This window comes from Shewanella sp. BJSY2023SW007, assembly GCF_047314525.1.
GTDB classification, from domain to species: Bacteria; Pseudomonadota; Gammaproteobacteria; order Enterobacterales; family Shewanellaceae; genus Shewanella; species Shewanella chilikensis.
Genome location: NZ_JBKORL010000031.1, coordinates 1 through 57,671 on the forward strand (window position 1 = coordinate 1; position 57,671 = coordinate 57,671).

Consider the following 57,671-nt stretch of genomic DNA (forward strand, 5'->3'; position numbering starts at 1 on the left):
GAATAGACATAAAAAATCGGAAACCTACAAACAGGTTTCCGATTGTCTCTCATCAGAAGGATCGGTCAACCGATCCTTATCTGATCTACATTGCCGCTGCAGCGGGCGTTTTTGTTGGTCAACTCAAAGGCTGTTTACCCTTTATCTGTTTTAGTTAGCGCTTGTTGAATAAGGCTTTCATCGCGTGATTGATTTCCGGGTAGTTGAATTCGAAACCATCGGCCTGGGCATGAACCGGTAATACAAACTGGCCTTCGGTCAGTAGGGTCGACATCTCACCCATTGCCAGTTGCAGTGCCAATGCCGGTGCCGGCAGACAAGCGGGGCGGTGCAGCGCTTTGCCGAGAGCCTTGCTGAAGTCGCGGTTGCTGACAGGCTGCGGCGCGGTGGCATTGTATATGCCGCGGCAGGCTTCATTTTCCAGCAGAAATTCAATAAGGCGCAGCAAGTCTTCGCGCATGATCCAACTCATTCCCTGACGACCATGGCCAATCGGGCCGCCAAGGCCCAGTTTGAAGGCAGGCAACATCTTGGTCAAGGCGCCGCCATCTTTGCCAAGCACTATGCCGATGCGAAAGATACAGACCCGGGTGAGTTCGGCAACCGCCAGGGCTCTTTGCTCCCATTGGGCACAGATCCTATGACTGAACTCATCATGGGGCGTGGCGTTTTCGTCTATGGGCTCCGGCCCCTGACGCCCGTAAAAACCCACCGCCGATGCGCTGAGAAAAACTTGGGGTTTCTTTTGGCTGTTGCGGACAAGCGTAGCCAACTGCTCTGTGATGTCCCAGCGGCTGTGGCAGATCCGCTGTTTCTGCTCATCGCTCCAGCGTTTGGCAACTATGGGCTCACCGGCGAGGTTGATGATGGCATCTATCTCCTCAAGCAGTCCGGGTGTTTGCAGCGAATCTATGTAACGGGTTTGTGCCAGCGCCAGCTTTTGTTCGGCCGCCGCGGGGTTGCGGCTCAAAATAGTCAGCCTATGGCGTTTTGCCAGCCGCTGCGCCAGTTCTGAACCGATAAACCCGGTTGCACCTGTGAGCAGAATATTCATGCCTTCTCCCTGACTTATTGAATGTTTCTCCAGAGTATAGACTGGCTTACGCCGGTTTACGGTAGCTCAGCTGCAGTGAAACCGAGTCGGCATACCTCAAGGCATGGGGCTTGTCGATTTCAACGCTGGCGTACTCTACCCATTCATGTTCGCTGGCAATTTCCAGTACTTTCCCTGTGAGGTGCTCCAGCAGGGAGAAGCGGTTGTCCTCCACCAGGTTAATGATCGCCTTGGTAATGGTGCGATAATTGAGCGCGTGCTCCATATCATCACTTCTACGCGCCTTGTCGGCACAGTAATGGATGCAGACATTAATGATCACATCCTGGCGATTGTTGATCTCCTCTTCCTTGATACCGATAAAAGTGCGCAAGCGCAGGTTTTTAATGCGTATAATAGCTAATTCGGGTTTCATCATGTCACTACTTTTTGTTGTTGATGCAACGGCTGATTGTGACAGAGAACAACAAGGAATTTCAATTATGTCATCAGCCTATCGTCCGTCCATGGCGCTGAAAGGATTCGCTGTCATGGCCTGCCTGGTCATAGTGCTGGCTGGAATTAAGGCCGCCAGCGCCATAGTAGTGCCTTTTGTGTTATCGGCTTTTATTGCGGTTATCTGCAGCCCGGCCATCAATGCCTTGAGCCGTTATCGCGTGCCCCGCGCCCTGGCTGTATTTGTGCTGGTGGCGATTATTTTGTTGCTTGGGCTCTGGCTGGCTTCTGTGGTGGGCAGCTCCATCAACGAGTTTTCCCAGCAGTTGCCGCAATACCGATCGCAGTTGGTGGAGCAATTTGCCTGGATATTGGATAAGCTCAAGGAGCTGAATATCCACATCTCCAAGGACAAGGTGCTGGCCTATCTGGACCCCGGCATGGCCTTGTCTTTGACCACAAATACGCTTTCCGGCGTGGGCAATGTGATGGCCAACCTGTTTCTGATAGTGCTGACCATAGTCTTTATGCTGTTTGAGGCACAATCTTTGCCGCGTAAGGTGCATTTGGCGCTGGATGACCCTGATATGCGTTTGTCCCAGATTGAGCGTTTCTTGCAATCGGTGAACCAATATATGGTGATCAAGACCCTGGTCAGCCTGGCAACCGGTGTTATTGTCGGTGTCGGTCTGGCGCTGATGGGGGTGGATTATGCGCTGCTCTGGGGCGTAGTGGCTTTTTTGTTTAATTATATTCCCAATATCGGCTCTATCATCGCCGCCATCCCGGCCGTACTGCTGGCCTTTGTGCAGTTGGGCACAGCGGGTGCCGGCGCCGTTGCCGCCCTGTATCTGGCAACCAATATGGTGATGGGCAATCTGGTGGAGCCCAGATTCATGGGGCGCGGCCTCGGGCTGTCCACTCTGGTGGTATTCCTGTCGTTGATCTTCTGGGGCTGGCTCTTGGGCTCGGTCGGCATGTTGCTGTCTGTGCCGCTCACCATGATAGTCAAGATAGCGCTGGAATCGAGCCAGAGTGGCAGTTGGCTGGCAATCTTGCTCTCGGACGATGCCAGTATTGCCGTGCGGGAAAATGCCGATAAAGAAGCGGCAGCCGATGCCGAATAAAGGCAGAAATAAGAAGTTGAGGATTTCATGCAGTTATTTTTGGAAGCCATCACCGACCTGACACCAGGCGATGAGTGTGGCCGTTTGTTTCATGGTCGCGGTGGCCGTTATCCAGGCAGCGAGCACTTATGCCTGGATTGGTTTGCACCTGTGGTGTTGCTGACCGCCTTTAAACCACTGACGCCGGAAGAACTGGCGCTGGTTACCGAGCGTCTGCAATTACGCTGGCAAGCCTTGGGGCTGGCCCTGAATCTGGTCTATCAATACCGCGCCGCTGGGCAGACCCGCACCGAGCTCATTGCCGGCGAGATACCCGAGCCACATCTGGCCAGCGAGCTTGGCTGCCGTTATCAATTGCATCTGTTACGGGGCCAGAATCATGGTTTGTTCCTGGACATGCGAAACGGCCGCGAGTGGGTGATGGCCAACAGTGCTCAGCGGAAAGTACTGAATCTGTTTGCCTATACCTGTGCATTTTCGGTGGCGGCCCTCAAGGGCGGCGCCGATGAGGTGGTCAATATGGATATGAGTAAAGGGGCGCTCGCCATCGGCAAGCAAAACCATTTGCTCAATGGGCTTACTGCCGGCGCCCGCTTTCTGGGGCATGATATTTTCAAATCCTGGGGCAAACTTAAAAAACTCGGGCCCTATGACTTGCTGATAGTCGATCCACCCAGCAACCAAAAGGGCAGCTTTGTGGCAACCAAAGACTACCTGCGATTGCTGCGTCATCTGCCGCAACTCTTGAACCCGGGGGCCGAGTTGTTGCTCTGTCTCAACGCGCCTGAGCTTGACAGAGCGTTTTTACAGAGCCAGGTCAGTGATGCCGCGCCAGAACTTGAGTTTGTTAAACAGCTGGATAACCCACCTGCCTTTGCAGACCGGGATCCTGACAGGGCATTGAAAGTGTTGCTGTACCGCTATGAGGGTGAACCGGGCTCGGACACTCAATAACCGAGGCGTTCAGAGAGCAGGGATTGGCCGCCTTCTTCCAACAGGGCGGCTATGCCTTCGACATCAAAACTGCTCAAGCCGGATGCCTGATGCAGTAGCCTGTCCTGGACATCCAAGGGCATCAGCATCCTTTCCATAAACATGCGCATTCCCAATATATCGCCACTGGCCAGCAGGGTGGCGAGAGTGCGTGCTTCAAAGTCGACAATATGATTCATGGCGTCGTCCTCTTGCTGATTTACGCTCCGGGGAGGCCTCCTTTAAGCAATAGCAGTTGCAGCGTCCGCTGCTAGACCCAATGCGTTTAAAAAATTTCGCCTCAGAACTAAGGGGCATATCAAACTGAAAGTCTTTCAGCGTTTCTTACATAAGTGGTGGATATTTGAGCTTTTAAAGGTGGTTTAAGCAGTTGGTGGTAACGAAAGTGAAAGTTTTCTGTAATTCCTTCTCTAGCCCTGTTATACTGGCGCCGCCTTAGGGGAAACACCCAGGGCTCCGAAAAGCCGGAATCGGGCATAAAGTGTCGTCGGAACCTGAACTTAACAGGAATCCAAGAAAAAGATACGCCCTGTACCCTACAGAATAGACTGGAGTTGTTATGGAAATTCATGAGTACCAAGATGCTTACTACCAACTGCAGGATGAAGTGATTGAATCACTTCCGGTAGAGAAAGACGAAGAAGCATTTTTGGATTAAGCCTCAGCCAGGCAGCTCAAATCTTGAAAAAGCGGCAACCTCAGGGTTGCCGCTTTTTTTGTTGCCATTGAATTACAAATGAGTCATTCGAGGGCGGAGCCGGGGTAATAATGCTCGATAAGCTGGGTCAATATCTGCTGCTGTTGAGTAAGTTTTTGTCTTTGTGTCTGGCGCAGCAAGCCTCTGAGTGCATGATACTGAGGCTTGATTTCAATACCCTGGCTCTCGCTCAAGTGCTTGAAGCGACTGATCACTTCAGTCACGCTGAAATTCTCGGCGTATATATCCAACAGGTGAGAGCGCATCAGCCAGCGAATACCTTGATAGACACCTATGTGAGGCAGGGAGTGATGATCTTCGTCACTGAAAAACTCACTGTGAAATATAAGTTGCTGAGAGGGCAGCGCCGACAGATGTTTGGCCAGCGCCAGATTTCGCTGTTTGTGGTAGTCATTGCGGCCAAGTCCTGGGGTGGTGGCCTGGTTACTTATCGCCATGTACAGGGGCTTGCCTGTTAGCTGGCCCTGAGTGAGTGCCTGTTCGAGCTCATCGGCATAAGTCGGGCTGTCGTACCAGAGACTGGCATCCAGCACTAGGTAAGCATTGAACATAGGTTGTTGTCGGCGCAGCGCCTCCAGTGTCAACAAGCCCCCAAAAGAGTGACCGATAAGTACAGTAGGGCCAGGCTGCCCAAGCTTGGCATTCAGCCAGGGGTTAAGTTCCTGGTCGAGAAAGTCGAGAAAAGTGCCGGCATTCCCCGATTGCTGATAAAGCGGCCCTGCGGGTCTACCACCGGGCAGTGTTTCCAGTTTCACCGGAGTGAAGTCCCGAATACGGTTACGGTTGATGATGCCAACTATGACGCCTTCAGGTATCGCAGGATTAACCCCGGAAGCCAGATAGTCCAGCATGGGCGCAAGATGCTCAAACTGCTGCTCGGCATCCAGGATTACATATCGGGCAAAGCTCTTGCTGTGCCTGGCATCCCAGTGTTTGGGAAGGCGCAGTAATACTTCCCGCGATTCTCCCAATATGTTGGAGTTCAGCGTCAGTCGCTGTTGTTTCCCGGCGCCTTCTTTATCCAGGCTTTGGGCGCTGCAGCCTACCAGCAGACCTAACAATAGCGTCAGAGGGATAAACAGTGATTTTTTCATGGAAATTTTTACTCGGTAAAGGTGACATTTTCAGCTTGAAATTCAGCCCTGATGGGCTTTTGAGTGGCCTGGCTCACATTCGCATTATTACATTGTAAATGATAACCAATATCATTCCTATATTGTAAAGATTATGCTACTTTTTCGCGCCATGGAACCAGGGGCTTTACCTGGATTTACTCAAGAGCAATAACTTACAAGGCGCAATTGTCGCCGCGATAATCGGGGGAATAGAATGAAACTGGATAAGTGCCGCAAACTGCTTACCTTGAGCCTGGTCGCCATGGCTGTCAGTGGTTATACCCAGGCAGATGAAGGTGAAATGGAGCATATAGTCGTTACCGCCAGTGCCAAGGATCAGCAACTCAGCACTGCGCCTGCCTCAATCTCGGTGATCGATGCCGAAGCGATTAAGTTGATGCCGGTCAAAGATCTGGGGGATGTGCTGAGAAACAGCGTCGGCGTGAATGTGGTGACCAACGACTCGGGCCGAAACAGCATCTATATCCGTGGTATGGATGAAGACTATGTACTGATGTTGATCAACGGCAAGCGGGTTTCTTCTTCCAATGGTCTGTGGCGCGGCGGTAACTTTGACTTGACTGCTATCCCCATCGACGCCATCTCCCGGGTGGAGATTGTTCGCGGCCCGATGTCGGCTCTCTATGGTTCAGATGCGGTTGGCGGGGTCATCAACGTGATCACCAAGGCGCCAGATGATGACTGGCAACTGGTACTCGACAGCGAGTACAGTTGGATGCAGGACGGCGAGGGTGGCGATCGCAGTCGTACCAACCTGTTTGGCTCGGGCAAACTCACAGATAATCTGGGGCTGATGTTCACCGCAGAGGTGGCCGAGCAGGACGCCTGGCTGATGCCCGAACTGACCCCGGATCAGGACACCATAGAAGAGCGCAAGACTCGCAAGCTCTATGGCTCGCTCACCTGGCAGCTGGCAGACAATCAATCGCTGGACTTGGATTATCAATACGATAATGACAAGGTGCCCTTGACCACCTTTGCTGCCAATTCAAAGCGCGAGCAGAAGATAGAGCGCAACACCTTTGCTCTGACTCACAGAGGCGAGTGGAGCTGGGGTGGCACCGAGCTTTTGGCCAACCTGGAAAAGTCGGATATCTACGACTACAACAGCCGCTATTCGCTGCAGCCCCCTTTGGGACGCGACATCGAAGAGAAAAACACTACCTTCAGAGGCTCAGCCTTCTTTAACCTGTGGCAGCAGGACTGGACAGTCGGCGCCGAGTACTTTGAAACTGAAGTCGACGATCCTGTGCAATATCCACTTACCGGTGGTGACAGTGTTGAACAATACTCGCTGTTTATTCAGGATCAGTTCGATTTCCTGGATGATTTCACCCTGACCCTCGGCGGCCGCTACGAAGACAACGAAAAGTACGGCAGCCATTTCAGCCCCAGGGCGTATCTGGTTTACCGTGCCTCTGATGCACTGGTGCTCAAAGGTGGTGTCGGCACGGCATTCAGGGCTCCGGCACTGTTTGAATCATCTCCGACTTTCTCTTCAGTCAGTTGCCGCGGCGCTTGTACTGTAGTGGGCAATGCAGATCTTGAGCCCGAAACCAGTGTCAACTATGAGTTGGCAGCCTTGTGGAGTCAGCCTTCCTATGAGCTGTCTGCAACCTTGTTCCATAACAAGGTGGAAGATCTGATCACTGTTTCGGCTTGGGATGGCTCCAGCCCAAGCCGTACTTACTACAACGAATCCAAGGTGACTTTGCAAGGGGTAGAGCTGACCGCCAGCGTGGATATCACGGCGGATCTCGGCCTCAAGGCAAACTACAGTTATCTCGATACCCAGACAGGTGACGGTGATGAACTCACGGGTCGTCCACGCCAGAGTGCCAATGTGCAACTGGATTGGTATCTCACCGACGATTGGCAGCTGTATGTTGCCGGTAACTATTTCGGTTCATATCTGGATAGCAGTGCCGTGCGTCAGGATGGCTACAGCCGCTTCGATATCGGCAGCAGTTATCGGCTGAACGATCACCTGAAACTACGCGCCGGGGTAACCAACTTTACCGATGAGCAACCGGCCGAGGAAGACACCAACAGCGATATGATACTGCAAGGCCGTGCCTTCTTTGTCGGTGTTAGCCTGAGCCTCTGAATATCTTGAATGATAATAGATACTCACTATCACAGGTCTTTTAGTTCAAGCCGTTATATAACGGCTTGAACTTTAGGGGATACGAGTTTGCTGCTTGGGTGTTAATTACTTTGTACCGGCCTTATTGTGGTGACAATTCGGGTTTGCTGTTCATTCATACGGATATGATCTGGCAGGGATAGGTGTTTGTCGCTTATTCAAGAGAGATTGTCTGCCATATGTTTATTGTTTCATTGAGTTGGCTAAAAATGCTGCCGTTATAGGGTCAACAAACGGGTGAGTAGGTTAGGCTTAAACTTATAGCAGGAATCGTATTATACTCTGGCGCCGCACTGACGACGGACAGATAGAATGACAGAGAATCGCGATTTACATTGGATGCAATTGGCCATGGAGATGGCGCAAAAGGCGGAAGCCCTCGGTGAAGTACCGGTAGGAGCCGTGCTGGTCAAAGATGACCAGCTTATTGCCTGCGGCTGGAACCAACCTATTGCCGCCAACGACCCCTGTGCCCACGCGGAAATTCTCTGTCTCAGGCAGGCGGGCAGTCAACTGGAAAACTACCGTCTGCTGGATACTACCCTCTATGTGACGCTGGAGCCTTGTGCCATGTGCGCTGGGGCCATGGTGCATGCCAGGGTGGGGAGATTGGTATACGGGGCTGCCGATCTTAAAACTGGCGCGGCTGGTTCAGTGTTGGATCTGGTGCGTCATCCCCTGTTCAATCACAAGTTGGCCGTCAGTGCCGGGGTGATGGAACAGGAGTGCAGCGAACAGTTGAGCGCCTTTTTCAGGCGACGCAGACAGGAGCAGAAGGCATTGAAGCAGGCAAGGAAACTTAATCTGCCTGCTGCAGAAAACTGAAGAAAAGTTTGTGACGGTTGAGAATGCGTTTGTGACGGGTTTTAACCAGGCTGCGGCGACGGGCCATTGCATTGTTAATAGTCTTTCTTTTCATAAGCTTACCTTAAGGTGTGTTCGTAAGTTTTTTGCATCAATGACAAGCTAACAGCTTATTTAAGCTTGCGCCAGCCCCAAAGGGCGGCTTGTGTATAAAAGCCAGACTGTTTGGCGCGAAAATGAGTGGTATGCAGGATTTTCAGTCGGGCTGGGCGCCACTGAGTTCGGTTGCTTCCTCGCTCTGTAGTTGCGCCTTAGCCTGGGTTTCTTGCTGGGCCTGTTCTTTAGCCAGCATTTCCTGCTTGGCTTGATTGTCTATCCACACCAGGGTGTCGTAGTAACGGCGAATACTGTTTACATAGTGCACCGCCTCGTTACCTCTGGCATAGCCATAGCGGGTATTTTGGTAGTATTTGCGCTTTTGCAGCAAGGGTAATACCTGCTTGAGATCTTTCCAGGCGCTGGGATTAAGGCCTCTGGCCTGTGCCAGCTTACGGGCATCCTCCACATGGCCATAGCCTATGTTGTATGAGGCGAGGGCAAACCACATCCGCTCCTCCTCTGGAATAGACTCAGGCAGGCGTACCAAAATGTCGCTCAGATAGCGGGCGCCGCCACGGATGCTTTGTTCGGGATCGAGGCGATTCTCCACTCCCAACTGTTTGGCGGTTGCCAGTGTTAGCATCATCATGCCGCGCACACCGGTCGGTGAACGAGCCCTGGGATTCCAGTGCGACTCCTGATAACTGGTGGCGGCCAGCTTGCGCCAGTCGAGTTCACCGGCATAGGTTTCAAACAGATGGCGGTACTTGGGCAGCTTGCTGTCAACCGCGCGGATAAAGGCGCGGGTGTCGACATAGTCGAAACGTTTGACATGGCCAAAGTATTTTTCCACCAAGTGTTCCAGCGTGCCGTCTCTTTGTTCCTGGTGCCAGAAACGCAGCAGTTGGCTCATCAGCTGATCGCTGCCTCTGGGGGGCAACAGCCAGACCACAGCCTGTTGCTGCTCCAGCACCTGGCCGTATCTCAGCTCAGGCATAAAACGGCGATTGATATTAATGCTGGTGGAATCTGAAATGGTATAGCTGAGCTCGCCGCTGGCTATCATGCTCAGCAGCTCTTCATTATCTTTATCTGCAACCTGTTGCCATTCCAGGTTGGGATTATCTGTCTTGAGTCGGTTGAGGGTTTCCACAAACGACGAGTCGGCTATTACAGTGACAGGCGCATCCAGGGCGTTGAGATCTTTGGGGACAGGAGTGCCGGCGCGGTAGACCATCACCTGATTGACCCGATAAAGCGGCGGTCCGAGACGAAATTGCTGTCTACGACTGCGGGTATCCGACAGCCCGGCGGCAATCAAATCAATTTCATTTTGCTTTAGCGCCTGGTAAAGCTCACTGATATTGCCATAGGGCTTCATTTCCAGCGGCTTGCCGAGAAAGTCGGCAAAGCGCGCCGCCATCTCATAGTCAAACCCAGTGTTTCCTTGAGTAGAGGAGACAAATATTTGTGGGCCATAGAGGGTACCCACCCTGAGCTCTTTGATTTCTTTCACCGCCGGGGTTACCTGAGTTTCATCCACGACAGCTTGCCGACAGCCGGCCAGCAAGATGATCAGGGTGAGAGTCGCGGTAATTCGTTTCATTATCTATCGGTAAAAGCCTTTAGTCTGTGGTTTGCTGCCGGGATAGGGCTTATCCCCTATGTCTGATATGTTTGTAAACAAATTCAATGAATTGTGTATTGGTTTTCGGCGCTGTTTCCTGCTGATTTAGGCGAAGGTTTTGCGCCGGAGGGTATATTACCCCATAGGATTACTTTATATCACAGGAAACACTGTTTTGAGCAAAGTCTGAGGTGATTTGTAGGGCGCATTTACCTATAATAGCGCCACCTCTGACCCTGTAATTATAAATAATAAGGTGATAAGACGTGATGGAGATCATCCGCGGAGCCCCCGCACTCTCGGCATTCAGAGTGCAAAAGCTGATGCAGGCCTGTGAAGTCGCCCAGCTTCCGGTAAAGCAAATCTATGCCGAATACGTTCATTTGGCTTATCTGAGCGAAGCGCTCAACCCCGATGACCAAGCGCAGTTGAGTAAGATTCTCACCTACGGTCCGGCCATCGAATCCCACGAACCCCAAGGCATTCTCCTTTTTGTTACTCCCCGTCCCGGTACTATTTCTCCCTGGTCATCCAAAGCCACCGACATTGCCCACAACTGCGGCCTCAAGCAGGTAAAACGCCTGGAGCGCGGGCTGGCTTACTATGTGGAATCCGACACACTGAGCGGCGAACAGCTCAAGAGCCTCAAGGCGCTGCTGCACGACCGCATGATGGAAGTGGTACTGGACAGCTTTGAAGCGGCCGATATGCTGTTTGCTCGCACTGAGCCCAAACCTTTTGTCAGCGTCAACATTCTCGGCGAAGGCCGCCGGGCGCTGGAAATCGCCAACCGCGAAATGGGCCTGGCGCTGGCCGACGATGAAATCGACTACCTGGTCACCAATTTCCTGCGTCTTGAGCGCAACCCTAACGACATTGAACTTATGATGTTCGCCCAGGCGAACTCAGAGCACTGCCGTCACAAGATCTTCAACGCCGACTGGACCATTGACGGCGAAGTGCAGCCCAAGTCGCTGTTCAAGATGATCAAGAATACCTATGAGAAGACCCCGGACTATGTGTTGTCGGCCTATAAAGACAACGCTGCGGTAATGACAGGTTTTGAAGCCGGGCGTTTCTTCCCCGACAGTGACGGCGTTTATCGTTATCACACAGAGCCGATGCATATTCTGATGAAGGTGGAGACCCACAACCACCCGACCGCCATTAGTCCCTATCCTGGTGCAGCCACCGGCTCGGGCGGTGAAATCCGTGACGAAGGCGCTACCGGCCGCGGCTCCAAGCCCAAGGCGGGTTTGACCGGCTTCAGCGTATCCAACCTCAAGATCCCGGGCTTTGTGCAGCCTTGGGAAGGCGACTACGGCAAGCCGGACCGGATTGTGACTGCCTTTGACATCATGATTGATGGTCCTCTGGGCGGCGCCGCTTTCAACAACGAATTCGGTCGTCCGGCCCTGCTGGGATACTTCCGCACCTACGAGCAGCAGGTTTGCAGCCACAATGGTGTCGAGGTGCGCGGTTATCACAAGCCTATTATGCTGGCTGGTGGCCTTGGCAACATTCGCGAAGAGCACGTACAGAAAGGGGAGATCTCCTTAGGCGCCAAGCTGATTGTACTGGGTGGCCCGGCGATGAACATTGGCCTTGGCGGCGGCGCGGCTTCCTCCATGGCGTCCGGCCAGTCCAGTGAAGATCTGGACTTTGCCTCGGTGCAGCGGGAAAACCCGGAAATGGAGCGCCGCTGTCAGGAGGTTATCGACCGCTGCTGGCAGATGGGCGATGCCAACCCAATCCAGTTTATTCACGATGTGGGCGCCGGTGGTTTGTCCAACGCCTTCCCTGAGCTGGTAAGCGATGCCGGTCGCGGCGGTAAGTTTGAGCTGCGTAACGTGCCTTCCGATGAGCCAGGCATGAGCCCGCTGGAGATCTGGTGTAACGAATCCCAGGAGCGTTATGTCCTGTCTGTGGCAGCCGAAAACCTCGATACCTTCGCCGCCATTTGTGAGCGCGAGCGCGCGCCATTTGCCGTGGTGGGCGAGGCGGTTGCCGAGCAGCACCTGAGCCTGAGCGACGAGCACTTTGACAACAAGCCTATCGACTTGCCGCTGGAAGTCTTGTTGGGCAAACCACCGAAGATGAGCCGAGATGTAGTGAGTCAAAAGGCGCAGTCTGCGGCGCTGGATGAAGCTTCCATTGATCTCGCACAAGCCGTTAAGCGGGTGCTGACTCTGCCAACTGTTGCCGACAAGAGCTTCTTGATCACCATAGGCGATCGCACGGTAACCGGCTTGGTGAACCGCGATCAGATGGTCGGCCCCTGGCAGGTACCTGTGGCGGATTGCGCCGTTACCGCCGCCTCGTTCGACAGTTATGTGGGCGAAGCCATGTCCATGGGCGAGCGCACTCCGCTGGCCTTGCTGGATTTTGGCGCCTCGGCGCGGATGGCCGTGGCCGAATCCTTGCTGAACATGGCCGGTGCCGATATCGGCTCACTGAAGCGCATTAAGCTGTCGGCCAACTGGATGTCTGCAGCCGGTCACCCGGGTGAAGATGCCGGCCTCTATGAGGCGGTCAAGGCAGTGGGCGAAGAGCTGTGCCCTGAGCTTGAACTGACCATCCCTGTGGGCAAAGACTCGATGTCGATGAAGACCGCCTGGGAAGACAAGGGCGAGCAGAAGGCGGTTACCGCACCTATGTCGCTGATCATCACCGCGTTCGGTGCGGTGCGCGACATTCGCAATACCGTGACTCCTGAGCTGCGTACCGACAAAGGCGAAACCGTATTGCTGCTGGCCGATCTGGCCAAGGGCAAGACTCGTCTGGGCGGTTCCTGCCTGGCGCAGGTGTTCGGTGAGCTGGGGGATATTGCGCCGGATCTGGATCAGGCAGCCGTATTGAAAGGTTTCTTCGAGGTGACTCAGCAGTTGGTGGCCGAGCGGAGTTTGCTGGCTTACCACGACAAGAGTGACGGCGGTCTGTTCACCACCTTGGTGGAAATGGCCTTCGCCGGTCACACTGGCCTGAAGGTGGATATTTCTGCGCTGGCCGGCAGCGCCCTGGCGCGCCTGTTCAACGAAGAGTTGGGCGCTGTGCTGCAGGTGAGCAAAGATCAAGCCGCCGAGATTATCAAGGCTTACACTGGTGCCGGTGTGGATTGTCATCCGATAGCAGAGCTGAGTGACGATGGCCGCATCCGTATCCAGGATCAAGGTGCTGAAATTTATAGTGCTTCACATACCGAGCTGCGTAAGCTCTGGTCTGAAACCACCTATAGAATGCAGGCGCTCAGGGACAACCCTGAGTGTGCCCGTGAAGAGTTTGACCTCAAGCTGGATGAAACCGATCCCGGCCTCACGGTCAACTTAAGCTTTGATCCGGCAGAAGATGTTGCCGCGCCTTATATCCTCAAGGGCGCTGCACCCAAGATGGCGATTTTGCGTGAGCAAGGGGTCAACTCGCATATTGAGATGGCAGCCGCCTTCGAGCGTGCCGGTTTTGAAAGCCGCGATGTGCATATGTCGGATATCCTCAGTGGCCGTATCAGCCTGGAAGAGTTTCAGGGACTGGTGGCCTGTGGTGGCTTCTCTTACGGTGATGTACTGGGCGCCGGTGAAGGTTGGGCCAAGTCCATCCTGTTCAACAGCCGTGCCCGTGAGGACTTCAGCCGCTTCTTCGAGCGTGCCGACAGCTTTGCCCTGGGTGTTTGTAATGGTTGCCAGATGCTCTCCAACCTCAAGGAGATCATTCCGGGTACCGAGCATTGGCCGCACTTTGTCCGTAACCGCTCTGAACGCTTTGAAGCGCGTTTCAGCCTGGTGGAAGTGCAGCAAAGCCCATCGCTGTTCTTCAGCGGTATGGCCGGCTCCAGAATGCCGATTGCCGTTTCCCACGGGGAAGGGCGTGCCGAGTTTGCTTCAGCTGCCACCATGGCAGCAGCCGAGCAGAGCGGTACTGTGGCGCTGCGTTATGTCAACGGTAAAGGTGAGGTGGCCAGCTTGTATCCACAGAACCCCAACGGCTCACCCAACGGCTTATCCGGGATCTGTAGCCTGGATGGCAAAGTCACCATCATGATGCCCCACCCTGAGCGGGTATTCCGCACAGTCGCCAACTCCTGGCATCCGGAAAACTGGGGCGAAGATAGCCCTTGGATGAGAATGTTCCGTAACGCCAGAGTGAAGTTGGGATAAGGTTAAAAATCATCCCATAAAGGGTAAAAAAAGGCGGGTATTTATAACCCGCCTTTTTTATTTGACTTTTGTCCTACAGGAAAAGCTTCATATCATCAATAGCTTGCACTTTGTTCAATATATTCTTATGTGTTGAAGTGTCAAAATGTACGCTTTACAGCGCTTAGTAGGCTAAAGCCGGTCTAAGACGGCAATCTCTTTTCATTGGTTCCTGTTATGAAAAAGCCCCATAGGTAACCCTATGGGGCCGTTTTGCGCTAACAAAACTTCAAGACAAGCCTATATTCAACTGTGATCAGTACACCAATTGAGACTTATAAAGTTCAGCAAAAACAGGCTTGTACCAGTTAACCAGACGTTCGAAAAATTTTTTCATAGCAATATCTCCACACAAAGTTCAATCATTGTGCGCGGAGGAAGGTCTGCAGATATCGATATCGACCGACCTGAGCGTCTCCTTAACACAGGCTATATAGTAGTCAATTATATCGAGCTTATCAAACGAGAAATAATACATAATAAGATTAGTAAAACTAATGCCTTATTTGGTTGTGTTTTTTGGCTATTTTATTTTTATTATTTTTTACCAATTAAAACAATTAGTTGACGTTATGTTTGTTTGGGTTTTAATTTTTATCGTTAGCATATTTAACTTGCAGATTTGTTAAAAAGTTTATTTTGCCAGGTTTTTGTTTAAATTTTTCTGAAACTGCCAAAAAGTGAGGTTATGTTGTATTGCTGTAAAGCCTCTAGCATATTGCTTGTGGCTTGTCAAGCTGTTTTCTTGGTGCCTGTGTCCCTTACCGCAAAACCCAGCTAAAGGCCGGAGTTTGATTGATTTGCGTCAAATTCAAGTGGTATAAAATCAGGGCAAATCTTAGCTGAACTAATAGCGCAAGTGACTGATATTAAATAATTTGCAAATATTAGAACACTGGCAAATGCTGATGCTGATCGCATAAGTCTGCAAAAGCGTGATTCGCCTCTCGCTCTGGCTGGAAAAAGCCGATTTTTGAGCCTTTGGAAGGCAAGGGAGAGGCAAGGCGAATCATTTGGGTGGTTTATCCGGGTTTCCGGGTAGATAAGAAATTAATGAACTAAGCTATCCAACTCACCTCCCGCTGTCTTTGATGGGGATCTAAAGGCAGTGGGCGGAGCACCATGTAAGGAGTCACAAATGATAGTTGAAGAAGTCGTTGAGCTATCGCGCTTTCAATTTGCGCTGACAGCCATGTATCACTTCTTGTTTGTTCCTTTGACTTTGGGTCTTGCCTTTCTGCTGGCAATCATGGAATCACTTTATGTGATGACTGATAAGCAGATCTACAAGGACATGACCAAATTCTGGGGCAAGCTTTTTGGTATTAACTTTGCCCTGGGGGTTACCACAGGTCTGGCAATGGAGTTCCAGTTTGGTACCAACTGGTCTTATTACTCACACTATGTGGGTGACATTTTTGGTGCTCCTCTCGCCATCGAGGGTTTGATGGCATTCTTCCTGGAATCCACTTTCGTGGGTATGTTCTTCTTCGGTTGGGACAGATTCTCCAAGCGTCAACACCTGGCAGTAACCTGGTTGGTGGCCTTGGGAAGTAACTTGTCTGCGCTGTGGATCCTGGTTGCCAACGGCTGGATGCAAAACCCTGTGGGTAGCGTGTTCAACTATGAAACCATGCGCATGGAAATGACCAGTTTCGCAGACGTGGTACTCAACCCTGTTGCACAGGTTAAATTTGTCCACACTGTGGCCTCCGGTTATGTGGCTGGTGCCATGTTTGTTCTGGCTATCAGTGCCTACTACATCCTCAAGAAGCGTGACTTACCTTTTGCCCGCCGTTCTTTCGCTATTGCAGCTAGCTTCGGTATGGCTTCTATTCTGTCCGTTATCGTTCTGGGTGACGAATCCGGCTACAAGGTTGGTGAAGCTCAGCGGGTCAAGCTGGCCGCAATCGAAGCTGAATGGCATACAGAACCTGCTCCAGCAGCCTTTACTGCCGTTGGTTTCCCTAATCAGGAAACTATGCATACCGACTATGCCATCAAGATCCCATACGCCATGGGTATTATCGCCACTCGCTCTATTGATGAAGAAGTGACAGGTATCAAGGATCTGGTTGCGGAACACGAAGTTCGTATCCGTAACGGTATGAAGGCTTATGCTTTGCTTGAGCAGCTGCGTGCCGCCAAAGCCGACCCTGCTATTGAAGAAGACCCTGCGGTTCGCGCAGCCTTTGAAGAGCAGAAAGTTGATCTAGGTTATGGCCTGCTGCTGAAGCGTTACACAGACAAAGTGGTTGATGCCACCGAAGAACAGATTAAGGCTGCCGCGCTGGATTCTATCCCAAGTGTTGCACCACTGTTCTGGAGTTTCCGTATCATGGTTGCCCTGGGTGTTGTGATGTTAGTGGTGTTTGCTGCCGCATTCTGGCAGAGCACTCGTCACCAGATTGAAGAGAAGAAGTGGGTCCTCAAGGCCGCGCTTTACAGCTTACCTCTGCCTTGGATTGCCATCGAGTGTGGTTGGTTTGTAGCTGAGTATGGTCGCCAGCCTTGGACTATTTCAGAAGTGTTGCCGACCTTTGTGTCTGCATCCAGTCTGACCGTGAGTGATCTCTGGTTCAGTATCATCAGCATTACTCTGTTCTACACTGTGCTGCTGGTTATCGAACTCTTCCTGATGTTCAAGTTTGCGCGCCTGGGTCCCAGCAGTCTCAAGACCGGCCGTTATCACTTTGAAAAACTAGAAGCCTGAGCAGAGGGATTTCATTATGTTTGATTATGAAATAGTAAGATTTGTCTGGTGGTTGTTGGTTGGCGTTTTGCTTATTGGCTTCGCTGTGACCGATGGCTTTGATATGGGGGTTGGTGCCTTGTTGCCAATCCTCGGTAAAGACGACACTGAACGTCGGATCATGATTAACACGGTTGCTCCTCATTGGGATGGTAACCAAGTATGGTTGATTACCGGTGCCGGTGCTTTGTTCGCCGCCTGGCCAACTGTGTACGCCGTATCATTCTCCGGCTTTTATGTCGCCATGATCTTAGTGTTATTGGCGCTGTATCTGCGTCCTGTGGGTTTTGACTATCGCTCCAAGATAGAAGACCCACGCTGGCGCAAGAGCTGGGATTGGGCCTTGTTTGTCGCCGGTTTTGTACCGCCACTGATCATAGGTGTTGCCTTTGGTAACCTGCTGCAAGGTGTTCCGTTCAGCTTTGATGAATATATGCGTGCCCATTATGATGGCGGCCTGCTGGGTCTGCTTAATGGCTTTGGCTTGCTGGCCGGTCTGGTCAGTGCCTGTATGTTCATGATGCAGGGTGCTTGCTGGCTGCAGATGAAGACAGAAGGTGAGCTACGCAATCGCGCCGCTGCTGCCGCTCAGTTAACTGCTGTGCTGCTGATCGTGTTGTTCGGGGCTGCCGGTGTTTGGCTGGCTACCGGCATCGACGGTTATGTGGTGACTTCGGCTCTGGATACTAACGCAGTATCTGACCCAACACAGAAGACAGTTGAAGTGGTTGCCGGTGCCTGGTTGGCCAATTACGACAAGTATCCATTAACTATGTTGTTCCCGGCACTGGGCCTGTTGGCACCTGCCTTGGTACTGCTGACCAGCCGTTTCGGCCGTAGTGGTTTTGCCTTCCTGTTCAGCTCACTGGCCATTGCCGGTATTATCCTGACTTGCGGCGCAGCTATGTTCCCATTCGTGATGCCTTCATCACTGGATCCTAACGTCAGCTTGACCATGTGGGATGCTACTGCCAGCCAGATGGCACTGAACGTTATGACTTGGGTGGCAATTATCTTTGTTCCTATTGTGCTTAGTTATACTTGTTGGACCTACTTCAAGATGTATGGTCGCTTGAATCGCAAGCACATTGAAAACAACAGCGCATCACTGTACTAAGGAGCCTGAATTATGTGGTATTTCACTTGGATACTCGGCATTTTATTGGCTTGTTCTTTCGGCATCATCAATGCTCTCTGGCTGGAAAATACAGAGAACATGGATAGAGATACTGAAGATAAGTGATAGCTTGAGTTAAACTCAAAGGCCTCCGCTCTGCGGGGGCTTTTGTCTTTTTAAGGGGGCTATGGTGGCAAATGATAAGCTTGAGTCGAGAGGGCCGCAGCAGGTCAGCGAAACCGAGGCAGTCGAGCTGATCAAAAACTGGCTCAAGCAAGACAGGATGCGGATGCAGGCACTTGAGTGTGTTGCAAACCTTGGGCCTATTGATGCCTGGCTGGCGGCGGGGTTTGTTCGTAACCTGGTGTGGGACAAGTTGCACGGCACTGTATCCAGGCTCAGCGATATAGATGTGATCTACTATGAGCCAAACGACACCTCGGAAGTCACCGACAAGGCCTATGAGGCCAAGTTGGTCGCCGCGCTCGACTTACCTTGGTCGGTAAAGAACCAGGCCAGAATGCACCTCAAAAACAATCATCAGCCTTATGCTTCAGTGTCTGATGCCATGAGTTATTGGCCTGAGCAGCAAACCGCGTTGGCTGTCAGGTTGAGGGCAGGGGAGCTGCAACTGCTTAACCTATTCCCGCTCGGCCATTTATTTGCGCTGGAACTCAGCCCTAACCCCAAGAGCACTCCTGGGGTGTTTGAGAGTCGGCTCAAGGCCAAGAATTGGTTGGCAGACTATCCGTTATTAAAGACTCCGTTAATAAAAACTCCATTACTCGAAACATTGTTCTAGGCTCACACACTCAAGCGCCTGTGGCTCCATTATTTTCGTTGAATCCCTCCTCACTTGAACACTTGGCTTGCTGTTATTTCAGATGAATATCTTCTGTCGAGTGGCCTCCATTTTTGATTTTTGTTCTCAAATATTCGTTGATCTCTCCGACATGTTTTAGTTGAAAATACCGCTTAAAGAACATTTTTTAGCATTTATATCTGAAACCGGTTGTTAAGTTTTGGTTGCTTTTTGTTTGGGTGCGTCTGTTCGAAAAATGTACTTTTATTTCACTTTAGGGATAGTGAAGTTTTGAGCTGGCTCACTTAATTTAAAGGTGCAATATCAATAAATCTTTGGTTTGTGTGATCTGTTTCGCGCTTGGGCTATCTAAAACTAGGTATCACTCAAAACGCTTGATGCAGATCAAAAATGTGAAGGGTTAAATCTGGCAGTGTGGCCTCAGTTGTTATGGATGTAATAAAAAACAAAGCGCTGTGTTGTCGCTACGGAGTGAGATGATGAAAAAAAATATCGTATCAGGATTGATTGCCGCTGCCCTTTTTTCCACTGTTGCTGCCCCTGCGCTGGCTCACAAGGCCGGTGACTTTATCGTTCGTGCCGGTGCCGTTGTAGTCGCCCCGGATGAATCCAGCCAAAATGTTGTTACCCCGGATCTGGGAAACCTTGGCACCTTTAGTGTGGACAATAACACCCAGTTGGGTCTGAACTTTGGTTATATGCTGACAGATAACTTTGGTATCGAACTGCTGGCCGCGACCCCATTCAGCCATGATGTTTCTCTCGGAGAGCTGGGCAAGATTGCCGAAACCAAACACCTGCCACCTACCTTGGTAGCCCAGTACTATTTCGGTAATGCCGAGTCCAAGCTGCGTCCTTACGTGGGTGTCGGTGTTAACTACACCAATTTCTTCGACAATGAATTTACCAATGATGTCGGTGGCAAACTCTCGGATCTGAGTATGAGTAACTCTTGGGGCTGGGCCGCGCAAGTGGGTCTGGATTATCAAATCAATGATAATTGGTTGGTGAACGCTTCAGTTTGGTATGCCGAGATCAGTACTGATGTTAAGTTCAACTATCACTATGGCACCAGCAATAGTGAAGTTGCTGCTGTGACTATCGAAACCGATATCGATCCTTGGGTCTATATGGTCAGCATAGGTTACACTTTCTAACTTCTTCCAAGCCCAAGCTCCCAACCCAAGAGCTCTCAACCATAAAAAAGGCGCCTCCGGCGCCTTTTTATGAAAAACAATAAGAAGTTTATTTTATCTCTATTGCCCTCTGCGTTTCTTCACCTTCCAGTGGCGAGTGTTGTAGATAAACTCGGGCAGCAGTTTGGTGAGCCAGGCAACCGTCGCCCAGCGTTTGGTGACATAGACCCGGCGTTTGCCTTTTTGCAGGGCGCGGATGATTTGCCCGGCTACCACATCTACGGGTGATAACCACAGCTTACTTTGTTGCAGCGCGGCCTTATCCAGCAATCCCAATTGAATATCCGTAATGGTGATCGGTAGCTTGAGCCTTTGGGCATGCATGGAAAGCCCTTCGAGATAGTTCATTCCAAAGGCTTTGGAGGCATGAAAAGCCACGCTGGGGCCACCGCGAAGACCGGCAATGGAGTTGATAGCCGCAAGCTGGCCATAACCCTGTTCGCGAAACAGCATGAAAGCTGTGTTGCAGACGGCGGCAAAGCCACGGACATTGACACTGATGATCTCATCTTCAAGCTGCCAGGGCAGATCCGGATGATAGGAGTTGAGTCCGGTATTGACCAACACCAGATGTGCCCCCCCCAACTGTTGCCAAATCTGTTCCAGCTCGGCTATCAAGGTTTGCGGTTTATCTATGTCCAGGCCAAACACTTGAGCCTCGGTTGCCAGGGTGGCGGCAAACTCTTTCAATGAGTCGGGATCCTGTGCCAGCAATGCCAGTTTAGTGCCTTCATCGGCCAGGCGGCGGGCTATTTCACGGCTGAGGAGTGAGCTGGCGCCCACAATAATCGCAGTTGCTTGTGTCATAAGGATATTTGAACTCAAAAATGGAGTCCTATGATAGGATTATCCTCACAGGTTCTCAATGATTAAACTTGGATGTATAGACATCCAGAAGTCTTTGTGTATGATTAGGAGCTAGCAATGAAAATGACAGGCAACTGGCTGCGCATGCCAATGATGGCGGCTGTAGCAGGAATGATGGCACTCACAGGTTGTGCAACCCCGAATGCCACAGTCGAAATTGATGGCGATGTCTGGTACCGCGAGCGCATTGCCCTGCCACCGGAAGCCGTGTTGACGGTTCAGGTTCAGGATGTTTCCAAGGCGGATGCTCCGGCAGAAGTGCTGGCGGTTATTCAGCGCGACAGCGTAACCAGCCCAACGCCTTTTAAGTTCATTCTTGCCCGGGATCAGTTCCAGAGTGGCCACAGCTATAGTATCAGTGCCAGGATCACCCTTAAGGATGACTTACTCTTTATCAATACCCAGGCCTATCCTGTCAATATCGACAAGGTTGAGCCGGTATCCGTCATGGTGCAAAAGGTAGGGCGCTAACAGGTATACCAAGCCAAGCGCCTTGCCCTGAAAGTTCAGGAGAGGCGCTTTATGCCCGTAAGAATACCCGATAACCTGCCAGCCGCCGGTGTGCTTGAGTCGGAGAACATTTTTGTTATGTCCGAGAGCCGGGCGGCAATGCAGGATATACGGCCGATGAAGGTGTTGATCCTCAATCTGATGCCCAACAAGATTGAGACAGAAACCCAGTTGCTGCGGCTGTTGGGCAACACTCCGTTGCAGGTGGATATCGACCTGCTCAGGATCCACGACAAAGAGTCGAAACATACGCCGAGCGATCATCTCAATACCTTTTACCGTGACTTTGAAGATGTACGCCATCGCAACTATGACGGCCTGATCATCACAGGCGCCCCCCTGGGACAGCTGGATTTCGAGGAGGTCACCTACTGGGATCATATCCGCGAGATTATCGATTGGTCACAGGAGCATGTTACCTCGGTACTGTTTCTCTGCTGGGCGGCCCACGCCGGTTTTTATCACCTGTATCAACTCGAGCGCAAGATCCTCGCTGAAAAATGCTCCGGGGTTTATCAGCATAGGCGTATTCGCGCCCACGTGCCCTTGCTGCGCGGCTTTGATGATGAGTTTTATGCTCCGCACTCCCGCTATGCCCAGATGGATGTGGACGAGCTTAGGGCGCATCCCGAACTGACAGTGCTGGCTGAGTCAGAGCAAGCCGGTGCCTATCTGGTGATCAGTAAGGATAATCGCAACCTGTTTGTGATGGGGCATCCAGAGTATCGCAAGTCGACCCTTAAAGATGAGTACCAAAGAGATCTGGCGGCCGGGTTGGCGCCCAAGATCCCGCAAAACTATTTTCGCAACGATGACCCAGAGGCTGAAGCGATAGCTCGTTGGTATAGTCACGGTAGTCTGTTGGTGAGCAACTGGCTCAACTATTATGTCTACCAGTTGACCCCTTATGACTTATCGGATCTCAGTGCTATTACGCCCTGGGAACAGAGTAGCTGAGCCGCAACACCAAATGTTTTGTTGGCGGGAGTCGCAGTCTTGTGACTCAAGGAAGGTGCGAACAAGTCCCATGTGTGCTCTGCGCCGGCTTACGGGCCTGGATGCAAGGCGTGGTTCGCAGCAAATGGCCCGAGTCCTTTGCTAGAGGCACAACACAGCAGGCAGGCCTGTAAGCCACGCCCTTCGGGGCTTTCACAGCAACCGGCTCTCTGCGTTATCCGACTTCGCCAGGCCCCGGTATGCCTTCAGTCAGATGCCTTGAACGCCAATTGCTGTGTAAGCCAGAGTGCCACTAGGACTTATTGGCACCTTCCCTAAGTCCTAAAGGGCTTAGCTTATATCAAGCCAGATGGCGTCAGCCTCTACGGCTTTTGCTTCCTTAAACAGATATTTCCTTCTCTAATATTTTCTAAGCTGTAGTGTTTTGGCTTTCTTTCAGGGCACAAGCTGTCATCTTGCTGTAAATCCTCCCTGACAAAAATATCTATAAACGGAGCCTGTATTAGACTAATTAGTACTTGCCTTACGTTCGCGTAAACGTCAAAGTGGCAGCAACAGAGTGCAAATTTGCTGCACCTAACACCGCCGGCCTGCTGTTGGGCCGGTGTTTGGGTGCCCAACAAGGGAGTCAACAATGAGTCGTCCTCAGGATATTGTTATCGTCGCCGCCAAACGAACCGCCATGGGCGGTTTTCAGGGCTGTCTTTCCACAGTGCCTTCTCCTCAGCTGGCGGCTTCCAGCATTAAGGCCTTGATGGAAACCACAGGTGTGAAGGGCGAACAGGTCGATGAAGTGCTGATGGGATGTGTATTGCCGGCTGGCCTAGGTCAGGCCCCTGCCAGACAGGCGGTTTTGGGGGCAGGTTTGCCCCAGTCTGTTGGCGCAACTACAGTCAACAAGGTGTGCGGCTCAGGGATGAAAACCGTGATGCTGGCGCACGATCTTATCAAGGCCGGCAGTGCCAATATTGTGATTGCCGGTGGTATGGAGAGCATGAGTCAGGCGCCGTATCTGCTGGATAAGGCTCGCGGCGGCATGCGCATGGGCCACGGCAAGGTGCTGGATCATATGTTCCTCGATGGGCTGGAAGATGCCTATACAGGGGGCGCCATGGGAACCTTCGCCCAGAAAACCGCCGACGATTTTGGCCTGACCCGTGAAGCCATGGACGCCTTCGCCCTGAGCTCACTGGAAAAAGCCAATGCAGCCATCACCTCAGGTGCCTTCAAGGAGGAGATAGTCCCGGTAACCGTAAGCAGCCGCCGCGGCGATACTCTGATTGATACCGATGAGCAGCCCGGCAATGCCCGCCCTGACAAGATCCCGGCGCTACGGCCCGCTTTTGCCAAAGACGGCACCATTACCGCCGCCAACTCCAGTTCGATTTCCGACGGTGCCGCCAGTTTGATGCTGATGAGCCGTGAGCAGGCCGAAAACCTGGGGCTGGCAGTGATGGCCACCATCAAGGGTCATGCTACCCATTCCCAAGAGCCGGCCATGTTTACCACGGCGCCCGTGGGTGCCATGCAAAAACTCTTGGCACAAACCGGCTGGAGCAAGGATGAGGTCGACCTTTTCGAAATCAACGAAGCCTTCGCCATGGTGACCATGTTGGCCATCAGCGAGTTGGGGCTGGATGCCGCCAAGGTCAACGTCAATGGCGGTGCCTGTGCGCTCGGTCATCCGATAGGTTGCTCCGGCGCCCGTCTGCTGGTGACTCTCATTCATGCGCTCAAGGCCAGAGGCCTCAAGCGTGGTATGGCATCGCTGTGCATAGGTGGCGGTGAAGCCACTGCCATGGCGATTGAGATCTGATATCCCGTCGGCCGCGACAGCGGCCGGCAACAAATTAAAGTAATCAACAAGACAGGACACGGCGCCATCAAAAAGCAGCCACAAGAGCTGTAGGTGCGTCGTCCCACTACCTACAAGGAATTCTTATGAGCACACAAGTCAAGCACTACATAGATGGCGAATTCGTCAACGGTTCCGGCAGCAAGCAGATCAATGTTACCAATCCGGCCAATAATGAAACCATCGCCTTTATCAACTGTGCGACCCAGCCGGAAGTTGAGCGCGCCATCGCCAGCGCCAAGGAAGCCTTCAAGAGCTGGAAGGAAGTGGCTGTTTCCGAGCGTGCTCGGGTAATGCTGCGTTATCAGCACCTTTTGAAAGAGCACCATGATGAGCTGGCTACCATTTTGGCTCAGGAAACGGGTAAAACCTTTGAAGATGCCAAGGGCGATGTCTGGCGCGGCATCGAAGTGGCCGAGCATGCCTGCAACATCGCCTCCTTGCTGATGGGTGAAACGGTTGAGAACGTGGCCCGCAGCATAGATACCTACTCCTACACTCAGCCGCTGGGGGTTTGCGCCGGGATTACGCCATTCAACTTCCCGGCGATGATCCCGCTGTGGATGTTCCCGCTGGCTATCGCCTGCGGCAACACCTTCGTCCTCAAGCCGTCCGAGCAGGACCCAATGACGCCGCAGCGTCTGGTGGAGCTGTTCGAACAGGCCGGGGCTCCCAAGGGCGTGCTGCAGTTGGTTCACGGTGATAAAACGGCGGTTGATGTACTGCTGTCTCACCCGGATATCAAGGCGATTTCCTTTGTGGGCTCTGTGGGCGTGGGTCAGTACATCTACAAGACAGGCACTGACAACCTCAAGCGGGTGCAGGCCTTTGCCGGTGCCAAGAACCACTGCGTGATCATGCCTGATGCCAACAAGCAGCAAGTGATCAATAACCTGGTGGGTGCCTCGGTTGGCGCTGCCGGTCAACGCTGTATGGCGCTGTCGGTCGCTGTGTTTGTCGGCGCCGCCAAAGAGTGGATCCCTGAGCTGAAAGAAGCCCTGTCCAAGGTGCGTCCCGGTCTTTGGGATGACAAGGAAGCCGGTTACGGCCCACTCATCAGTCCGGCCGCCAAAGAGCGGGTGCTCAAGCTTATCGCCGAGGGCAAGGCCGAAGGCGCCGAGTGTCTGCTCGATGGTTCCGACTGCACAGTACCCGGTTATGAGTCAGGCAACTGGGTTGGCCCGACCATGTTCGACAAGGTAACCACGGACATGAGCATCTACAAGGAAGAGATCTTCGGCCCTGTGCTCTGCTGTATGGAAGCCGAGTCGCTGGAAGATGCCATTGAGCTGGTTAACGCCAGCCCTTACGGCAACGGCACCTCTATCTTTACTGCCAGCGGCGCCGCGGCGCGTAAGTACCAGCATGAAATCGAAGTGGGTCAGGTGGGTATCAACGTGCCCATTCCAGTGCCGCTGCCATTTTTCTCTTTCACGGGTTGGAAGGGCAGTTTCTACGGCGATCAGCACGCCTACGGCAAGCAGGCGGTGCGTTTCTACACAGAGACCAAGACCATCACCAGCCGTTGGTTCGAGTCTGATATCGCCTCTGGTCCCAACATGACTATCGCCCTCAAGTAACAGTGTGAGCCCAAGGGCAGCGGCAATGGCCGGTGCCCCTTTTTAATCGCAACAGTAAATAACAAGAGATCCGGCATCACCGGATCACCGCAAGACGCAGAGATCTGCGCACAGGAGTCAAGCATGGATTTCAATCTCAACGAAGATCAGCGCCAATTCGCCGAGCTGGCCCGCCAGTTTGCCGCCGATGAACTGGCCCCATTTGCCGCCAAATGGGATGAGGAGCATCACTTTCCCAAAGACGTGATCCAAAGAGCCGGGGAGCTGGGATTCTGCTCACTCTATTCTCCCGAGTCGGAAGGCGGTATGGGCCTGTCGCGTCTGGATGCCTCGATTATTTTTGAAGAGTTGGCCAAGGGCTGCACTGCCACCACAGCCATGCTGACCATTCACAACATGGCCACCTGGATGGTGACGACCTGGGGCCAGCAAAGTCTGCGGGCCGAGTGGTCTGAAGCGCTGACCACAGGCAGCAAGCTGGCTTCTTACTGCCTGACCGAACCAGGTTCAGGCAGTGACGCTGCTTCACTTGCCACCCGCGCCGAGCGCGACGGCGATGAGTATGTGATTAACGGCTCCAAGATGTTTATCTCGGGCGCCGGCGCCACCGAGCTTTTGGTGGTGATGTGCCGCACCGGTGAGGCCGGCCCCAAGGGAATTTCGGCCATTGCCATCCCGGCTGACGCCAAGGGTGTTATCTACGGCAAGGCCGAGGACAAGATGGGCTGGAACGCCCAGCCAACCAGACTCATTACTTTTGAAAACGTGCGGGTGCCGGTCAATCATCTGTTGGGTGAGGAAGGCCAGGGCTTTACCTTCGCCATGAAGGGCCTGGATGGCGGCCGCATCAATATCGCCACCTGCTCTGTGGGTACCGCTCAGGCTGCACTTGAGCGCGCCACTGAATATATGCATGAGCGCAAGCAGTTCGGCAAACCACTGGCCGCCTTCCAGGCGCTGCAGTTCAAGCTGGCCGACATGGCCACAGAACTGGTCGCCGCGCGGCAGATGGTGCGTCTGGCGGCATTTAAGCTGGACAGCGGCGATCCCGAAGCCACGGCTTATTGCGCCATGGCCAAGCGTTTTGCCACAGATATAGGGTTTGCCGTGTGTGACAGCGCGCTGCAAATTCACGGTGGTTACGGCTACATCCGCGAATACCCACTGGAGCGACATTTCCGTGATGTACGGGTACACCAGATCCTGGAAGGAACCAATGAGATTATGCGCCTTATCATCGCCCGCCGTCTGCTGGATGAGCATGCCGGCGAGATCCTCTAAGGCCAAACCCATTTAACCGAATTGCAAGGAGTCATTCATGTCTTTTTTGATTGAGCATATCGAAGGCCACACGGCTGTTCTGACCATCAACAATCCACCGGCCAACACCTGGACGGCCGAGAGCCTCAATGAACTGCGCCTCAAGGTGGAAGAGCTCAACAATGATCCAGATATCTATGCCTTGGTACTGACAGGGGAAGGGGAGAAATTCTTCTCGGCCGGCGCCGATCTCAAGCTGTTTGCCGATGGTGATAAAGGCAATGCCGCCACCATGGCACGCTGTTTTGGCGAAGCATTTGAAACCCTGAGCGCCTTTCGCGGTGTGTCTATTGCCGCCATCAACGGTTATGCCATGGGCGGCGGTTTGGAAGTGGCATTGGCCTGTGATATCCGTATCGCCGAAGAGCAGGCGCAGCTGGCATTACCCGAGGCCACAGTCGGTCTGCTGCCTTGCGCCGGCGGTACCCAGAATCTGACCGCTCTGGTTGGTGAGGGCTGGGCCAAACGGATGATCCTTTGCGGTGAGCGAATCGATGCCGCCAAGGCCCGTGAGATTGGCCTGGTCGAAGAGGTAGTTGGTAAGGGTGAGGCCCTGAGCGTTGCCATTGCGCTGGCGACCAAGGCTGCCAAGCAGAGCCCATCGAGCGTGACCGTTTGTAAGCAGTTGATCCAGGCCGGACGTAATATGCCAAGAGCTCAGGCGCTGCCGCTGGAGCGTGAGCTGTTTGTGGCTCTGTTTGACACCCAAGATCAGAAAGAAGGGGTCAATGCCTTCCTGGAGAAGCGCGCAGCCAACTGGAAAAACGCATAAGGAGGGCGGTGATATGAGTCATGAAGTGGTATTTCAGACCCTGGGAACCGCCAGCGGCAAGTTGATTGGTGTGGCCACACTCAATGTGGAAAAAGCACTCAATGCACTGAATCTCAACATGGTGCGTTTGCTGGCCAAGCAGTTGGCTGCCTGGAAACAGGATGAACAGATTGCCTGCGTGATCCTCGACGGCAGCGGCGATAAAGCCTTCTGCGCCGGTGGTGATGTGCGGGCGCTGTATCAGGCGCAGCAGGCCAATCCCGGCAGTTACACCCAGGAAGCCCGGGTGTTTTTCGAAGAGGAGTATCGGCTCGACTTTCAGCTGCACACCTTCGGCAAGCCGGTATTGGTTTGGGGCGACGGCATAGTGATGGGTGGTGGTCTGGGGCTGATGATAGGTGCCAGCCACAGAGTATTGACCGAGCGTTCGCGCATCGCCATGCCTGAGGTCACCATAGGCCTTTACCCGGATGTCGGCGGCAGCTATTTTCTCGGCCGCATGCCGGGCAAGACTGGGCTGTTTCTCGGCCTGACCGCCTACAATATGAATGCGGCCGATGCCCGTTATACCGGCATTGGCAATCATTTTCTGGCCTCAACGGATAAAGAGCGCATGCTCGATGCCATGGCGACGGTGAACTGGGGCAATAACACCAGTCTCAACCAGCAGAAGCTGCATGATCTGCTCAATGAACTGGAAACCCAGAGTGAAGAGCGTCCCGGCAGCAGTCGCTTGAAGGGCCATCAGGCCCAGATTGATGAGCTGATGACCGGAGATATGGCCGAAATTCTCGCCAAGATGGAGGCCCTGGAAACCCAAGAGAGTTGGTTGCAGCGTGCCCGTGACACCATGCTGAGCGGCAGCCCGCTTAGCTGGGCGCTGGCCTACGAGCAATCAAGGCTTGGGACTGACATGAGCCTGGCGGATTGTTTCCGCTTCGAGCTGGGGCTCAGCCTCAACTGCTGCGCCATAGGTGATTTTTGTGAGGGTGTCAGGGCGCTGCTTATCGACAAGGACCGTAATCCCAACTGGCGTTACGGCAAGGGCAAGATAGCACCGCAAGAAGCGGTATCTGCCTTGCTCGAGTCACCATTTGAACATGAACACCCATTGGCCGATCTGTAACAGATGCCGGCAAACAAGATTCCAACAGGGAGAGCAAACAGATGACAACAGTGGCTTTTATTGGTTTGGGCAACATGGGTGGGCCGATGGCGGTTAACCTGATCAAGGCCGGGATGACTGTTCGGGTATTCGATCTGGTACCGGCGGCGATGCAGAGCCTGGCAGAGCAGGGAGCTATAACGGCCCAGAGCGCCTGTGGCGCAGCGGCGGGTGCCGATGTGGTGGTAACCATGTTGCCGGCCGGCAAGCATGTTCGTAGCCTGTACCTCGGCAGCGAGCAGCAGCAAGGGCTGCTGGATGTTGTGGCCGAGGGGACCTTACTTATCGATTCATCTACCATAGATGCCGACAGCGCCCGCGCTGTGGCGGCTGCATCGGCCGCCAAAGGGCTTGAATTTGTTGATGCGCCGGTTTCCGGTGGCACCGCTGGGGCCGCGGCCGGTACGCTGACCTTTATCTGCGGCGGCAGCGACGCAGGTTTTGCCAAGGCTAAACCTGTTCTCGAGTGCATGGGCGCCAATATTTTCCATGCAGGCGGTGCCGGCGCCGGTCAGGTTGCCAAAATTTGCAACAACATGCTGTTGTCTGTCTTGATGGTAGGTACCAGCGAGGCACTGAGTCTGGGGATAGATAATGGTTTGGATCCCAAGGTGCTGTCAGATATCATGAAAGTTTCGAGCGGCGGCAACTGGACCTTGGAGAAATACAACCCCTGTCCCGGGGTGATGCCAAGCGTACCATCGTCCAATGACTATCAGGGCGGGTTTATGGTGGATCTTATGGTCAAGGATCTCGGCCTGTCCCAGGAAGCAGCGCTGTCCAGCCAGTCGAGCACTCCCATGGGCGCACTGGCGCGCAGCCTCTATGTCAATCATGCCCGCAAGGGCAATGGTCGTCGCGATTTTTCCAGTATTTTTGAACAATTCAAGCAAGAGAAATAAGGATAACCCAATGGATGTAAAAGGTAAGGTAGTCGCCATCACAGGTGGAGCCGGTGGACTGGGTCTGGCGATGGCGCAGGAGTTGGCCGCAGCCGGTGCCCGTCTGGCGCTGATCGATGTGGATCAGGACCGTCTGGAGCAAGCCTGTGCCCTGATGGGCGAGACCGAAGTGCAGGGTTATGCTGTAGATATCACAGATGAAGAAGATGTGATGGCAACCTTTCAGTACATTCTGGAAGATTTTGGTCAGCTCAATGTGCTGGTAAACAACGCGGGTATTTTGCGTGACGGCATGCTGATCAAAGCCAAAGAGGGCCAGGTGACAGACCGTATGTCGCTGGAGCAGTTCCAATCGGTTATTAATGTAAACCTGAGCGGCAGTTTCCTCTGTGGCCGTGAAGCCGCCGCCGCCATGATAAGCTCTGGCCAGGAAGGGGTGATCATCAATATCTCCAGCCTGGCTCGAGCCGGCAATGTGGGGCAGAGCAACTATGCCGCCTCCAAGGCCGGTGTCGCTGCCATGGCGGTGGGCTGGGCCAAAGAGCTGGCGCGCTACAAGATCAGGGCCGCCGCTGTTGCCCCCGGGGTTATTGCCACCGAAATGACCGCCGCCATGAAACCGGAAGCGCTGGAGCGTCTTGAGAAAATGGTACCGGTCGGCCGTTTGGGTGATGCCGCTGAAATCGCCTCGACAGTTAAATTCATCATCGAAAACGACTATGTCAATGGCCGGGTATTTGAAATTGACGGCGGTATCCGCCTGTAATTCAATGCCTTGAGATCAAGGCCAAAATAGATATCATCCCTGTTCTTTACCGCGTTTTAAACAAGGACAGGGATGATGTTTTCTTCCTCCACCAGGCAGCTTGTTTGTTAATTTTCTTTTGCCATGATGCGCTGCAGCTCTATGTGAACGACGGCGATAAGTTGGTGAATATCTTCTCTGACCCCATGTACTTCTGGCCAGTGAGCGGGATAAAACTGGTGAACGTGCCAGGTTCTTGCAAAAGTTATCATTCTGCAATTGTGAGGGGGAGATACTTGTCCGCTTTGTATTACAGACGTTGACAATTCTTGTCCCGGATTGAACAATCTCCCTAATAAAAGTTAAAAGTACCAGAGGTAACGACACTCACCCATGCATTGGTTGGAGAAACAGATTAAGCGCCTGCTTTTGCTGGTGGGAATCGCGGGTGTCATGGTAATCTATTTTGGATTCTTCTATCTGCTTCTCAGCGGTCGCTCCACTGAACCCATCACCTGGTACTATTTGCTTTCACCTTGGATCTGCATCTTTTTTGGATTATCCAGTTTGCAGCAGTACAGGGTGTTGCAGTGGTTCTGCGCCAAATTTAAATAACAACACAAGACTTACGTTGTAGTAGTTTCAACCTGCCTGTGGGTGGGTGTTGGGGGAAACGAAACCATGATTTTCAATCCCGGAAAGCAAATTTTGGCCGTAGCGCTGATGGTGTTAGTGCTGCAGGGGTGCGGTCAACCTGCGCAGGAGCAACAAGCCCTTGCCGACAATGAGCAGAGGATTAGCGCGGCTTATGGCAGCTGGGTCTCGCCTTTGGGGGCCGCCGAAGTCTACGGCAGTGCCTCGGCAATAGGTGAGCTGCAGAGTGTTGGTGATGCGATTTATTTCTCGGAATCCAGCCCGGCCGAAGGCGGCAAGGTGGGGATCAAGCGTCTTGAAAAAGATGGCAGCATTACCAGTGTGGTGGCGCCGGCCTTTGGTATCGGCAGTCGGGTTCACGAGTATGGCGGTGGCGACTTTCTTGGTATAGGTCAGAGCCTGTTTGTCACCAAGGGGCAGGATCAGCTGTTTTACCGGATAGCGCCGAATCAGGAGGCGCTGGCTCTGACTCCCAATGGCACCCGTCACGGGGAATGTATCTCTTACCCCAAGGGCTCACGGATTATTTGTGTTCGGGAAGATCATCGACAACCGGGTGAGCCCAAGGCCAGTTTGGTGACCATTAACCTGAATTTCTCCGGTGAAGGGGATATCTTTGTCGATGGGCACGACTTTATCAGTTCTCCGGCAATCAATGCCGACAATACTCAGCTTGCCTGGATCACCTGGGAACATCCCAACATGCCTTGGGATAATACTCAGTTGTGGCTTGGGGATCTCAATCGCAAGGGGCAGTTGACTAACATTCGCCAAATCGCACCCGAGCGCAAGGGCGCACTGATGCAACCCCTGTTTAGCCCAAACGGCGTGCTCTACTTTATTGCCGATTATGACAACTGGTGGAACCTCTATCGACTTGATGCCAAAGGCGATATCGAACAGGTTACCCAACTCAAGGCCGAAATCGGCGGCCCTGCCTGGAAGTTGGGGCAGCATGCTTACGCCTTTGAAAATGAAAATACCTTGATAGCCAGTTTCAACAAGGAAGGCGATGCCGGATTGCTGCGACTGGATCTGCAGACCGGGGTTATTGAAGTGCTGGCTGCCGACTTTGCCGATATCAAACAGGTGGTGCAGGGGGCCGACGGGGTTTATTTCGTTGGCAATAGGCCAACACCCGAGCGCGGCATCTATAAGGTTTCCGGCCGCGGTACAGAACTTGTGTATGCACCTAAAATTTGTGGTCTGGATCCCAGATACATCTCCCGCGCCGTCAATGTTGAGTTCACCACCAAAGGGGGAGACAAGGCTCACGGCTATTTTTATCCGCCGGTAAATGGTGATTACCAACCTCTGCCTGATACCCGGCCGCCTCTTTTGATGATGTTGCACGGTGGTCCGACCGCCAGCGCAAATAGGGCATACGACAGCGCCATTCAATACTGGACCAGCCGCGGCTTTGCCGTGTTTGAACTCAATTATCGCGGCAGTACCGGCTTTGGCCGCCAATATCGCCAGAGCCTCTATGGCAACTGGGGCAAGGTAGATGTTGAGGATGCCGTCTGGGCTGCAGGTTTTTTAGTTGACCAAGGCTGGGTCAATGCTGAGAAATTGGCTATCCGCGGCGGTAGTGCCGGTGGCTTGAGCGTGCTTTCAGCCTTGGCTTTCCATGATAAGTTCAAGGCCGGGGTAAGCTATTTTGGGATCAGTGATATCGAGGTGCTGGGCAAGGAAACCCATAAGTTTGAGTCAAGATACTTGGATCAATTGATAGGCCCTTACCCGGAAATGAAGGCTGTGTATCGTGAACGCTCGCCCCTGTATCATCTGCAGGGGTTCAACGAACCTTTGCTGCTGTTGCAAGGGCTTGAAGATAAGGTGGTGCCACCGAGTCAGTCGCAGCATATCTACAAGGCGCTGAAAGACAAGGGCGTACCCACGGCATTTATCGGCATTGAGGGGGAAGGGCACGGCTTTCGTCAGCCCCATAACAAGATACTGGCGCTGGAATCTGAGCTGGTGTTCTACGGCATGGTGTTTGATTTCACCCCGGCGGGCACGCTGCCGACACTGAAGCTGGACAATGCCGAAGCCTTGGCGCGGCCCGGACAACAAGTTGAGTGATAGCTTCAGGCCTGTTTGGTTTCGCTGGACAGGCCATCTATGATGGCGCATTCAGACTGATTGCCGCCGCGGCATTGAGATACCAGTTCGCTCAGTTGGGCATGCAGCGACGCCAGTCTGGCCATCTTGTCTTCCAACGCCTGCAGGTGCCCTTTGGCCAGACGTTTGACATCCTCGGCGCAGCGCTTGGGATTGTGTTTCAGTTGCAACAGATCCCGGCATTCATCCAAGGTAAAGCCCAGCTCGCGGCAGTGCTGTAAAAACTTGAGCGCCTCGATTTCAGCGGTCCGATACTCACGATATCCATTGTCGCCTCTGTGGGCCTCAACCAAGCCTATGTCATGGTAATAGCGGATACTCTTGATACTCAGACCAGTTGCCTTGGCCACTTCGCCTATTTTCATCGCTGAACTCCTGCCCTGTTGGGACTTTTGTGGGCTATTTTGTCGCGCCGCAAGCGCATTGTTGAGAGTCAGAGCACCTTTTATCTCACGGATGATTTTTCGAGCTTGACTCTCCCGTTACTGGAGACTTTAACCTTTATCTCAGTGTTGAGCCAGCCTCGCTTGCGAGGGGCAAAGAGGGGAGTTTCCAATGGACCAGATACAATTCACCATAGCGAATATGAAGTGCGGCGGCTGCGCCCGCAAGATAAAGGCCCTGTTCGCCGATGATACCGGCGTAGAAGCCGCTACCGAGGTGGCAGATAAGTCGTTGACGCTGACATTCGCCCCGGACGCAGAGCTCACCCCCGCCGCGGCGCTGGCGAAACTGAAAGACGCAGGTTATGACGCTGAGCAGGCCGAGATTGCGGCTACCGGCGCCGGTGACAGCGCGCAAGAGCCCAGCCCTGAACCCAGCCTTGAAACCCCTGCCAGCTTTAGCTTTCATGTTGCCGATATGAACTGCGGCCACTGTGAGAGTAAGCTTCGTAAGGCTTTGGCTGATGAGCTTGAGGTAGAAGTCGACCTTAATGGCAAACAGCTGCGGCTGAAAAGTCACAAGAGTACGGCCGAACTGGCCGAATTGATAATCGGCGCAGGCTTTACCCCGCAAACGCTGGAACCTGGCAATACAAGTGAGCCGGAAAACTTCCACTTTTATGTTGGCGATATGACCTGTGGCCATTGTGAGGCCAGTATTCGTAAGGCGCTCAGTGATGAAGCCGAAGTGACGGTCAATCTGAAACAGAAACGGCTTGCACTGAAAAGCCAAAAAACTGCCGCCGAGTTGACCGAGCTGTTAAAGGCCGCCGGGTTTACCGCCGAGCCTTGGCGCGATGAGCATGCCGAGGCTGATACCGAGACTGAGACAGAAGCTCAGGCTGACGCTTTGAAACCGGCAGTGGCCGCAACTACAACTGAAGCTGAAACTAAAGTCGGTAACCATGCCGATAAAGCCGTCAGCCACAAGGCCGCCATGGCTCACTCAGCCAACCCCACACTGCTGTTTGTACCGGATATGAGCTGCGCCAGTTGCGTGGCCAAGATAGAAAAAGCCTTTGCCGCCAAAGAGGTTGAGGCCAGAGTCAATCTCGCCGACAAGCAGGTGAGCGTGGCCGCAGGTTTGCCAGTGGCTGAAGCCGTTGCGCTGCTGCTCTCGGCCGGGTATCGCGCCGAGCCGATAACGGATGCCGCCAGTGCCATGGCCGACAAAGCCGAGCATGATGCCAGGGAATATCGCACCCGGATCAGACAGGCGATCGCCGGTCTCGGGCTGGGGATCCCCTTGATGATCTGGGGCCTGGCCGGTGGTGACATGATGATCCACGATAGCCAAAGCCAACTTATCTGGGGCGCCATGGGGCTGCTGACCTTGTTGCTGCTGGTCACCACCGGGGGCCACTTCTTCAGTGGTATGTGGCGTTCACTCAAGGCCAAGAGTGCCAATATGGATACGCTGATCGGCCTGGGTACGGGCACGGCCTGGCTTTACTCCATGCTGGTGGTGCTTATTCCCGGCTTTTTCCCCGACGGCACCCGTCATGTGTACTTTGAGGCCAGTGTGATGATCCTCGGCTTGATTAACCTTGGGCACGCATTGGAGCTGAGAGCCCGCGGCAAGACCAGTGAAGCGGTGCAGAAGCTTATTGCCCTGCAGAGCAATACGGCCATCAAGATCACCGAAAACGGCGATGAAACCGTGGCCATAGCGGCGCTGGTGGTGGGCGACAAGCTGAGACTGCGCCCGGGTGACAGAGTGGCGCTCGACGGTGAAGTGCTTTCAGGCAATTCGCTGCTCGATGAGTCCATGCTCACAGGCGAACCCATTCCCGTGGCTAAATCCGTGGGCGACAGTCTGAGCGCCGGCACAGTCAATGGAAACGGCAGCCTTATTTACCAAGTTACTGCCGGGCCTGCCGATACCCGTCTGGCGAAGATTATCGCCCTGGTTCAGGAGGCCCAGACCTCCAAGATGCCCATAGGGCGACTGACAGACAAGATAGCCGCCGTGTTTGTGCCTGTGGTGGTGGTGATTGCGCTGCTGGCGGCCATCATCTGGTATTTTGCCGGCCCTGAGCCTGCGCTGTCCCATGCGTTGGTGGTGCTGACCAGTGTACTGATTATCGCCTGTCCCTGCGCCTTGGGGCTGGCGACGCCCATGTCCATCATGGTATCTGTCGGCCGCGCCGCTTCCATGGGGGTGTTGGTGAAAAACGGTGAGGCGCTGCAAACCGCCAGCAAAGTCAGCTGTGTGGTGCTGGATAAGACCGGCACCATCACAGAAGGTAAGCCCGCCGTCACCCAGGTGGATATTTTTGATGATGCCTTTGATGAGCGCGAGCTGCTGCGCGCCGTGGCGAGTCTTGAGCAACACTCGGGCCACCCCTTGGCGGCGGCGCTGCTGGATGCCGCCAAAGCCAAAGAGGTTGTGCTGACTGAGCCGCAGGGGTTTGACTATCGCCAGGGGCAAGGTCTGCTGGGGCAATTTGAAGGCCGGCAGTGGGCGGTCGGCAACAGCAAGTTAATGGACGCACTGGGCATTAGGCTGACCGAGACGCACCAGGCAAGACTGGAGCAGGGGGCGGCGCTTGGACACACCCAGGTGCTGGTGGCCCGAGATAATCAACTGCTGGCGTTGGTGGGGATCAGTGACCCAATCAAAGCCGATGCTAAAGAAGCCATGGCCGCACTCAAGGCCCAGGGCAAACGCTTGGTATTGCTCAGTGGTGATAACCAGGTCACAGCCGAAGCGGTGGCGCGTCAGGTGGGGATTGAGGAAGTCATCGCCGGGGTGTTACCGGATGAAAAGCAATCCTGGGTCAATAAGTTTCAAGCGCAGGGTGAAGTGGTGGCCATGGTTGGTGATGGGATCAATGACGCCCCGGCGCTGATGGCCGCCGATGTCGGCATTGCCATGGGCTCGGGCACAGAGATTGCCATAGAGAGCGCCGACCTGACCTTGCTTAACCCAAGGCTGGGGAGCTTGGCCGGGGCATTTGCCCTGTCGCGGGCGACGCTTGGCAACATCAAGCAGAACCTGTTCGGCGCCTTTATCTACAACACTCTGGGGATCCCGATTGCGGCCGGGGTGCTGTACCCGCTGACAGGGATCTTGCTGAGCCCTGTGGTGGCCGGCGCGGCAATGGCGCTGTCTTCATTGACTGTGGTGACCAACGCCAACCGCTTGCGGCGTCAGTCTTTGGATTAAGCTTTTTCAGCGTTTGAGCCGGGGAAATTGCCCCGGCTTTTTATTGCTTTCTTGTTTTATCGCCTTGTTTTTCCTGTTTAAATAAGGGGTTTGCCTTTGCTCAGCACCAATGCTTGCCGAAAAACGCAGCCTGCAGTCACGGCCTGAGCCCTTAGCCTGTCAAAGCCTTTAGTCTATAAGAGCCTTTGGTCAATATAAGCTTGGGGCTGGATATCGCAGGCCAAGTGAGTCACAGCAAGGGCAACAGGGAACAAGAAAAAATGGGAAGGAGCTGGAAAATGCAATCCAGAAAATTAACCGCGGCAGCTAAGCTGAGTCTGCTAGGCGGCGCCTTACTGCTCAGCGCCATCTCTGTGTCTGCTCAGGCGGGCTGCGGCGAGAAAACCACTGAGTGCATAGTGATCAAGGGTGACAGCCAAAAGACCCTGGAGTGTGAAATCACGGTTTGTGCCAATCTGCACTCATTTCTTAGTCGCTGGCAGTTGGCCGATGGCACCACGCTGAGCACGGATTACACCGATGACAGCGAGAGCATCACTATCAATGGTGAGCCGGGATATGCCTTGCCAGCGGATATTTTGCGCGCTGAACTCGGCTGTTACAGCACTTTTGCCACAAACAAGGCGGAAACTACCTTGGTGTGTGGCCGCGATCTGGATTTTTAATCTGCTTGCAGAAGATTTTTAAAGTCTTTTATAAACAGCTGGTTGCACTGCTTTATCTCGCTGGTTGCATGCGAGTTTGGTTGATAATTCGCGCAGGAATGTTATAGTGCCCGGCTTTATTTACCCGGCCAATCACAGGCCTTGGGCTCTTGGACGCGGCTTTACATAGCCCGGTCCCGCATCTGGATATTTTGGAATCATACAGTGATAACGACAGCTAACATCACCATGCAGTTTGGCGCCAAGCCGCTGTTTGAAAACATCTCGGTTAAATTCGGCGAAGGCAACAGATACGGCCTTATCGGCGCCAATGGCTGCGGTAAGTCTACCTTTATGAAGATCCTTTCCGGTGAGTTGGAGCCAACCTCGGGTAATGTGTCGCTGGATCCCAATGAGCGTCTGGGTAAGCTGAACCAGGATCAGTTCGCCTATGAAGAGCACAGCGTTATCGACACAGTGATCATGGGCCACAAAGAGCTGTGGGCGGTGAAGCAGGAGCGCGATCGCATCTACTCCTTACCGGAAATGAGCGAAGAAGATGGCATTAAAGTGGCCGATCTTGAGATGCAGTTTGCTGAAATGGACGGTTATACCGCAGAAAGCCGCGCCGGTGAGCTGCTGCTCGGGGTGGGTATTCCGCTGGAGCAACATTTTGGCCCCATGAGTGAAGTGGCACCGGGTTGGAAACTCAGGGTGCTGCTGGCACAGGCCTTGTTCTCTGATCCCGATGTGTTGCTGCTCGACGAACCGACCAACAACTTGGATATCGATACCATTCGCTGGCTGCAGGAGATGCTTAACCAGCGTAACAGCACCATGATCATCATTTCCCACGACAGATACTTCCTCAACTCTGTCTGTACCCATATGGCGGATCTGGACTATGGTGAGCTGCGGGTCTATCCGGGCAACTATGATGAATATATGACAGCTGCCTCTCAGGCTCGCGAGCGCCTGGTGGCTGAAAACGCCAAGAAGAAGGCACAGATTGCCGAGCTGCAAACCTTCGTGGCGCGCTTCTCTGCCAACGCTTCCAAGGCCAAGCAGGCCACATCCCGTGCCCGTCAAATCGACAAGATCAAGCTGGATGAGATCAAGGCTTCCAGCCGGGTTAACCCCTACATTCGTTTCGAGCAGGAGAAGAAACTGTTCCGTAACGCTTTGATTGTTGAGAATATGAGCAATGGTTACGATGAGTTGCTGTTCAAGGATGTGAACTTTATCGCTGAAGTGGGCGAGCGTATCGCGATTCTGGGTGAAAACGGTGTGGGTAAGACCACCTTGCTGCGTACTCTGATCCACGAGTTGCCACAAAAGAGCGGTACCATTCAATGGTCTGAAAACCATCGTATCGGCTACTACGCCCAGGATCATGCCAGCGACTTTGAAAATGATATGAACCTGTTCGACTGGATGGGTCAGTGGCGTCTGGAAGGCGATGACGATCAGGCGGTGCGTTCAGTGCTGGGCCGTATGCTGTTCAGCGCCGACGACATCAAGAAATCTGTCAAGGTACTGTCCGGTGGTGAGCAGGGGCGTATGCTGTTTGGCAAGCTGATGCTGCAAAAGCCCAATATTCTGGTGATGGACGAACCAACCAACCACCTGGATATGGAATCGATTGAGTCGCTGAACAACGCCCTCGAACTCTATGAAGGCACCTTGCTGTTTGTCAGCCATGACCGCGCCTTCGTGTCATCTCTGGCCAACCGTATCATAGAGATAAGCTCTGAGCGCGTGACCGACTTCAAGGGCACTTATGATGAGTTCCTGGCCAGCAAAGGCATTGAAGCCTAAGTCTTTTATGGCGAGCTTGGTTTAACACCAAGTGAAAAAATCACAATAAACAAGGCCGGTTCATTGAACCGGCCTTGCTGTTAATGGCTTTAAACAGAAGCACGCCGACTTATTCTCCTGAGGCATCAAGCATCTGGGTGCGGATCAAAGGTCTGCGACCATTGCCTTCTTGAGTAGCAACACCACAACAATATCATTTGAACTTTATAACCGATTCACTTGAGTCGTTTTTGTTCATTGATTTCCAATAGTTCAATGTGAGTCGCTGAAGTTAGCTAAGGTTTAGGTATACAATCGTCGGCTTTCTTGCCTCAAAGGGCGTGTTGTAGGAAATGCTTATATATGTCGGTTGTATTGCCTAAAAAGTTTCGTTATGACATTAACGGACTAAGAGCTTGGGCTGTTGTTGCAGTTATTTTATTTCATTTTAAGGTGCTAGGATTTGCTGGAGGGTTTGTAGGAGTCGATATTTTTTTTGTTATTTCGGGTCTGTTAATGACAAAAATAATAGTGACAGGCTTAGAAAGTAACCGTTTCTCCTATAGCCGTTTTATGCTCGCAAGAGCGAAACGAATTTTTCCCGTATTAGCCGTATTATGTTTAACATTATTGGTTTTCGGTTGGTTTTGGTTGTCAACGATCGATTATCAAAAATTAGGCACTCATATTGTTGGTGCGGCCTTATTTATTTCTAATCATAAGCTTTACAGTGAGGCCGGTTATTTCGATGCGGCATCTTACGAAAAATGGTTACTTCACTCTTGGTCGCTGTCAGTTGAGTGGCAGTTTTATTTATTGTTGCCACTGGTGTTGATGTTGGCTTGGCGCTGGCGCGGTAAACAAGCTGTATTACTCTCTTTGTTAGCTATTGCGCTGGTTTCCTTTATGTTGTCTGTGTATGCCGTGGAGACTAACCCTAGTGCGGCATTCTATCTTTTACCTTTTAGGGCATGGGAGATGGTAACAGGTGGACTTATTTGGTGGGTGATGAGACATAAGCAACTGGGACAGATGGCCAGTAAAGTCATAGAGTTGCTCGGGTTTACGTTAATTCTAATGGCTATCTTCGGTTTTAATGATGCAACGCCATGGCCTGGAGGATATGCTTTAGTGCCGGTGCTTGGGGCCGTGTTGGTGTTAGCTGCCAACCGTCAAGAGTCTCCTTTGACTGCTAATCCAGTTATCGCACGTGTGGGATTGATTTCTTATTCACTTTATTTATGGCACTGGCCTATTGTCGTGTTTCTTGCTTATGCGGGTGAGCAAAATAATCCCACTTGGATTGTTGCTGGTATCTTGCTTACATTTGCATTAGGAGAGCTATCGTATCGATTTATTGAAACTCGCTCTAGCTATTACCTAGGTCAATTTAGCTTTAAAAAGGCAGCATGGGTATTATTTTGCATTCTATTATCGGTAGAGTTATTAGCAGTAGCCGCACGACATTTAGAGGTTGAGGGACGGTTACCTGAAAAAGTTGAAAAAGCAAGTCAAGGGTCGTTTGACCGTAACCCTAGACTAAATGAGTGTCTTCTTGGACCTGGGCGAGATATTCCCGAATCTAGCTGTATACATGGCACAGGAAAAGTACAAGCTGTGGTTGTTGGCGATAGCCATGCCAATGCGGTGATATCGAGTGTAGCATTAGCTGCTGAAGATAAAGGAAGTGTTGTGGAGATGACCTATAATGGCTGCTCAACCCTAATCGGAGCCAAGAGTCATATACCTAAATCACAATGTGACCTGTTTAATCAACATGTGATTGATACCTTATCTACCACCAGTGATATACCTGTAATTTTAATTTCTCGCTTAACCGGTAGTATTTTTGGTTATAACGAACGGCACAAATTCCATAATAGACCATTGATCTACTTTGGTGATAATCCTGAACAAACTAGTGACGAGGTGTATCGAGACTTTGTGATGAAACAGATCGAAACTGTGTGTCAATTAAGTCAATACCGTCCGGTATACCTGGTTCGTCCGCTACCTGAAATGGATGTCGATGTACCAACCACCACTTATCGTAACTTGATGTTTTCCAATGAATTTGAAGACGTTTCTATTGCTGAGCAAGATTATATGCAGCGTCATGCCCCTATTTGGCAAGCACAGGATAAAGCAGCGGCGGCTTGTGGTGCTAAAGTACTTAATCCATTGCCTTATCTTTGCGTTAATGGGCGTTGTATGGGAAGTAAGGATGGGCGTTCGCTTTATTATGATACTAACCACTTGAGTGAATACGGAAATAAATTTCTGACACCAATGTTTAAACCTTTATTTCAATAGCAAGGCCAATTGTTGACCTGGTCGGAATATGCATGGTGGCGAACGTATGAATTTGGGGGATTACATTTATTTGATGTGGTTCCCTTTTTTATATAATAAGGGAACTTAGTAGAAGCTAAGTGAATTATGTTTGGCTAAATAGCTGTAGATCTCTGAGTTTCGAGAATAGAAGGAACTCGGCTCGATTCAAGCGTTCTGAACAATCGCCAAACTAATCAACCTATACAAACCTAACCGAGATCAGGTTTCTAACATCACCGGCTTTGTTGCGTAATTCGGACAGGAAACCAAACCGCCTGAAATTGAGCAATTCCTATACAACATACTGAGTTTCAGGCATACCAAGCCCTGTAAGCTTGTTCAGCGCTTTGATCATGGCGTAAGTCTCGCCAACCTGAGCATTGTAACTTCTTAAGCTTAATTTCCCACCTAGCAGCTGTTTTACTCGGTACATTGCTGTCTCTGATAGCGAGCGCTTATGATAGCCATACCGCTTTTTCCACTTCTTGTTGGAGCCGTAGAGCTTTTGGCAACCTACCGCTAAGTTACGAGGATGCCCTTGTTCCCAGAAGGCTGCTCCCTCTCTTGGCGGGATGAGCACAACAGCTCGCTTGACCCGTATGGCATCATGGCAATTCCTTGTGTCATAAGCACCATCGCCTGATATCTCAATGATTTTACGACGTGTCTGCTTAAGCAAGTTGGGAAGTACTTCGGCATCGGTTACGTTAGATAAGCTCAGCTCTGCTGCGACTATTTCGTGGGTGCTAGTGTCTACTGCGATATGCAGCTTACGCCAAACCCCACGCTTCCCATCAGTACCATGCTTCTTGACCTTCCATTCACCTTCGCCATAAACCTTGAGACCTGTGGCATCAATGGCTAGGTGTTGTATCGCACCTCTGGTTTTAGTTTTAAATGAAACCTCAACTTCCTTAGCGCGACGGCTTATGCAGGTGTAGTGCGGACAAACTAGCGGGATGTTAGCCAGCTTAAATACCGAGTCTAGAAATCCTTGCAGTGCTCTCAACGGCATAGAGAATATGCGTTTCACCATCAGTGCAGTAGTAATGGCTAAGTCGCTAAATTGGCGAGGTCTGCCGCGCTTGCCTTGTTTGTTTTGCTTCCACTCGGCTATCGCTTCCTCATCAACCCAAAAGGTCAGAGAACCACGGTTTATTAAGGCTTTTTTGTACTGCGTCCAGTTAGTTGTTTTGTAACGAGGTTTAGGCATGAGGCTACGACGATTAATGGGTGTAGCCGATCAGATCGTAGCTTCTTGATTTAGTTCCATCGAATTAAGCAACAAAGCCGAGTGTATGCGTATAAACTCAGGCCAAATAAGGCTTTCAGCAGGGTGTAGCACAATTAGGAACACTTATTTAGAGCGTTACAGTAGAAGGAGAGGTGCGTATGCTTGGTAAGTTCATTGGATTAGTCTTGGCTTTGCTTTTGAGTTCAGATGTTTTGGCCGGGTCATCATTGCAAGATTTTTCTCGGCATCCATAGTTTTATAACGTGAAAATATCTCCAGACGGAAGGTATTTAGCTGTTCTGATTGGCGTTGTTGGGTAGTCCTCCCCTTTTTAACGTAGAGGTTAAGCGACCATTAAAGGTGGTCGCCCATGATTGGCTTTGTGTGGCCTTTCGTGATTGGGGGCCAATATTTAGTTGCCCCTATTGAAATACTCAGGTGATAACCACAAAAAGGTATTTAGCCGTAACCTAACCGCAGGCCTTTTGCCCTTTGCCTTTGCGGCCATCTTTATCCAGCGGGCAATCGGCGCACATTTGGGTGCAGGGAAGCTTGTGCCGCAGGCAACAGGCGATACGCGGGCTTTGTTGCTGCTTGAGCCTTAACTTACGCCAAAACGGATGGGCAATCGGTGCAACATAGGTACGTGACTGCAGCTCAGCTTGCTCGAACATCTCTCTTATCAATTGCTGTTGCCAACTGACGGGCAGTGACAACTCACCCAGATACCAATGCACAATATAGGCTTGATGGCTGAAGTGCAGCTTTGATGGCACTGGGCCCAGCTCTGCCAGGCGCTCGACAATGGGAATGAGCAACTGCTCGAGTAAGCTTTCCCAACTGGCAAGTTGCCCGGCGGGAGCCGGATGGTTGACATCTGCATCAAGCAGCAGATAGAAGGTTTCCGCCCGGCCGTTATCAAAAGGTTCAAGGTACCAGTTGCTACTGCAAGCTGCAGCCGCAATGGCGCGGTTAAGTGCGCTGCCGGGCTGACTGGCAAACAACCACAGCAGCAGGGGTGGCAGTTGCAGACCGAAAAACCACTGGCTCCACATGGAGTGCAGTGCCCGGGCGTCTATCTCGGGCTTTGTGGCACAAGTCGTGGACACCTTGGCTTGATAACTCAGGGCAAATTGCTGCAGCAGCGCCGGGTAATGTGCCTGGCTCAAGACTGAGTTCAAGCTGATGGCTTCTTGGGGTAACTGATCCAGACTCTCTATGGCCTTGAAGTGTTCGCCATAGAAGGCGGCTTTTTGTGCCAATAGTTGGTTGAGCTCGCTGGCAATACTCATTCCCATGACGGCAGTCCTCCGGTGGCAGTGTTGCTCGAATCCTCCCCGCCATGGCGCCCGGCGGCTCTGGGATTTACTCTGGGTCTGGGGATAATCATCGGGCAGTTGGCCTCGGGATCTGTGATTATGCTGGCATTGATATCGAACACCTGTTCCAGCAGGGCCTCGGTCAACAGTGACTCAGGCGCGCCGCCTGCAATCAACTTGCCATCACGCATCAACAGCAAGTGATCGCCGTAGCGCAGAGCCTGGTTGATGTCGTGCAGCACCAATACCAAGGTGCGGCCCTGATCCACCAACGCTCGGCAAAAGTCGAGTACTGCCAGCTGGGCGCGGATATCGAGAAACGAGGTGGGTTCATCGAGCAGCAACAAGTCGGTTTGCTGCGCCAATACCATTGCCAGCCAGACTCGCTGTTGCTGGCCGCCTGAGAGCTCGGCCACCGGCCTTTGTGCCAGTGTGGTTAACCCTGTGGCGGCCAGGGCTTGGGCAACCGCCAGTTCATCTTGCTCTGACCATTGGTGCCACAGGCTCTGATGAGGGTAGCGGCCGCGACTGACCAGCTCCTGCACATCTATTCCTTCCGGTAATTCAGGCTTTTGCACCAGTAGTGCCAGCTCCCTGGCTCTGGCTTTGTTGCTCAACTGCGCCAAGGGGGTTTGACCCAAGATGACCTGGCCGCGTGTAGGCGGCAGTACCTGGCTCAAACACTTGAGCAGGGTCGACTTGCCACAACCATTGGGGCCAAGGATCACCGTCAGCTTACCCTTGGGGATGGCCAGGTTCATGGCGCTTATGATGGGCCGCTGGCCGTACTCGAGATAAAGCTCATGCCCACTAAGGGCAATGTCATAGTCAGGGTATTGGGTCATGATCTTTCTCCTTTCAGTCCCTTGGCCTGTTGCGGTTGTCCGCGGATTTCGCGGCTCAACAGCAGCGCCATATAGGCGCCACCGATGAGGGCGGTCAATACGCCCACCGGCAGCCTTTGGTTGCCCGGCAGCAATAAGGTGAGGGTGTCGGCCCCGAGCAGCAACAGCGCGCCTATTAGCGCCGAGCGCAGCAGTGCCAATTGACGATTGCCAAAGCGGGCCAGATGCGGCGCCACCAAGGCGACAAAGGCCACCGGGCCGGCGCAGAGTACGGCTCCCAGGGCCAGCAAGGTGGCAAACAGCAGCGCCAGTGTTTGACTTTGGCGCACCGGGTTACCAAGCGCCTGAGCCAGTTCCTGGCCCAAAGCCAGCAGTGACAGACGGCGGGAGAGTAGCAACAGAGCGGGCAGCGCCAGCAGTAGCACTGAGGTTATCAGCAGCACATCACCCCAGGTGCGGTGTGCCAGACTGCCGGACAGATACCCCAGCATCTGCTGCGCCTGCTCTCTTTGCACCAGTGTCAGCACAAACTGCACCAGGGCGATGGCAAAGGCGTTGATGGCGATGCCCATCAATACCAGATTGCGGGAAAATTGCCATTGGCGTCCGAGCCCTGCGAAAAACAGCAGGAGCACAACCCCAGTGCCCAAGAGGGCGCCGGGCAGCAATGGCAGTTCCGGCAGCCATAATAACCAGAGGACGGCGCCGGCACTGGCTCCGGCATTGACCCCGAGAATATCCGGGCTTCCCAGCGGGTTACGGCTCAGGCTTTGAAACACGGCGCCGGAGAGCCCCAGCGCCATGCCTGCGCCGAGGGCGCACAGGGCCCTTGGTAGGCGTGATTGCCACAAAAGCCAGTTTTCATAGTCGGAGGCTTCGGCAAACAGGGCCTTGGCAAGGCTCATGGGAGCCAGGCCCTGATGTCCCAGCATCAGGCTAAGTAGCAGTGCACCGACAAGCAAAAGTGCGGCCAGCAAGGCGGTCCTTATGGCGCCGGTGGAGGGGGCTATTAAGGTTATCGGGCCCCATTGCCAGATGGGAAAACGGGTTGGTTTCATGACGCCTCCTTCAGGTTTTGACCTCGGGCCATCAGGTACAGAAACGGCGCTCCCAGCAGGGCGACCATGATGCCGGTAAGCAGTTCGGCCGGCGGCATCAATACCCGCGCCAACAGATCTGCCAGTAACACCATGGCGCCGCCTATCAAAGCGGCTCCCGGTAATAGCAGGCGGAAATTGAGCGTCAGATAACGCCTGGCCAGATGGGCACTGGCCAGGCCGACAAAGGCCAGCGGGCCGACAATGGCGGTGGCTGCGGCGCACAGCAAGGTGGCACCCAGCCAGGCGAGCTGCCCCTGCCAGCCCTGTGAGGCACCGAGCGCCTTGGCGGTATGACTATCCAGCAGCATCAGATTCAGCGCCGGCGCCAGCAGCCACAAGAGTGCCGCGGCGGGCAGCAGATAGGGCCAGAGCGCATGAAACTCCGGCCAGCCCAGCCCGGACAGGGAGCCCGCCATCCAATACCTGAAACCATCGAATAGCTGCGGGTTCAGCAGTACTCTGGCCTGGACATAGGCCCCGAGCACGGCGCTGATGGCGGCGCCGGCCAGGATCAGCCTGACCGCAGCGGATTGCCCTTGGGATTGCTGTGCCCTGGACATCATATACACCAAGGCGCTGGCCAGAAGCGCCCCGGGCAAGGCCTGCCAGAAGAGACTCAAACCCGCTGTTGCGCTCCATAGCCCCAGAGTGACCAGAGAGGCGCTGGCGCCGGCATTGACGCCGAGCAGACCGGGATCTGCCAAGGGGTTGCGGCACAGCGCCTGGATCACGCAACCGGCCATTGCCAATGCCATGCCGGCCAACATGCCGCACAGCAGTCTTGGCAGCCTTGCCTGTAACACCAGCGACAGATGATCGTCTGCGGCCGGTTGCCAGAGCTTGCCCAGCATAGCCAGCGGTAGCGTGCGGGCGCCAAAGAGCAGGTTGGCCAATACCAGCAGCGCCAGCATCGTCAGCAGCCCAAGCAGGGTTAAAGCGTTACGTCCAAGACGGTTCTGGGACTGGGTATCTCCATGTTGCAGAAAGATTTTTGGGTGTGTCATCCCGGCCTCCCGTTTTTATTCGATGGTGCGCCTGTATCTGCACCTGAATGGGCGCCTGTATCTGCACCTGCCTGTGTGTCTTGATGCCGGTATTGGCGAGGGTTTTCTTGTTGCTTTGCCAGGGTTTGTTGCAGTTGCGGCACCAGCTTGGGGATAGCCCATTTAACGCTCAGCAGCGAGCCGTAGGAGCTGGCCATCACCAGCGCCGGGTCGGTTATTGCCAGATACCGACCACGGCGCATGGCGGGCAGACGACGGATAACCGCCATGGCTTCCACCTCGGCTCTGGCCTTGTCCGAGCTGTACCAACTGAGCAGCAGCTCGGCATCGTCCAGCATATCAGCGCGCTCCAGTCCTATGTGGGCGGCGAAGTGGCCTCGGCTGGCATTGAGCCCGGAAAGTTGTGGCGGCAATACAAACCCCAGCGCCAACAGCAGATCCACTCTGGGATCGCCTGTGACATAAACCGAGAGATTGCCAACTCGACTGGCGGCATTGATATAGGCCAGACGCACGCCATTGAACTCAGGGTTTTCGGCGGCGACTCGGGCGATATAGGCCCGTTGCTGTTTCAAAAGCGCTTCGGCCTGCAGTTCTTTGCCGAGCGCCTTGGCTATCAGTTCCACCTGCTGCTTAACCGGAGTCAGCCAGGGTTTGTCCGGATAGGCGATGACGGGGGCCAGAGCGCTCAGCTGCAAAAAGCTTTCGCGGGTGATACCGGACTGGGGCGCCAGAATAAGATCCGGTTTCAACGCCAATAATCGCTCCACATCCAGCTCGGGGTAACTGCTGATGATGGCGGGCAGCGGCAGTTCCTGCGCTTCCAATGCCTGGCGAAACCAGGGCAGATAACCCTCCGCATCGCCGCCCCAGTAATGGGGTTCAATGGCGATGGGGACAACCCCTAAGGATAGGGTCCAATCTTCGGCCCCGGCTCCCAGGGTCACCACGCGCTTGGGCGGCGACTCGATGCAGCTGGTCCCGTGGGCCGTGGTAATGCAAACCGGATAACCGTTTTGCGGCGGTGTTTGGGCTTTGGTTTGCTGAGGGTCATAACAGCCCGTCAGCCCCAGGCTCAGAAACACGATAAGCGCCAACAGGCGCCTTGCTTCACACAACATATTTGTTATTCGCCCCGCAGTGCGGGGCGCTCCTTATGATGGATAATTTCACGGCATAACGCGGCTCAGAAACGGTAGTCCAGGGTGACGCTGAAATTACGCGGCGCGCCGTACTGGAATTGGTCATAGAAGCCGAGCTGACTGTAATAGCTCTTGTCGAGGGCGTTATCCAGATTGGCTCTCAGGCTCAACTGTTCATTGAACTTGTATCTCGCCATCAACTTCACCAGGGCATAGCTGCCTTGCTCCACTTCAACCTTTTTTCCGTCCGGTTTTGAGACTTGGCTATAGATGCGGCTCTGCCAGTTGACCCCGGCGCCCAGCTGCAATCCGTGAAGCCAGCCATCAAATTCATAAGTGGTAAAGAGTTTGAGCTGCCGCTCCGGGTTGGTGGTGTTGATTTTTTGCCCTTGGGGATTTTCGGTATCAAACTGGGTGTAGCCCAGGTAAAGATCCCAGTTGTCATTGATGGAGCCGTTGACCTCAAACTCGAAACCTCGGGTCTTGGTGCCGTCGACACTGCGGTAGATGGGGATAGTGCTGTTGGGTAGGCTTTCGCCGGTTCGCTCACCAACATTGTCCTGACGTATCTCAAAGGCGGCCAGTGACAAGTCCAGCGCCTCATCGAACAGGCTGGCCTTGATCCCGGCCTCATAGTTGCTGCCCTTGATGGGGTCCAGGTAACGGCCATCGGCCTGAACCTTATTTTGCGGAGTAAAAATGTCCGTGTAGTTGGCATACAGGGCATATTCGTCGCTCAGGGCATAGGTCAGTCCCAGGTAACCGGTGAACTCACCATCGACCTCATAGTCATGTTTGGCACCAAAGTTATCCTGATCTGTCTCCCAGTTATCCAGGCGGCCACCGAGTACCATGGACAGGGCATCGGTCAGCTCAAGCTGGGAAGCGACATAGACAGACTGTTGTTTGGTTTCACCCCAGGAGCCGTAAAGCACCTTATCGCTCCATTGCGGTTTTGGGTAATCAAAGCCGGGTTGGCGGAAGTCTCCCAAAGGTGGCCTGGCGCCGAGTGCGCCATAGTAGGGATTGGCAAAATCCTGTTTTTGTTGATTGGCACCGGCCACCAGTTGATGGTTGCGGCCAAAGGCGTTGAAGTTGCCGGACAGCTTGAGATCAAAGGTGTGCTGAGTGCGACTGCCGTCGATAAAGGCCAAAGAGCCGGGAACCATGCCCTCATTGGTGACGGGATCCGGATTTTTCATGGGCCAGAGCACATCAAATTCCAGGCTGTTGTCGCCATAGATATAGCTGCCTTTAAGGGTCCAGTCTGAACTGAAATGATGCTCCAAAGTCACAAAACTGTTGAGCGCATCTGTCTTGGCAGAGGCCCAACTGGGGGCGGTGGACACATGGCGGTCGTAATTGGTGCGGTTACCGTCACTGTCAAACAGCGGCAAGCCGCCGGACATGGTGCCTTCCGGCCTGGTATGTTGGAAGTCACTGCCCAGGGTTAGCAGGGTATTGGTCCCCAGATCCGCTTCCAGGATGCCATACAGGGTTTGTCGCTGCTGCTCATATCTGTGTTGCCAGTTTTCCCTGTCCTGATAGGCCAGCACTACCCGGCCACGGATGCTGGCATCCTGATTGAGGCCGCCGGAGAGATCGACCACGCCGCGCAGCATGTCCCAGGAGCCGCTGCTCAGGCTAACGCTGCCCTGAAACTCGGCAGTGGGCCGTTTACGCACCAAATTGATGGCGGCGGAAGGGCTACCGGCACCCAGCATCAAGCCGGTGGCGCCGCGCACTACTTCAATGCGCTCGTAAAGGGCGCTGTCCATCAGGTTGTCGCCATAGTTGAAGCGGGTGTCATAGGTGGTTGCCACGCCATCATAGAGAATGCTGCTGACCGAGATCCCGCGGGCGCTGATGGAGTATCTGTCGTTGTCCGAGGGGCGGGCGTTGATCCCGGCGACACTGGTCATAACATCTATGACAGAGTTGAGCTGCTGATCTTCAATGGCCTTGGCGGTAACGGCTGTGACAGACTGCGGCGTCTCGAGAAACGACAGCTTCATGCCGGTGGCCGTGCTCATGTCGCTCGCCTTGTAGCTTGCGGTTTTGTCTTTGGCACCGACGATTGTCAGTACCTCCATCTCTTTCTCCTGTGTCTCGCTCTTGTCGGCGGCGAACGCCGGGGCGCTCAATAGCACAGAGCAGAGAAGGGCGATGGGGGTCGGCTTGAAGCCATTAAGGGTTTGCATATTAATATCCATTTTCCTGTTACTTCCTGGAAGGTTTACAAGACCGGGTCAGCAAGACGCTCGGCCTGGGTTGATGTCATGCCAAAACTGTGGCTGACGGCAAAGGGGTGCAGTGGATTGTCGATATCTCCGGCAAAGCGCAGGTTCTTCTCCCTGTCTTCGAGATCTATCATCTGCTGGTTGTTATTGAGCTGGATCCGGTTCAGGCAGGTGCGGACAAAGGTCGGCTGGAACAGATCGTAGCGGTGATACTTATCGGCAAACTGGGGGTGGGAGGCCTGATAATCACGTACCTTTCCGGCCACCAGGCTCCAGAAACCCTGTTCACTCAGGCTGGTGTGGCTATCGAGCAGCGGCGCCATAAAGCGGAAGATACAGTCGAAAATATCCAGCAGTATGTAGTTGAGCTTCATCTCCTCTTCGAGTGAGACCGCCAGTTGCGCCACCCGTCCCGGCAGCGGCGCACTGCCGTTGAGAATTGCGACTTCTTCGCCTATGTCCTTCATCAATATGGTGACAGGCACCTTGTCATCCAGCACCAGAATAAGGTTCTCGCCATGGGGCATAAACACCAGATCGTAGGCAAAGAAGGCGTGCAGCAAGGGGGTAAGGTAGAGATCCAGCAGCCGGCTCATCCAGTCGTGGGCGCTCAGGGGGGAAGCCTCGATAAGCGCCGCCAGCAGGCTCTGCTGCTGATTGTCCTGGTGCAGCAGGGCCGCCAGGGTCATCAGTTGCTGTCCGGGTTTTACTAAAGGCTCGCCCTGGAAGCTGAGAGCATAAGGGCTTTCACGCCACAGTGCCGAGAGCATCTTCTTGTAGGGAGTGTCTTTCTCCAGCGCCTGCTCATAATACCTGTGGTGATAGCCTATGGCGGCGATTTCCCTGAGCAGCACAAATCTTTGCTTGGCAAAGAAGGGATCACTGTCGATAAGCTCGGCGACAAAGGCGTTGATCTCCGGGGTGCGGCTCATGTAGTAGGGCGATAAACCCCGCATAAAGCCCATATTGAGAATCGACAGCGCCGTCTTCACGTAACAGCGCTTGGGTTGGCTCAGGTTGAAGAAGGTGCGGATGGATTGCTGCACCTGATATTCATCACGGCCTTGTCCCAGGTGAATGAGGCGATCGCGGGCCAGATCGGCGGCAAATATGCGGCTGATCTTTTCGCGCCACTGCCATGGATGAACGGGCATCAGAAAATAATCGTCCGGGTTTTTGCCCTGTTGCCGGATCTTCTGCTCAAATCTGAGCAGCAAGGCATCGCCCAACTCATCTTGCAGCAGTTGTTGATAGTCGAGCCCTGCTATCAGCGCCAGGCTGGTATGTTCACTGCTGACCGCCAGCCACTCGAGTTGCAGCGGTTGGCCGCTCTCCGGCGTAAAGGCCCGCCAGTCATCGACATCAAAACCTATGCGGCCGTTGTTGGCGACAAACACAGGATGGCCTTCGGTCATGGCCGCTTCTATCTGCTGATAGTCGCAATCCACCAGCTCCTGCACCGGCTTTGCCTGCCACAGAAGTTTGAAGGCCTTGCTGTAGAGGGTGCTGGTGATCTCTTCAAGATAGGTGGGCAGCAATGCATCGCTTATGCCGAGTCTCTCCTTGAGGGCAATGATAAGCAGCATGGCGTCCGGCTGTTGCTGCTCGCCATCTTTGAAACACTCGATGGAATCCGGCGCTATCTGCAGCTGATCCAGCTGATAACGGCGACCGCTGAAGCGGTAGCAGAGCTGACCATCCCGGCTATCCAGCTTGAGCTGCCAACAGGCCTCTTGCTCTGCTTCTGCTGGCAATAACAGCTCTGGCGCTATCAGTTTTTCATGACTGAATTCACTGAGAATTTTCGCCAGCAGATGGCGGCTTGCCTGGTTCCAAATGGCAGGCGTCAGATGGCTGAGGCGGGTTTGTTCGATAATGGATGCTGTCATTGTGTGGCTCCTGTTGCCAGTGCGGCACTGAACCCAGGCAGGGTGCAAAAACCCAGCATGGCTTGTTTGTTTTCCAGTTGAATGGCGTGGCTGTAGCAGATGCCTACCGCACGGTTCAGCGGGTGAATCTTTTGGTTGTTGATATCCGGCTCTACCACCAGGCGGGCAAAGCCCAGATGCTGCAGTATCAGAGACACCACAGCCGTGATGGCCTGGCGGCTGAAACCGCGCTTAGGCTTAGTGGGAGGAGCCAGCAGCAAATGCATGCCGCAATCGCCGTGTTGGCAGTCAAAGTGTTGGCCCACTTCATCAACGCGGGGATCGTACAGCTCGGTATAGAGCACAGGCTCAGCGCCGCGATAGGCCATCAGGCCAAACTTATCTGCAGTGGGGGCGAGCTCAACGCGGCGCTCGCTGGGCGTTAAGGATTGCATACCCCAGAAGGCGGCATAGTCGCGGCCGAGCCAGTCGCTCAGGGTGTCAAAGTGCTCGCTTTCCCGATAGGCACAAAAATCAAAGTCGTTGACCTTGAGGCGCTTGCCCGGCGCAAAGCCGTATCTGGCGCTGAAGCCGGCCGTGTCGGCAGGTGGATTAACTGCTGTTTGAGAGGCCATCAGCTGGCCTCCCGCTGCAGAGCTTGATTGCTGCTGTGCCGGCGTTTGGGCGCACTGGCGTCTTGCTTGGGAATACCAAAGCTTTGGAAGGCAATTTGCTGCTCTATCTCGTAAGGTGCTTTGCCCAGGATCTGCCGCAATATGGTGGCGTTGCGATAGCAGCCCATTCCCAGATCCGGCGAACACAGCCCGTGGGTGTGTAGCCCCAGGTTCTGAACAAAAATTCGTCCGGCCTTGTCTATGTGATAATGACGCTGGACATCTGGCTCGCCCTTTTGATCGAACAGCAGCTGCGAGTGGAGCGGCTCGAGAAAGTCCGGCAATCGGTAGCAGTAGCCGGTGGCCAGTACCAGTGCCGAGCTGGTCAGCTCAAACTCCTGTTCAAGCTCTGTATGTCTGCAACCCAGCAGCAGTTGCTGTCCGTCGCTGTGAACGCTTTGCAGTGCCGTGTTGGTCAGCAGCTGTACATCAAAGTCACAGTGCAGGCGTTTTTGGTAAAGCAGATCATAGATGCTGTTGATCAGATCGGCGTTGATCCCCTTATAGAGGCTCTTTTGTGAGCCGATAAGTTCGCGGCGCTGCGCCTCGGGCAGGGCGTGGAAATAGTCGATATATTCCGGCGAGGTCATCTCCAGAGTCAGCTTGGTGTACTCAAGCGGGAAGAATCTTGGCGAGCGGGTGAGCCAGCGCAGGCGATAACCGAATTTGTCGATATCCAGCAGCAGATCTTCGAAGATCTCTGCCGCGCTCTGGCCACTGCCGACTATGGTGATGTCATTTTGGCTCTGCAGCGCCTGTTTACGGTGCAGATAGTTGGCCGAGTGCAGTACCCGCTTGTCGGCGCCGGGGCAGAAGTGGGGCATCCAGGGTTGGGTGCCGGTTCCCAGCACCAGGTGACGGGCGCGCAGGCTCAGTTCTTGGCCACTGACTCTGTCCTGCCCTTTGACCAGATAGGTGTCGGTTTCGGCATCGAAACTGACCCGGGTGACCTTGAAATTGAATTTAAGGTTACTCAGCTCGGCGCAGACCCATTGGCAGTAGCGATTATATTCCTGCCGCGGCAGGAAGAAGCTTTCGCGGATATAGAAGCTGTAGAGTCGGCCGGTTTGTTTGGCGAAGTTCAAATAGCTGTAGCGACTGGTGGGATCGGCCATGGTCACCAGATCCGACATGACAGGGGTCTGCAATCTGGACGATTCCAGCAACATGCCGGGATGCCAATCGAAACCGACGCCGGCATCGACAAACAGACACTCAAGACCGTCAAGCGGCTCGACCAGGGCCGCCAGGCTCAGGTTAAAGGGGCCGATGCCTATGCCCAGGATATCGTAGACTTTGGTTTGCATCAGTTCCTCCTCAGGCGCTGTAAAGCGCGCTGGTCTTGTAGTGACGGGCCTGCTCGCGACCGATTTTGCAGATGTCGGTCAATACGGCTTCGATATCCTCGAGACGGGTGTGAGGGTTGAGCAGGGTAAACTTGAGATATTGGCTGCCGGCCACCTTGGTCGCTGCAATCATGGCGCGGCCTTCGCGGGCCAGACGGGCGCGGATATGGCGATTGCATTCATCCAGTTCGGCGCTGCCGAGTGCCGGGTCGTTGAAGCGAAACACCAGGGTAGTCAGCGACGGGCGCTGCGCCGTCTGCAGCTCGGGGAAATGGCTAAAGCTTTTATAAAGCTCGGCTGTGGTGGCAATCAGGGTGTCGAACATCTCGCCTATGGCATCCGGCCCGGCGGCTCTCAGGCTTAGCCACAGCTTGAGGGCATCAAACCTGCGGGTGGTCTGCAGGCTCTTGTTGACCAGATCCGGCACTCCGGCCTGGGTCTGGGCCTCAGGGTTGAGGTAATCGGCATGGTAGGTGAGGTAACCGAGCATGCCTTTGTCCTTGACCAACAGCGCCGAGCAGCACACGGGCTGGAAGAATGACTTATGGAAATCCAGGCTGACAGAGTCGGCCAACTCTATGCCTTCAAGGCGTTGGCGCTGGGTGCGTGACAGCAACAAGGCGCCGCCGTAGGCCGCGTCTACATGCAGATAACAGCCGAATTCGCGGCAAAGGGCAGCTATGGGCGCTATGGGATCTATGGCGCCAAAGTCAGTGGTCCCAGCGGTAGCGACCACGGCAATGGGGATCAGTCCTGCCGCTTTGAGCTGCCTGAGTTTGCCCGCCAGTGCCTTGGGATCCATGCGCCGATTGGCATCACAACCGACAGTCATTACCGCTTCATGTCCCAACCCTAAAAGTGCGGCCGCTTTTTGGATGCTGAAATGGCTGAATTCAGAGCAGAGAATGCGGTATCGGTGAGCATTGGCAGCCAGGCCCGCCAGAACATTGCCTCTGTGACCCGGCTCAAGGCTGCCAGCCAACTCTCTGGCAAGCAGCAGCGCCATCAGGTTGGACTGGGTGCCGCCGGTAGTGAATACACCGTCGGCATATCCCTGATATCCCACGCGCTCGCAGGCCCAGTCGATAACCTTCTGTTCAATCAGAGTCCCGCCGGCGCTCTGATCCCAGGTTTCCACCGCGGTATTGATGGCTGAACTCAACTGCTCGGCCAACAAGGATGTGAGCATTACAGGGCAGTTGAGGTGGGCCAGATAATCCGGGTGTTGGAAATAGATGGCGTGGCTGAGATAGAGCTTGTCCAGTTCGGCCAGAACTTGCTTCATGTCCCCAAGGGGGTGGTCGAGATTGATATCGGAAAATGCGCTTTGCAGTTCTTCGGGGCGAATGCCACTGCTGGGACCATCCAGCCGTTCAAGGCGGTGTTTCAGGGTATCCATGCCCAGTTGCATCAAGTGGGAGTAGTGGTGTTCGGGTGCGATACCAAAGAGCTCAGTGTGGGGAGCGAACGGCAGATGGCCGGCGGCATCATAGCTCGGGTCATTGCTCGCCTGTTCAGGCTCCATGCTGGGGTGGGTCACTTTTGCCTCCTTTGCGACTGACATGAGGTCAGCCATCAATGACAAGTCACCCAGGGACAGGAACTGCTTCGGCCTTTCCCTGGGCCATTCCTTTTTGGCTGTCATCCTTTTCTCAACGACAGCGGCGACAAATTAGCATGCACTCAAATACAAATGCAAATGATTCTCAATTAATTTGTGTAAAGATGTAACCGCCTTGATTGGACGCCTGCATCAATCACAACAAATTGCTCAGCCAAAGACAGGCTTGAGGCGACTGAGTTGAGAGCGATTTGCAAAAGAGTGACTGAGTTAATTCAGTCGGCGGTGAGGCAAAGGGCGGGAGCCTAAGGAAGGTGCGAACAAGTGCCATGTGTGCTTTGCGTCGGCTTACAGGCCTGGGAGCAAGGCCTGGTTCGCAGCAAATGGCCCTAGTGCTTTGCAAGAAGCACTTTCCTAATACGGCGGAGCAAGCTTGCTCAAATATCCTCTGAACTGGGCCGACTAAATTCCTCAACATAGGCATGAATGGAGAATTAACTCACTGCCATATAAGCACTAAACTGAGTATATTCATCACAAGAGGAATTTTTGAGGAGCAGGGGATGAAAGCCACAGCCGGTCGTCCTAAAGGCCATTCAGGGGCCAGGGATGCTTTGATAGAAGCCGCGCGTAGCTGCTTTACCCTGAAGGGCTATGAGCGGGTTTCCACCCGAGAGCTGGCGCGCAAGGCGGGAGTGGATGCGGCGATGATCCGTTATTACTTCGGCTCCAAGGCAGGCCTGTTTGAGGCCATGGTCAGAGACACAATCGCTCCTGTGCTGGAAGCTTTCAAACACTACAACGCCGCGCAAAGTCACCAATCTACCTCTGAGGGCTCTGCAAACAGCCCTGAGCCCAACAATAGCCGCCTTGAGCCGAGCAAGATGAGTCTTGATTCGAGCAAGAAAAGGCCCGAGTCAGGTTTTGGCGGACCATTTGAGCTGATGCAGGTCTATTACCGCGCCATGGCTGCCAACCCGGCCTTGCCCGGGCTTATCATCCAGGTATTGAATCACAGAGAAGGCAGTGAAGCCTTCGATGCCCTTGCCAGCGTATTCAGTGACATGCTCAGCCGCTCGAAGCTGTGGATCCGCCAGCTTGGGCAAGATCACGGCCTTAATCCCAACCTGGCCCCTACCTTGGCACGGCTGAGTTTTGTCAGCCTGATGGTGTTTCCGCTGATCGCCCCGGCCCATCTGATGCGGGATTTCGGTGTCGAATTGAATGAAACCTGGCTCAAACAGCTGGCAGAGCACAATGCCAAAGTCCTGCATCAAGGCTTA

At 53.6% G+C, this 57,671-nt stretch carries 44 protein-coding genes and 1 pseudogene (1 of these 45 running past the window's edge); 27 read left to right on the forward strand and 18 right to left on the reverse strand.

Annotation, left to right across the window (positions count from 1 at the left end):
• Positions 1-154: 154 nt before the first annotated feature.
• Together ACMHXE_RS06390 and folX are read right to left on the reverse strand one after the other, a co-directional pair.
• The gene (locus tag ACMHXE_RS06390; RefSeq protein WP_287590943.1) at positions 155-1,054 is read right to left on the reverse strand and encodes a TIGR01777 family oxidoreductase; all 900 of its coding nucleotides are present in this window, start codon (positions 1,052-1,054) and stop codon (positions 155-157) included.
• 46 nt (positions 1,055-1,100) lie between these two features.
• The gene (gene folX, locus ACMHXE_RS06395) at positions 1,101-1,469 is read right to left on the reverse strand and encodes a dihydroneopterin triphosphate 2'-epimerase (RefSeq protein WP_096141612.1); all 369 of its coding nucleotides are present in this window, start codon (positions 1,467-1,469) and stop codon (positions 1,101-1,103) included.
• Positions 1,470-1,536: 67 nt separating this feature from the next.
• Here folX and ACMHXE_RS06400 point away from each other — a divergent pair, with 67 nt between their 5' ends.
• Both ACMHXE_RS06400 and ACMHXE_RS06405 read left to right on the forward strand, forming a co-directional pair.
• The gene (locus tag ACMHXE_RS06400) at positions 1,537-2,616 is read left to right on the forward strand and encodes an AI-2E family transporter (RefSeq protein WP_165564895.1); all 1,080 of its coding nucleotides are present in this window, start codon (positions 1,537-1,539) and stop codon (positions 2,614-2,616) included.
• A 27-nt stretch (positions 2,617-2,643) separates the two neighbouring features.
• Positions 2,644-3,570: a class I SAM-dependent methyltransferase gene (locus tag ACMHXE_RS06405; RefSeq protein WP_093983276.1), complete on the forward strand. Its 927-nt coding sequence runs from the start codon at positions 2,644-2,646 to the stop codon at positions 3,568-3,570.
• Here the strand turns inward: ACMHXE_RS06405 and ACMHXE_RS06410 are convergent.
• Entirely contained in the window at positions 3,564-3,788 is a 225-nt protein-coding gene (locus ACMHXE_RS06410) for a hypothetical protein (RefSeq protein ID WP_165564896.1), read from the reverse strand. The genes ACMHXE_RS06405 and ACMHXE_RS06410 overlap by 7 nt on opposite strands.
• 562 nt (positions 3,789-4,350) lie before the next feature.
• Positions 4,351-5,421 carry an alpha/beta hydrolase gene (locus tag ACMHXE_RS06415; protein ID WP_224868190.1) on the reverse strand — a complete coding sequence of 357 codons (1,071 nt, stop codon included), beginning with the start codon at positions 5,419-5,421 and terminating at the stop codon, positions 4,351-4,353.
• A gap of 235 nt (positions 5,422-5,656) precedes the next feature.
• Between ACMHXE_RS06415 and ACMHXE_RS06420 the strand changes: the two genes are divergently transcribed.
• Both ACMHXE_RS06420 and tadA read left to right on the forward strand, forming a co-directional pair.
• Positions 5,657-7,570, forward strand: coding sequence for a TonB-dependent receptor domain-containing protein (locus ACMHXE_RS06420; RefSeq protein ID WP_165564898.1), 1,914 nt, complete (start codon positions 5,657-5,659; stop codon positions 7,568-7,570).
• Between the two features lie 351 nt (positions 7,571-7,921).
• Positions 7,922-8,434 (forward strand): tRNA adenosine(34) deaminase TadA, encoded by a 513-nt coding sequence (gene tadA, locus ACMHXE_RS06425; protein WP_101053007.1) that lies wholly within the window; start codon positions 7,922-7,924, stop codon positions 8,432-8,434.
• A 235-nt stretch (positions 8,435-8,669) separates the two neighbouring features.
• Here the strand turns inward: tadA and mltF are convergent, their stop codons facing one another.
• Complete coding sequence (gene mltF / locus ACMHXE_RS06430; RefSeq protein WP_413731720.1) at positions 8,670-10,118, reverse strand: membrane-bound lytic murein transglycosylase MltF; 1,449 nt, start codon at positions 10,116-10,118, stop codon at positions 8,670-8,672.
• Positions 10,119-10,408: 290 nt separating this feature from the next.
• Between mltF and purL the strand changes: the two genes are divergently transcribed.
• The 6 genes from purL to ompW all read left to right on the forward strand — a co-directional run bounded on the left by purL (position 10,409) and on the right by ompW (position 20,178).
• Positions 10,409-14,290 carry a phosphoribosylformylglycinamidine synthase gene (gene purL / locus ACMHXE_RS06435; RefSeq protein ID WP_335921240.1) on the forward strand — a complete coding sequence of 1,294 codons (3,882 nt, stop codon included), beginning with the start codon at positions 10,409-10,411 and terminating at the stop codon, positions 14,288-14,290.
• A 1,177-nt stretch (positions 14,291-15,467) separates the two neighbouring features.
• Positions 15,468-17,042: a cytochrome ubiquinol oxidase subunit I gene (locus ACMHXE_RS06440; RefSeq protein WP_101053013.1), complete on the forward strand. Its 1,575-nt coding sequence runs from the start codon at positions 15,468-15,470 to the stop codon at positions 17,040-17,042.
• A gap of 16 nt (positions 17,043-17,058) precedes the next feature.
• On the forward strand, positions 17,059-18,198 hold the full coding sequence (gene cydB, locus ACMHXE_RS06445) for a cytochrome d ubiquinol oxidase subunit II (protein WP_101053015.1): 1,140 nt from the start codon (positions 17,059-17,061) through the stop codon (positions 18,196-18,198).
• Positions 18,199-18,210: 12 nt separating this feature from the next.
• Positions 18,211-18,324, forward strand: a complete 114-nt coding sequence (cydX, locus tag ACMHXE_RS06450; RefSeq protein ID WP_039032771.1) for a cytochrome bd-I oxidase subunit CydX — start codon at positions 18,211-18,213, stop codon at positions 18,322-18,324.
• A gap of 61 nt (positions 18,325-18,385) precedes the next feature.
• Complete coding sequence (locus ACMHXE_RS06455) at positions 18,386-19,000, forward strand: nucleotidyltransferase family protein (protein WP_413731722.1); 615 nt, start codon at positions 18,386-18,388, stop codon at positions 18,998-19,000.
• Positions 19,001-19,497: 497 nt separating this feature from the next.
• On the forward strand, positions 19,498-20,178 hold the full coding sequence (gene ompW, locus ACMHXE_RS06460) for an outer membrane protein OmpW (protein ID WP_071475960.1): 681 nt from the start codon (positions 19,498-19,500) through the stop codon (positions 20,176-20,178).
• A 99-nt stretch (positions 20,179-20,277) separates the two neighbouring features.
• On the opposite strand, the gene ACMHXE_RS06465 is transcribed toward ompW, so the two are convergent.
• Positions 20,278-21,024 carry an SDR family NAD(P)-dependent oxidoreductase gene (locus ACMHXE_RS06465; RefSeq protein ID WP_412522770.1) on the reverse strand — a complete coding sequence of 249 codons (747 nt, stop codon included), beginning with the start codon at positions 21,022-21,024 and terminating at the stop codon, positions 20,278-20,280.
• Between the two features lie 117 nt (positions 21,025-21,141).
• On the opposite strand from ACMHXE_RS06465, the gene ACMHXE_RS06470 reads away from it, so the two are divergent.
• The 11 genes from ACMHXE_RS06470 to ACMHXE_RS06520 all read left to right on the forward strand — a co-directional run bounded on the left by ACMHXE_RS06470 (position 21,142) and on the right by ACMHXE_RS06520 (position 33,629).
• Positions 21,142-21,555, forward strand: coding sequence for a YbaY family lipoprotein (locus ACMHXE_RS06470; RefSeq protein WP_404829502.1), 414 nt, complete (start codon positions 21,142-21,144; stop codon positions 21,553-21,555).
• 51 nt (positions 21,556-21,606) lie between these two features.
• The gene (gene metA, locus ACMHXE_RS06475) at positions 21,607-22,551 is read left to right on the forward strand and encodes a homoserine O-acetyltransferase MetA (protein WP_165564900.1); all 945 of its coding nucleotides are present in this window, start codon (positions 21,607-21,609) and stop codon (positions 22,549-22,551) included.
• A gap of 634 nt (positions 22,552-23,185) precedes the next feature.
• Positions 23,186-24,367, forward strand: coding sequence for a thiolase family protein (locus ACMHXE_RS06480; RefSeq protein ID WP_101053026.1), 1,182 nt, complete (start codon positions 23,186-23,188; stop codon positions 24,365-24,367).
• Positions 24,368-24,492: 125 nt separating this feature from the next.
• Positions 24,493-25,986, forward strand: coding sequence for a CoA-acylating methylmalonate-semialdehyde dehydrogenase (locus tag ACMHXE_RS06485; RefSeq protein ID WP_025009786.1), 1,494 nt, complete (start codon positions 24,493-24,495; stop codon positions 25,984-25,986).
• Positions 25,987-26,109: 123 nt separating this feature from the next.
• Complete coding sequence (locus ACMHXE_RS06490) at positions 26,110-27,267, forward strand: acyl-CoA dehydrogenase family protein (RefSeq protein ID WP_025009787.1); 1,158 nt, start codon at positions 26,110-26,112, stop codon at positions 27,265-27,267.
• Between the two features lie 37 nt (positions 27,268-27,304).
• Entirely contained in the window at positions 27,305-28,078 is a 774-nt protein-coding gene (locus ACMHXE_RS06495) for an enoyl-CoA hydratase (protein WP_071475957.1), read from the forward strand.
• 13 nt (positions 28,079-28,091) lie between these two features.
• Positions 28,092-29,204, forward strand: a complete 1,113-nt coding sequence (locus tag ACMHXE_RS06500; protein ID WP_413731726.1) for an enoyl-CoA hydratase/isomerase family protein — start codon at positions 28,092-28,094, stop codon at positions 29,202-29,204.
• 41 nt (positions 29,205-29,245) lie between these two features.
• Positions 29,246-30,145 (forward strand): 3-hydroxyisobutyrate dehydrogenase, encoded by a 900-nt coding sequence (gene mmsB, locus ACMHXE_RS06505; protein WP_101053032.1) that lies wholly within the window; start codon positions 29,246-29,248, stop codon positions 30,143-30,145.
• Between the two features lie 10 nt (positions 30,146-30,155).
• Positions 30,156-30,911 (forward strand): SDR family oxidoreductase, encoded by a 756-nt coding sequence (locus tag ACMHXE_RS06510; protein WP_025009790.1) that lies wholly within the window; start codon positions 30,156-30,158, stop codon positions 30,909-30,911.
• A gap of 372 nt (positions 30,912-31,283) precedes the next feature.
• Positions 31,284-31,505, forward strand: coding sequence for a hypothetical protein (locus ACMHXE_RS06515; protein WP_039032782.1), 222 nt, complete (start codon positions 31,284-31,286; stop codon positions 31,503-31,505).
• 66 nt (positions 31,506-31,571) lie between these two features.
• The gene (locus tag ACMHXE_RS06520) at positions 31,572-33,629 is read left to right on the forward strand and encodes a prolyl oligopeptidase family serine peptidase (RefSeq protein ID WP_413731729.1); all 2,058 of its coding nucleotides are present in this window, start codon (positions 31,572-31,574) and stop codon (positions 33,627-33,629) included.
• A 5-nt stretch (positions 33,630-33,634) separates the two neighbouring features.
• On the opposite strand, the gene ACMHXE_RS06525 is transcribed toward ACMHXE_RS06520, so the two are convergent.
• Positions 33,635-34,033, reverse strand: a complete 399-nt coding sequence (locus ACMHXE_RS06525) for a MerR family DNA-binding protein (RefSeq protein WP_101053036.1) — start codon at positions 34,031-34,033, stop codon at positions 33,635-33,637.
• A gap of 190 nt (positions 34,034-34,223) precedes the next feature.
• Here ACMHXE_RS06525 and ACMHXE_RS06530 point away from each other — a divergent pair.
• The 5 genes and pseudogenes from ACMHXE_RS06530 to ACMHXE_RS06550 form a co-directional block, all read left to right on the forward strand.
• Positions 34,224-34,877 (forward strand): annotated as a pseudogene (locus ACMHXE_RS06530) (heavy-metal-associated domain-containing protein); the annotation flags it as partial.
• Between the two features lie 171 nt (positions 34,878-35,048).
• A complete protein-coding gene (locus ACMHXE_RS06535; protein ID WP_413731760.1) occupies positions 35,049-37,280 on the forward strand; it encodes a heavy metal translocating P-type ATPase in 2,232 nt (743 codons plus the stop codon).
• 278 nt (positions 37,281-37,558) lie between these two features.
• On the forward strand, positions 37,559-37,945 hold the full coding sequence (locus tag ACMHXE_RS06540; RefSeq protein ID WP_165564903.1) for a hypothetical protein: 387 nt from the start codon (positions 37,559-37,561) through the stop codon (positions 37,943-37,945).
• Positions 37,946-38,149: 204 nt separating this feature from the next.
• A complete protein-coding gene (locus ACMHXE_RS06545) occupies positions 38,150-39,742 on the forward strand; it encodes an ABC-F family ATPase (RefSeq protein WP_101053042.1) in 1,593 nt (530 codons plus the stop codon).
• A gap of 342 nt (positions 39,743-40,084) precedes the next feature.
• A complete protein-coding gene (locus ACMHXE_RS06550) occupies positions 40,085-42,034 on the forward strand; it encodes an acyltransferase family protein (protein ID WP_413731732.1) in 1,950 nt (649 codons plus the stop codon).
• Between the two features lie 313 nt (positions 42,035-42,347).
• On the opposite strand, the gene ACMHXE_RS06555 is transcribed toward ACMHXE_RS06550, so the two are convergent.
• The 11 genes from ACMHXE_RS06555 to ACMHXE_RS06605 all read right to left on the reverse strand — a co-directional run bounded on the left by ACMHXE_RS06555 (position 42,348) and on the right by ACMHXE_RS06605 (position 56,367).
• Complete coding sequence (locus ACMHXE_RS06555; protein WP_224867607.1) at positions 42,348-43,268, reverse strand: IS5 family transposase; 921 nt, start codon at positions 43,266-43,268, stop codon at positions 42,348-42,350.
• Positions 43,269-43,759: 491 nt separating this feature from the next.
• Complete coding sequence (fhuF, locus tag ACMHXE_RS06560; RefSeq protein ID WP_413731734.1) at positions 43,760-44,587, reverse strand: siderophore-iron reductase FhuF; 828 nt, start codon at positions 44,585-44,587, stop codon at positions 43,760-43,762.
• Positions 44,578-45,453: an ABC transporter ATP-binding protein gene (locus ACMHXE_RS06565; protein ID WP_101053046.1), complete on the reverse strand. Its 876-nt coding sequence runs from the start codon at positions 45,451-45,453 to the stop codon at positions 44,578-44,580. The genes fhuF and ACMHXE_RS06565 overlap by 10 nt, the downstream gene beginning before the upstream one ends.
• The gene (locus ACMHXE_RS06570; RefSeq protein WP_413731736.1) at positions 45,450-46,511 is read right to left on the reverse strand and encodes a FecCD family ABC transporter permease; all 1,062 of its coding nucleotides are present in this window, start codon (positions 46,509-46,511) and stop codon (positions 45,450-45,452) included. Before ACMHXE_RS06570 ends, ACMHXE_RS06565 begins: the two co-directional genes overlap by 4 nt.
• Complete coding sequence (locus ACMHXE_RS06575; RefSeq protein WP_413731738.1) at positions 46,508-47,557, reverse strand: FecCD family ABC transporter permease; 1,050 nt, start codon at positions 47,555-47,557, stop codon at positions 46,508-46,510. The genes ACMHXE_RS06570 and ACMHXE_RS06575 overlap by 4 nt, the downstream gene beginning before the upstream one ends.
• A complete protein-coding gene (locus tag ACMHXE_RS06580; protein ID WP_413731740.1) occupies positions 47,554-48,678 on the reverse strand; it encodes an iron-siderophore ABC transporter substrate-binding protein in 1,125 nt (374 codons plus the stop codon). Before ACMHXE_RS06580 ends, ACMHXE_RS06575 begins: the two co-directional genes overlap by 4 nt.
• 65 nt (positions 48,679-48,743) lie before the next feature.
• Entirely contained in the window at positions 48,744-50,900 is a 2,157-nt protein-coding gene (locus ACMHXE_RS06585; protein ID WP_413731741.1) for a TonB-dependent siderophore receptor, read from the reverse strand.
• Positions 50,901-50,935: 35 nt separating this feature from the next.
• Positions 50,936-52,828: an IucA/IucC family siderophore biosynthesis protein gene (locus ACMHXE_RS06590; RefSeq protein WP_335923000.1), complete on the reverse strand. Its 1,893-nt coding sequence runs from the start codon at positions 52,826-52,828 to the stop codon at positions 50,936-50,938.
• Complete coding sequence (locus ACMHXE_RS06595) at positions 52,825-53,442, reverse strand: GNAT family N-acetyltransferase (RefSeq protein WP_413731743.1); 618 nt, start codon at positions 53,440-53,442, stop codon at positions 52,825-52,827. Before ACMHXE_RS06595 ends, ACMHXE_RS06590 begins: the two co-directional genes overlap by 4 nt.
• On the reverse strand, positions 53,442-54,788 hold the full coding sequence (locus tag ACMHXE_RS06600; RefSeq protein ID WP_101053060.1) for a lysine N(6)-hydroxylase/L-ornithine N(5)-oxygenase family protein: 1,347 nt from the start codon (positions 54,786-54,788) through the stop codon (positions 53,442-53,444). The genes ACMHXE_RS06595 and ACMHXE_RS06600 overlap by 1 nt, the downstream gene beginning before the upstream one ends.
• A 10-nt stretch (positions 54,789-54,798) precedes the next feature.
• Entirely contained in the window at positions 54,799-56,367 is a 1,569-nt protein-coding gene (locus ACMHXE_RS06605; protein ID WP_335917108.1) for an aspartate aminotransferase family protein, read from the reverse strand.
• A 584-nt stretch (positions 56,368-56,951) separates the two neighbouring features.
• Between ACMHXE_RS06605 and ACMHXE_RS06610 the strand changes: the two genes are divergently transcribed.
• Positions 56,952-57,671, forward strand: partial view of a TetR/AcrR family transcriptional regulator gene (locus ACMHXE_RS06610; protein WP_413731746.1) — the 5' portion only. Its footprint extends 48 nt past the window's final position; only the first 720 of its 768 coding nucleotides appear in the window; the start codon lies at positions 56,952-56,954; its stop codon lies beyond the right edge, outside the window.

Coding starts and splice junctions, on each gene's coding strand:
- ACMHXE_RS06570 (WP_413731736.1), bottom strand. CDS start 46,511: ATGAAACCAACCCGTTTTCCCATCTGGCAATGGGGCCCGATAACCTTA.
- ACMHXE_RS06565 (WP_101053046.1), bottom strand. CDS start 45,453: ATGACCCAATACCCTGACTATGACATTGCCCTTAGTGGGCATGAGCTT.
- ACMHXE_RS06405 (WP_093983276.1), top strand. CDS start 2,644: ATGCAGTTATTTTTGGAAGCCATCACCGACCTGACACCAGGCGATGAG.
- mltF (WP_413731720.1), bottom strand. CDS start 10,118: ATGAAACGAATTACCGCGACTCTCACCCTGATCATCTTGCTGGCCGGC.
- ACMHXE_RS06600 (WP_101053060.1), bottom strand. CDS start 54,788: ATGCAAACCAAAGTCTACGATATCCTGGGCATAGGCATCGGCCCCTTT.
- ACMHXE_RS06440 (WP_101053013.1), top strand. CDS start 15,468: ATGATAGTTGAAGAAGTCGTTGAGCTATCGCGCTTTCAATTTGCGCTG.
- ACMHXE_RS06490 (WP_025009787.1), top strand. CDS start 26,110: ATGGATTTCAATCTCAACGAAGATCAGCGCCAATTCGCCGAGCTGGCC.
- ACMHXE_RS06550 (WP_413731732.1), top strand. CDS start 40,085: ATGTCGGTTGTATTGCCTAAAAAGTTTCGTTATGACATTAACGGACTA.
- metA (WP_165564900.1), top strand. CDS start 21,607: ATGCCCGTAAGAATACCCGATAACCTGCCAGCCGCCGGTGTGCTTGAG.
- ACMHXE_RS06575 (WP_413731738.1), bottom strand. CDS start 47,557: ATGACACACCCAAAAATCTTTCTGCAACATGGAGATACCCAGTCCCAG.
- ACMHXE_RS06480 (WP_101053026.1), top strand. CDS start 23,186: ATGAGTCGTCCTCAGGATATTGTTATCGTCGCCGCCAAACGAACCGCC.
- folX (WP_096141612.1), bottom strand. CDS start 1,469: ATGAAACCCGAATTAGCTATTATACGCATTAAAAACCTGCGCTTGCGC.
- ACMHXE_RS06455 (WP_413731722.1), top strand. CDS start 18,386: ATGGTGGCAAATGATAAGCTTGAGTCGAGAGGGCCGCAGCAGGTCAGC.
- ACMHXE_RS06410 (WP_165564896.1), bottom strand. CDS start 3,788: ATGAATCATATTGTCGACTTTGAAGCACGCACTCTCGCCACCCTGCTG.
- ACMHXE_RS06510 (WP_025009790.1), top strand. CDS start 30,156: ATGGATGTAAAAGGTAAGGTAGTCGCCATCACAGGTGGAGCCGGTGGA.
- cydX (WP_039032771.1), top strand. CDS start 18,211: ATGTGGTATTTCACTTGGATACTCGGCATTTTATTGGCTTGTTCTTTC.
- tadA (WP_101053007.1), top strand. CDS start 7,922: ATGACAGAGAATCGCGATTTACATTGGATGCAATTGGCCATGGAGATG.
- ACMHXE_RS06465 (WP_412522770.1), bottom strand. CDS start 21,024: ATGACACAAGCAACTGCGATTATTGTGGGCGCCAGCTCACTCCTCAGC.
- ACMHXE_RS06590 (WP_335923000.1), bottom strand. CDS start 52,828: ATGACAGCATCCATTATCGAACAAACCCGCCTCAGCCATCTGACGCCT.
- ACMHXE_RS06470 (WP_404829502.1), top strand. CDS start 21,142: ATGAAAATGACAGGCAACTGGCTGCGCATGCCAATGATGGCGGCTGTA.
- ACMHXE_RS06390 (WP_287590943.1), bottom strand. CDS start 1,054: ATGAATATTCTGCTCACAGGTGCAACCGGGTTTATCGGTTCAGAACTG.
- ACMHXE_RS06540 (WP_165564903.1), top strand. CDS start 37,559: ATGCAATCCAGAAAATTAACCGCGGCAGCTAAGCTGAGTCTGCTAGGC.
- ACMHXE_RS06485 (WP_025009786.1), top strand. CDS start 24,493: ATGAGCACACAAGTCAAGCACTACATAGATGGCGAATTCGTCAACGGT.
- fhuF (WP_413731734.1), bottom strand. CDS start 44,587: ATGGGAATGAGTATTGCCAGCGAGCTCAACCAACTATTGGCACAAAAA.
- ACMHXE_RS06580 (WP_413731740.1), bottom strand. CDS start 48,678: ATGTTGTGTGAAGCAAGGCGCCTGTTGGCGCTTATCGTGTTTCTGAGC.
- ACMHXE_RS06515 (WP_039032782.1), top strand. CDS start 31,284: ATGCATTGGTTGGAGAAACAGATTAAGCGCCTGCTTTTGCTGGTGGGA.
- ompW (WP_071475960.1), top strand. CDS start 19,498: ATGATGAAAAAAAATATCGTATCAGGATTGATTGCCGCTGCCCTTTTT.
- ACMHXE_RS06400 (WP_165564895.1), top strand. CDS start 1,537: ATGTCATCAGCCTATCGTCCGTCCATGGCGCTGAAAGGATTCGCTGTC.
- ACMHXE_RS06520 (WP_413731729.1), top strand. CDS start 31,572: ATGATTTTCAATCCCGGAAAGCAAATTTTGGCCGTAGCGCTGATGGTG.
- ACMHXE_RS06495 (WP_071475957.1), top strand. CDS start 27,305: ATGTCTTTTTTGATTGAGCATATCGAAGGCCACACGGCTGTTCTGACC.
- ACMHXE_RS06415 (WP_224868190.1), bottom strand. CDS start 5,421: ATGAAAAAATCACTGTTTATCCCTCTGACGCTATTGTTAGGTCTGCTG.
- ACMHXE_RS06555 (WP_224867607.1), bottom strand. CDS start 43,268: ATGCCTAAACCTCGTTACAAAACAACTAACTGGACGCAGTACAAAAAA.
- ACMHXE_RS06595 (WP_413731743.1), bottom strand. CDS start 53,442: ATGGCCTCTCAAACAGCAGTTAATCCACCTGCCGACACGGCCGGCTTC.
- ACMHXE_RS06500 (WP_413731726.1), top strand. CDS start 28,092: ATGAGTCATGAAGTGGTATTTCAGACCCTGGGAACCGCCAGCGGCAAG.
- purL (WP_335921240.1), top strand. CDS start 10,409: ATGGAGATCATCCGCGGAGCCCCCGCACTCTCGGCATTCAGAGTGCAA.
- mmsB (WP_101053032.1), top strand. CDS start 29,246: ATGACAACAGTGGCTTTTATTGGTTTGGGCAACATGGGTGGGCCGATG.
- ACMHXE_RS06420 (WP_165564898.1), top strand. CDS start 5,657: ATGAAACTGGATAAGTGCCGCAAACTGCTTACCTTGAGCCTGGTCGCC.
- ACMHXE_RS06535 (WP_413731760.1), top strand. CDS start 35,049: ATGGCTCACTCAGCCAACCCCACACTGCTGTTTGTACCGGATATGAGC.
- cydB (WP_101053015.1), top strand. CDS start 17,059: ATGTTTGATTATGAAATAGTAAGATTTGTCTGGTGGTTGTTGGTTGGC.
- ACMHXE_RS06525 (WP_101053036.1), bottom strand. CDS start 34,033: ATGAAAATAGGCGAAGTGGCCAAGGCAACTGGTCTGAGTATCAAGAGT.
- ACMHXE_RS06585 (WP_413731741.1), bottom strand. CDS start 50,900: ATGCAAACCCTTAATGGCTTCAAGCCGACCCCCATCGCCCTTCTCTGC.